The organism is Cupriavidus cauae (assembly GCF_008632125.1).
In the GTDB taxonomy this organism is placed as follows: domain Bacteria; phylum Pseudomonadota; class Gammaproteobacteria; order Burkholderiales; family Burkholderiaceae; genus Cupriavidus; species Cupriavidus cauae.
In genome coordinates this window covers 334,681-391,115 of record NZ_VWRN01000045.1, presented here as the reverse complement: position 1 = coordinate 391,115, position 56,435 = coordinate 334,681, and the positions used below count along the sequence as shown (strand labels likewise).

Sequence of the window (56,435 nt, the reverse complement as noted above, 5' to 3'; positions counted from 1 at the left end):
ACACTGTTGCGCGTCAAGGGCAACTGAGCAATGGGCAGGCACGACCCGCGACCGTAGCGTGCCTGTCCATCACGAGTTTCTTTGCGGTGCTTAGCGTACGATTTTTTCCGTTTTCTGAGACGACCCCCATAGGGACTCCAACCGCGCACGATACCGAGCAGCGCCGACAAAGTTTGTCCGGTAAAACGCTCAAAAGCGCCAATGTTGTCTAGAATACTGAACATGCCATCCTTCACCGATACCACCTCTGTTCTGGAACGTCACTTGCTGTTGCAGCTCGGCGATCGCATCAAACGCTTGCGCAAGGCACAAGGCGTCAGCACGGTCGAGATGGCAAAGCGCGTTGGCATCTCCCGGACCACTCTCACGGCCGTTGAAGCGGGCGACCCGGCGCCTTCCATGGGCACGTATCTTCGCGTCATGTCCGTTTTGGGCGTGGCCGCCGATCTTGCCCTGTTGGTTAGCGATACGTTCCAGCCGCCACCGGAGCACTCCGCGGCCGCGTCATCCAGGCGTCCTGCGCCACAGGTCGAAGTCCGGGTCCGGACGGACTCCAGCCGTCACGAGGCGCAGGACCTCCAAAGCATGGCGCTTCACAAGGAAGCGATCCGGCTGATACAGGATGACCCCGCTCTACTAGCTCGGGCTCAGGAAGTCCTCCAGCGATGGCGCGCACAGGGTGGGTCACGGTCCGATTCACTGTGGTCCGAGTGGGAATCGATCCTTGCGAAGCGATCCTGGCGCAAAGCGCTTGGCCGGACGCGGCGTGCTCAGGAACTCCGCCAGGCCTCTCCTCTGCCCACGGTGTTACCAGACGACGTGCGGCGCAATGTGTTAGCGCAGGTCCAAGCATTGAAGACCGGCGTTATCCTCGGAGAGACGCATGAACCGTGAAGATCTGGAACACATCATCCGAGCGGCTGCCGACATCACGAACGAGTACGAGTTCGTCGTTGTTGGCAGTCAATCGATTCTGGGCCCGATCCCTAATCCCCCGGCGATTTTCACCATGTCGGCGGAGGCTGACATCTACCCGCTCAATGCTATCCACAAGGCGGATGAAATCGATGCCGCCATCGGCGAAGGCTCCCGCTTTCACGAGACTTACGGATACTACGCGCAAGGAGTCGGACCAGAGACAGCGTGTCTGCCGGCCGGATGGCAGAGCCGGTTGCAGCGCATCCAGACGTCCGGCACCAACGGGCGCGTAGCCTATTGCCTGGACGTCCTGGACCTTTTTATGGCCAAGGCTGCCGCGGATCGCGACAAAGATCGCGTCTTTTGCATGGCCTTGATTCAGCACGGCTATGTTTCGCCGGACGCCGCTATCAATCGCGTCAACGACATGCCGATGGAAAGGGCTGCTCAGGGACGGCTACGTGCCCGCATCAAGCGCTGGACAAAGGCCTTGCGCGAACAAGGTCATGAGATTCCCGGCGACGCCGCCTAGATTCCACCATCAGGCAATGCGCTGTGAACAAGTGCGGCTTCGCGCCGGCGCTCCGAGGCCGGCGCAATGGGCAAGCAACATGCTTGTCCCGTGCTGACGTGTGGCGCTACCGCGGACGTTGATGCCGGCGAACGGGCGGGCCAGGACGCAGCGCTGCTGCACGAGCCATCGGAACATCGCACCGGGGATCGACAATGCATTTCATCAGCGCCGCTCATCCCCGCGCCGCTCATCCTCCTCCCGCCATTGCCGGCGCTGCCGCCGCAGTCGCCTCAACGCCGGCATGCCAACCCGCCATGCACGCCGGGCCTGCGCTCCGGGATGGGGATCGACCAGCAGGCTTAGCGCGCGCGCGTAGTCGCGCACCAGACCGGGCGTCCATGCCATGGTCTTGGCCCGCTTGCGGATCTGCGCGGCAAGCCACAATTCGGGCGTCAGCATCGTCTTGAGCAGCAGGCCCCAGCTGTGGCGATGGCCGTGCCGGCGCATCAGCGCGCCCTCCAGGGCCGCTTCCAGCCCCCGTGCCACGCTGACCGCGCAGTTGCGATATGTCAGGTTGTAGGTCGTGTCCGAGCGCCACGCATTCCAGAACCGCTCCAGCCGCGCCGGATCATAATTGCGCAGGTGCACGCGCGCTGTGGAATCGCCGCGGCGAGCCGATTCCGTGGCGTAGTCAGGTTCGAACCGCCCTGGCACATCGTTGTCGCTGGACGCACGCAGCGCTTGCGCGACGCGGTCGGGGGTACGGTTCAATGGCGTGGCCGGATCGAAGCTGATGTAGATGCCTTCCGGCGATTCCAGCGCGGCATGGCCGGTCCAGATCGCGCCATTGGCGTCGACGGCGGCGATATAGCGGTCGACCACCGGACGGCGCCGCAGCGGACGCTCGACCGAGCCCGATGGCGTCCAGACATGGACCGTCAGTACAGGGCCATCCCTGGCGGGAAGCGTCATGGACGGCTCGGGCTGCGAAAACAGCAGCGTCTTCGTGACCTTGTGCACCGGCTCGTGCTGCGCGCCATCACGAACCGGCGGAGAACCGGCTTTCGTCCTACCGCCCTCCTCTGCCCCGGCGCGCCGCCGTCGCGGACCATGCATGAGGCTTTCGATCGTTGCGCTCTCGGGAACGCGCATCGCGCGGTAGGCCAGCATGACCATGCTCCAGCCGCCGAACAACAGCCACAGCGACAGTGCGTAAGGCACGGTGCCCCGATAGTTCGTCGGATAAGGCTGAAAGAAGAACATCGCGATCAGGATCTCGATCGCCCCCATGCCCACGGCGATGCGCCAGCGCGGAAACCGCACCACGCTCGCCGAGACGCATTGCAGCAGGCCATCGAGCAGGAACAGCGTGCCGAAGAGCATCGACAGCCAGAAGTGGTCATGATGATGGCCTGCCAGAACAAGGGAGGCCGCGATTATCAGGGACAGTCCCTTGAACACGCGCATGCTGCGCATGCCGCCCGCGCCGACGAACGCGACCACCAGCGTACCGATGCCGCCGGCCATCAGCAGCAGCGCAAACAGCTCGAGCGGAAAGTAGACGGCGCCGTCCAATCCGTCGATGAACAGCACGATGCCGGCCAGTAGAAAGGCGATGCCGAGCCAGAACATTCCGCGTGCCCGTTGGCGCAGATAGTCGAATCCCAGCATGATCAGCGCGAGCCGGATCATCGTTCCCCCAAGGAGGATATGCTCCACGGGGATTCTAGTCACTATGTTGCGCCTGCGCGACCTTGTACTACTATCCTCATCGACGCATGCCGGCCGCGTCCGCGGCCCGGTCCGGCAGGGATTCGGATCTATGGGGGATACCGATGCAGTCTGCAGGCACCCGCTTCATCGTCGTGGCGATCCTCGTCGCCATTGCCTATCTGGCCGTGGGCATGCTGTCGCGCGCCATGGCCGCGAGCGATACGCAGGCTGTCGCCGTATGGCTGGCTGGCGGCGTCAGCTTCGGCGCCTGGCTGGTGAGCCCGCCAGGCATGCGGGCGGCAATACTGGCCGGTACCGTCGTTGCCGCAGCCATCTGGGGAATCGCGGGACACGCCCTGCCCTTCGGCGCCGCGCTCGCATTCTCCGCGATCGAGACTGCCAGCATTGCGATCGGCGCCTGGATCGCCTCCCTTCGCCAACAGGCCGCCCGGCCGCTGCAGGCCGCGGCGCTGCTCGTGGCAGGCGCCATCGTCACCAGCGTGGCAGGCGCGACGCTCGCCGTGGAACTCTGGCGCTGGCTGCAACCGGGGGGCGCTATCGATCTGGCTCGGGAATGGCGCGCCTGGGCGTTTTCCACGATCGTCGGCATCCTGCTCGTCGCGCCCGTGATCGTCGGCTTCAAGGGATTTGCCGTCAAGCGTTCCGGGGGCATGCCGATGAAGCAGTTCGGCGCCGGTGCGGCCATGTTCGCGCTGTTCCTGCTGACGACCCTGATCGTCTTCGATCGCAGCGTGCATCAGCGCTTCGGCGACGTGGCGGCGACGCTCACTTACCTGCCGATGCCGTTCCTGCTGCTGGCATCGATGTTCTGGGGCCCGCGCGGCGGCGCCGTTGCCACGCTGGTGGGCGCGCTGCTGATCATCTGGCTGACCGCGCACGGCGGCGGACCGTTTGCGATCCGCGAAGGTTTTCCGGGCGAGTCGGTGGTGGAGGTGCAGGCTTATGTCTGGGTGTGGGCAGTGCTGCTTCTCGCCGGTCGCGCGCTCAACGAGGCGCGACGAACCGCGCTGGCCAAGGCACGCGACTGGCAGCTGCGCTACGAGCGGACGCTGCAGGCCAATGGCGTGGCAAGCGTCGAGTTCGATGCCGTCACCGGCGTCGCGTGGTGGGGAGAATCGGCCGAAGCCGTACTCGGCGCCGAGGCGGCGCAGCTGCGCAATATCCGCGACTGGCTCGACCGCGTCGACGATGCCGACCGGCCACTGGCGCAGGCGGGCTGGGAAGCCGTGTCCGCCGGCCATCGCGACATGAGCACCGATGCGTATGACATCCGGCTCGACGGACGCGATCTGCATGTGCAGGCGCGCCTTGCTCCGGTAAGGGGGCCGGATGGCGGCGTCGAGCGCGTGGCATGCCTGCTGCGCCTGGTCACGCCCGTGGGCGCGGAACGCCATGCGTGAGCCCGGCGTCTTCCTGATCCACGGTCTGGGCGGCACCCAGTACGACCTGGGCTCGATGCACAAGCGGCTCAAGAACGCGGGATTCGTCACGCATTCGCTGACCTTGCCGGGTCACGGAACGAAGCCGGAAGACCTCGTCGACGTGCGCGCGGAGGACTGGCTCGAAGCGGTGCGGGCGAAGTACCACGAAATCATCGGCCAGCATGACGTGCTGCATCTGATGGGCATGTGCATGGGATCGCTGCTGGCGGTGGAAACCGCCAAGCGGGAACGCCATGCCAAGGGGAAGCTCGTGGTGCTGGCGCCGCCCGTCTACATCGACGGCTGGGCCACGCCTTGGTATCGCGGTGCGCGCAGCCTGCTCTATCGCGTACCGGGCGTGCCGGCGCGGATGAAGGTCATGGAAGAAGACCCGTACGGCATCAAGAACGAGCAGCTGCGCGCCATCGTCAAGGCCAAGTTCGAACGCGGCGAGAACTTCCACTATGGATGGGTGCCGCTCGCCTGCATCCGCGAAGTCGACCGGCTGCGAGGCTTCGTCATGACGGGCCTGGACCGGATCGCCTGCCCGACGCTGGTTGTCCATGCGCGCGAGGACGAGCTGACCAGCCTGCGCTCGGCCACTTACCTCGTCGAACACATCGGCGGCAGGAAGCGCGCCGGCCTGGCCCGCATGGTGGTGCTCGAGGACAGCTACCACATGGTCTGCGTCGACAACGATCGCGAAATCGTCGCCCGCAACGTGCTGGAATTCTTCGATGTCACGGCCGCGGCCTCGCTCGGCATGGGACCGGTGGACGCGGCCATGACGCCCGCCGAGGTACTGGCGCTGCTCGAAACCGCCCGGCGCCTGCTCGAATCCGGAGATTTCGCGGGCCTCTACGCCGCCGGCATTCCGGACTTTGCGTGGCTGCAACCGGGTGCGAACCGCGCGACGGGCGTCTATCGCGGCGGCAAAGGCCTCGCCCGGCTCAAGGGCTGGGCGATGGGCGAGCCGCCGTTGCGCTTCGGCGCCTTCGGCATGCCGAGCCCGAACGCCGGCGTGGCGGTGTTGCCGGCCACGCTGATGGCCGGCGAGGCGCTTGCATCGCCCGGCGTGCTGGCGCTTGCAATGCGCGCCGGCAAGCTGCTGGAGGCGCGCTGGTTTCCCGACGATGTCACGCTGGAAGACCGCTTCTTCGGCGGCGAGCCGGTTCCCGAGGGCCCGAGCCCGCAGGAAAAGGCGTTCTCGGAAGCGGCGGCACTGTCAAAGACGCTGCGCCAGGCGCCGGACAACGACACGCTGCTGGCCCTCTACGCGCTCTACAAGCAAGGCAGCATCGGTGACGTGGTGGGCGAGCGCCCCGGCGTCATGGATGTCGTGGGCCGCGCCAAATACGATGCCTGGGCCGCGCGCAAGGGCATGACGACGCAGGCGGCCATGCAGGCCTACGTCAGCCTCGTGCAGGAGCTGCGGGCCAGGGAGGAGGCGGCGGTGTCGTAGCGGATATCCGTGCATCGAGTTGAACTCGCCTCTCGACAGATTCAATCCTTCAGCTCCTCTCTCAACTTCGGCTCGCCGGTGCGAGGATCCGTCACGGTGACATTCTCCAGCGCCTTGATTCGCCAATCGCCCTCCTGTCGCGTCAGCACCGCAAGGATCACTGTATCCACAGCATGCGGGCCCGCTGGATGAGCCGTTCCAGCCGTCAGTCGACTCCAAAAATGCATCACCACCGCTTCGGGGCCGATGGTCACCACGTGTATCAGTTCGTTTTCGAGCGTGGAATCACTGTAGATCGTTGCGTGAATCGGAGCGTGCATCTCGACAATCGCCTCGACGCCGCGCACGTAGCGCCCAAACCGGTTCACGAATGTCGCATCCTCATGGAACAATGCTGCGAAGGATTCCATATCGTGCCGATTCCACGCGTTCTGAAACGCTCGCAACGCTTCTTCTGGGTGTTTCATATCGCTGGTATCGCAGAACGTTGTAGCGGTTTTTTCTGGCCATTTCATGATAGCAGTCAGCGAAAATCCACGTCGTGATTACGCAACCTGCCTCCGCGCCCCGCGCAACCGCCGAACAAGAAACGGAGCAATCAACATCGTCCCCGACGCCAGCAGCAGCCCCGCCGAAATCGGGCTCGACCACAACACCGCCACGTCGCCATTCGAGATGGACAAGGCGCGGCGCAGATTCTGTTCCAGCATTTCGCCCAGCACGAAACCGAGGATCAGCGCGGACATCGGGAAATCCATCTTGCGCAGGATATAGCCGAACACGCCGAGCACCGTCATCAGCACCAGGTCGAAGGTGGTCGCATGCACGGCATAGACGCCGATGGCACTGATCGCGGCGATGGCTGGCACCAGCATCCACATCGGTGTGGACAATGCACGCGCGAACAGATTGACCAGCGGGATATTCAGCACCAGCAGCATCACGTTGCCGATGAACAGCGAGGCGATCAGGCCCCAGACGATATCCGGCTGCTGGGTAAACAGCATTGGGCCGGGCGTGATGTTGTACAGCGTCAGCGCGCCCATCATCACTGCGGTCGTACCCGAGCCGGGCACGCCGAGGGTCAGCATCGGCACGAAGGAGCCGGTCGCCGAGGCGTTGTTGGCCGCCTCGGGCGCCGCCACGCCGCGAATATCGCCGTGGCCGAAGGTTCCGTTGCTGCCGTAGATGCGCTTCTCGGTCATATAGGTGATCGCGCTGGCAATGGTGGCCCCCGCTCCCGGCAGCACGCCGACAAAGAAGCCGATCACCGACGAACGAACCGTGCACCACCACGTCTGCGCGGCCTCCCGCGCATTGAACATCATGCGGCCGGTGTTCTTGACCAGTTGCTGCCCCGTCTCGGTATGCTGCTCCAACATCAGCATCAGCTCGCTGACCGAGAAAAACCCGATCACCACCACGATGAACTGGATGCCATCGGACAGGTGCACGTTGTCGAAGGTGAAGCGGTACACGCCGCTATTGGCGTCGACACCGACGGTGGCCAGCGTCAGGCCGATCAATGCCGCCAGCAATGTGCGGACCGGCTTGTCGCCAACCATGCCAGCCAGGCACGCGATGGCAAAGATCATCAGCGCGCAGTATTCGGCGGGACCGAAGGCCACCGCCCAGTCGGCAAGCACCGGCGCGAAGATCACCAGGCCGAGGGTGGCAATCACCGATCCGACAAACGAACTCCACGCGGAGATGGACAGCGCCACGCCGGCCAGTCCCTTGCGCGCCATCGGGTAGCCGTCGATCGCCGTCATGATGGCACCGGCGTCGCCCGGCACATTGAGCAGAATCGACGAGATGCGGCCGCCGTACTCGCATCCCATATAGACGGCGGCCAGCAGAATCAGAGCGGTCTCCGGCGGCAGCTTCATCGCATAAGCCAGCGGCAGCAGAATGGCGACGCCGTTGATCGGACCCAGCCCCGGCAGCATGCCGACCAGCGTTCCGATAAAGGCCCCGATCGCGGCCACCAGCAGGTTCGACCATTGCGACGCAATGCCGAAACCGTGCAGCAGATGTTCGAACGCGCTCATAGCAGGCCCTCGATCAGGGTGCCGATCGGCAGCGTGACTTCCAGCCAGCGATCGAACAGGAAAAACAGGCTAATGCCCATCAGCGCGCCGGTCGCCACGCAGGCCATCCACCCGCCGCCGAACAGCCGGCCCAGCACGATCGTCAGCAAGGCGGTGGCAATGGCAAAGCCGAGCCACTGGAACACCAGTGCATACGCCAGCAGTGCAGCCACCATGATGGCCAGCCGGAAGGCGCCACCGCGCTCGGGCCAGGCGACCTTGGGCCCCGGAAAGACAAGCAACCAGATACTGCACAGTGCCATCAGCACGCACAGCAGCAGCGGGAAGGCCCGCGGCCCCACCGGCTCGTAGCTGAACTCGGCGGTAAATCCCGTGGCCACCCACGCGGCGGCGGCGCTCAGCAGCAGCCACGCGATGGCGAAAACGCGATCACTATTCATCGATGTCTCAGGGTGTTTGGGGTGGCCGCGAGCGCGGCCCAAGGGAGATGCCGGGCGTCCCGGCGGCCCGCTTTACTTCATCAGGCCAAACTCGCGCGCCAGCGTCTGGTAGCGGGCGACTTCGGCCTTCACATAGCTGTCCAGTTCCGGGCCGGTCTTGGCAAACGGAAAGAGGCCCCTGGCGTCGAGCGCTTCGCCAAACTGGCGCGAGGCCAGCAAGTTCCGGAACGCAGTGCTCCACCATTGGAACTCGGCATCGGGCACCTTCGGCCCCATATAGAAGCCGCGCACGATGGGCCATTGGACATCGAAGCCCTGCTCCTTCGCGGTCGGAATCGCCGCCAGCTTGCCGGGCAGGCGCTTGTCGGCCAGCACCGCGAGCACGCGGATCTTGCCGGCCTCGAGCATGCCCGCGACCTCGCCGATGTCCCCGGGCACGACCTGCACATGGTTGCCGAGCAAGGCCGTGATGGCCTCTCCGCCGCCCTCGAAGGCGACGTAGCGCATCGTGCGATGCTCGACGCCGGCCTGCTTGGCAACGAGCGCCGCCTTCATCCAGTCCTGGCTGCCGACCGAACCGCCCGCGCCAAACACCACCTTCTGCGGATCGGCCTTCATCGCGGCCATCAGGTCCTTCAGCGTCTTGTACGGCGAGTTGGCGGCGACCGCGACCATGCCGTAGTCGGTACCGATGGCGGCCAGCCACTTGACGTCGTCCGGCCCGTATTTGCCGAACTTGCCGTGGGCCAGGTTCAGCAACGAGCCGCTGGAGAAAGCGACGATGGCCTGGCCATCGGCCGGCCGCTGTGCCACGACGGCGTTATAGGCGACCGCGCCGATGCCGCCCGGCATATAGGTCACGCGCATCGGGCTCTTCAACTGGCCGCCGTCCTGCAGCGCGGTTTGTGCCAGCTTGCAGGTCAGGTCAAAACCGCCCCCGGGCTTGGCCGGCGCGATGCATTCGGGGCGCGATGGCTGGGCCTGGGCGTTCGTGGACAGCATCGCCCCTGCGGCGAGCATGGCGGCGACGAGCTTGGGAATGGCGGTCATGGGGTCTCCTGGTCCGGTCGTTGTTATGGCGCGCGAACACGAATTGACTTCGGCGCGATTGGCCGTATCGTAGAGCCCGATGCTGTCGCGAGCCTGTCATCGCGACTGTCACGGCCTAGCGTTTACCCTATTCCATGCGCTTATTGCTGATCGAGGATCATCAGGAGCTTGCTGCCTGGATGGTCAAATCCTTGCGGGCGGACGGATTCGACATGGATCATGTCCCCGATGGAGAAACTGCCCTGACGATGCTGCAGGAGCAGCCTTACGGTGTGATCCTGCTCGACCTGTCATTGCCCGGCATCGATGGCCTGGAAGTCCTGCGGATAGCCAGGGCGCGCGGCGTCGGCGCGCCTATCCTGATTCTGACCGCGCGCACCGAAGTTGCCGACCGCATCAAGGGCCTGGACCTGGGCGCCGACGACTATATCGCCAAGCCCTTCGACCTTGGAGAATTGAGCGCGCGCATCAAGGCCCAGTTGCGGCGCACCCATGGTGGCCAGCCGGTGACGCGCTTCGGCGATCTCGCCTTCGACTCGGTCGAGCGCATCTTCCTGCTGCGCGATGCGCCGCTGATGCTGTCGCGGCGCGAACATGCGGTTCTGGAAGCGCTGTTTATCCGCGCCGGCCGCGTGGTAACACGCGAAAGCCTGCTCGGTCGGGTGTTCTCGCTGGATGACGAAGTCAATCCCGAGGCCATCGAGCTCTACGTATCCCGCGTACGCAAGAAGCTGCGCGACAGCAAAACGACCATCACCGCCGTCCGGGGCATTGGCTACCTGCTCGAATCGAATCATGGCAGCGACTGAGCGTCGGCACAGCCTGCGCCGGCGTCTGCTTTGGCGCTTGACCATCCCGCTGGTCGCGGTCGGCATCTTTACCGCTTTCACCTCGTATCGCACCGCGTTGTCCGAAGCCAATCAGGCCCATGACCGCACGCTGCTGGCTTCCGCGCGCGCCATCGCGGAGCGGCTCGACTATCGCAATCACCAGTTGGTGGTGGACGTTCCCTATGTCGCACTGGACACCTTCCAGGTCGATATCCGGGGCCGCATTTTCTATCGGGTCCGCGATCCGGCGGGGCGTTTTGTTTCCGGTGACCGGGATTTGCCGCCGATGCCCAAGGACGTGCCGCGCAGCGACCACTACCCTGCCCTCGTGCATTTCTACAATACCGATTACCTCGGCACGCCGCTGCGCGTCGCGGCATTATGGCAACCGGTCGCGGGCGCCGGCGATGGCGGCATCGCCCTGGTCGAAGTCGGCGAAACGCTGGAAATGCGCGACGACATGGCGATGCGGCTGCTGGCCACCACGCTGTGGCAGCAGGCGCTGTTGATCGCCGCCTCGCTTGCGCTGATCGCGCTGGCCGTGCATGTCGCACTGCGGCCGCTGAAGAACATCGAGGCCACGCTACGGGCCCGCGACACCGCCAGTCTGGATCCGATCGACGTTCCCGAACTGCCGCGGGAAATCCATCCCCTTCTCGCCTCGTTGAACAGCTATCTGGACAGCCTGCGCGGCATGGTCTCGCGGCAATCGCAGTTCCTCGACGATGCCTCGCATCAGTTGCGCACCGCGCTCGCGCTGGTCAGAACGCAGGCAGACCATGCCGTGCGGACCTATCAGGCCAAGCCGGAATGGCGCGAGATCCGGGACGCCATTGACCGCACCATCCGGCTGACCAACCAGCTGCTGGCGTTGGCGCGTACCGATGCCCAACCGCCGCATGCCGCGCAGGGCGCCGCGCTGCAACGGCTGGACCTGACGGCGCTGTGCCGGGCGGTGTCGGCCGAGTGGTATCTCGCGGCGCGCGATCGGCAGCTGGACTTTGGCCTGAGCGCCTCCGACCAGATGCATGCCTACGTCAACGGCGACGAAGGCATGCTGCGCGAAATGCTGGCCAATGTTCTGGACAATGCCGTGCAATACACGCCCGCGGGCGGACGGGTGGAAGTGACGGTGATGGCGGGGGCCACCACGCATCAGGTGCTGGTGGACGACAGTGGCCCCGGCATTGCGCCGGCGATGCGGGCCAAGGCATTCGAACGATTCGCGCGCCTCGGCGGCTCGCGGTCTCCGGGCAGTGGACTCGGTCTGGCAATCGTGCGGCAGATCTGCGAAGCGCACGGCGGACGCGTGCTGCTGGAAGACGGGCCGGATGGACGAGGACTTCGGGTCCGTATCGAATTGCCTGCCGCCAGCGCGCCCGGCCGTGTCAGCGGATCGCTACCGGATTCACGTTGACCTGGGTCGAGCCGACATAGCGTGGCTGGCCCAGCACGAACAGGAATTCCCACGCCTTGTCACGCACCAGCGCGCGGCTGTCGATCAGTTCGAGGTTATAGATGCCACGCTTGGCCAGCATGAACTGATTGACCGGAAACTCTTCGCCGCTCGGATTCGGGTACACCTCCGAGGCCCAGGTGTCGCCACCGAACGCCACGATGCCCTGGTCGGCGAGCCATCGCGCCGCCTCCATGCCGATGCCCGGTTCCACCTCGAGGAACTGCTTGTTGTCCTTGCCGATCAGTTCGAGCCATCCGGTGTGGAACAGCACGACATCGCCCTTGCGCAGCGTGACGCCCTGACGCTTGAGCACGGCCTGGATATCGGCAACCTTGAATTCCGTTCCGCCCGGCACGATGGCCTTGCCATAATGCGCGGTCATGTCCAGCACCACGCCCCGCGTGACGATCGGCGGTACCTTTTCCACGCCGAGCTTCTTCACGCCTTCCACCGTGACGAAGTCCACCGCGCGATTGCCGTTGTAGTAGACGTTGTCGATACCGATATGCCCGATGCCATTGAGCTGGGTGCCGACGCCGGTCCACGCCACGGCGAGCTCATCGTTGAACGTAAAACGGTTCGGCCCCAGGGTCTGGCCGGCCTGCTCCCCGGGCTGGATGTTGTACAGCTTGAAGCTGCGATGCCGGAATGCCGGCAGATCCTTGCTGACCGGAACGCCGAGCGCATAGGTCTTGCCGGTCTTGACCAGCCCGGCGGCCTGCCGGACGACGTCGGGCGTCAACAGGTTGGCCGCGCCGATTTCATCGTCCGGTCCAAACTGCGAGGGATACCAGTCGGCCGCCCATGCGCCGTGAGCCGTTGCCGCCAATATCACCGCCATCGCAATTCCGTGCTTCGCTTTCATCGTGTTCTCCGCTCTCTGACGATCGAATCACGATTCTGCTGTGGCGCTTGACTGCGAAAAACCGGCCCGGCTGCGAAAGACCTTTGAATCGTACGCAAGGGTCGATGGATCGGTCAGCTCGGCAACCGGCTAGTTCGACCGCGGCAGGATCTCCATCGATTCACACTCGCTCCCCCGGCACCAGGCAATGATCTGGACCTGGCCGATGTCCCATTCCAGAGTGAATGCGCCAAAATCAAAGGAGCTATAGCGGCATCGGTCCCCAAGGACTTCCTTGAGGCGGTCCACCGGCTGCCCAGCGTAGCGACTCACGTCGACGAGCGCGGTGAGGATGCGCGCCTCCTCTTCAGCCTTGGCGCGCGCATGCCGGGCTCCCGCTCGCCGGGACCAGGAGACGAGCCAGAGTCCGAGCATTGTCAAGGCAAACAGCAACAGTGCGGAGGCGGTGGAGAGCATGCGCAGCCGGGGAGTTCTGGACGGCAATACGGTCCGAATGGGTCTTGACTCGAAAAGTCGATCTCGAATTGTACCGACCATCCGGCCAGAGCGACGCGCCGGCAACCAGCGTTGGAATCGGAATTGGCACGCGCAAGGCGCCCCGCATGGGCCCAGATCGCATTCAATGCGCCGCGACACCCCTCCCCCGCTGTATTCGCCTCTGCAGACTGTGCGCAATGAACGCCGCCATCGTCCCCAGCGTGGCCGCCGAGGCCAGCATCGTGAACGCGGCCACCGATGGCGGCTGGTGCGACGCAAAGTAGGCGACCAGACCGAGGAAGAAGCCCAGCAGGTTGTTCAACGCGGGTGCCTTTGCCAGCGACAACGCGATGCCGGTGATTGCAAACACGACCGCAGTGAGCGTGTATTGCCCCAGCAGCGGCGTCAGTGCCGCCATGGCAAGCGCCGTGCCGATACCGAGCGCCACGCCGATCAGCACGCAGCCCAGATTGATCGCGCCCTGCTTCAGGTTCATACCGCGTGTGAAGAATGAAATCCAGCCAACGAACATGGCCCATACCGGCACGTCCAGCGCGGTCACGCTCAGCGTGGCGGCCGACGAGGCAACGATCGACTCGGCGATGACCACCTTCAAATGCGTGGGAAAGGAGCGATCAGCCATGGCTGGTCTCCGCTGACTCAGCGGCCAGGCGAGGCGACAACAGGTCCGCCAGCCCGATGCGCCGCAGGAAATCGGCACGGATCCGGTCGGCGACTGCATTGACCACCTCGCAGCCATCGTCCGAGGGATCGACATGGACGCGGAAGGGCCGCTTGCCGTAGGGACGCCCGACGATGTCGACAATGGCCTGGGCCACCGCCGAAACGTCGGCATCGGGCGGTTCGCACGCGGCCAGACCCTGGAGAACCTCCTGCTCGAAGCCGGCATAGGCGCCGGTGGCATATTCCTGCTCGCGGGCGGTATCGGCCGGGCGGCCGCTGTGCGCGAAGTGATTGGTGCCCTTGGTGAACGCCCCGGGTACGATGATCGACGTCTCGATGCCCCAGCGGGCAAGCTCTCCGGCATAGCTGACCGCGACGGCATCCATTGCCGCCTTGGCGGCGAAGTACGGCGCCAGGTAAGGCGGCGTGCCGCCACGGTGGCTGCTGCTCCCGACCCACAGGACCAAGCCCTGCCCCTGCTTGCGCATTTGCGGCAAGACTGCGCGGTTCACGCGCTGGGTCCCCAGTACGTTCACGTCGTACAGATGCGCAAATTGCTCCGGCGTGAAGGCTTCGGCGGGACCGAATGCCATGTGGCCGGCGTTGTGAATCAGTACATCGATCCGCCCCTGTTCCGCGACGACGCGATCCACTGCGGATTGCGCGGAACTCTCGGACTGCACGTCCAGTTCGACGGCATGCAGGTTCACCTTGTTGTCGGCGGCATATGCCAGCAGCGCGTCGACCTGGGGCGCATTGCGTCCCTGCGTGTCGCGCATTCCCGCATAGACGGTGTGGCCCGCCGACGCGAGCGCTCTGGCGCTCAGGGCACCGAAGCCGCTGGAGGCGCCGGTAATCAGGATGGTCAGACTCATGGTTTGCTCCTCGCTCGTAGATGGCACTTCGCTGAGGCATTGCGTTGCGTTGCGTTGGGGAGAGCATCGTCTGCCCCGGTACTGGCGTCGTGCGCCGTGATGAACGCGATCGCTTTGCCGAAGGGACGCTCGGATTGGATTGCGCGTCCCATGGCGACCATCTTGGCGGTTGGCGAGGATGGGATAAAGGTGGCCGGCTTGGCGGGTCAATTCAACGCGGCATAACAATGCGGTGGAATCGAATCCGCCGCAGCAGCGAAAACGGCGACGGGTGCACCCGCCGCCGCGTCCTCCTTGTCCCCGGTCCGCAGTCTTCCAAGCCCAGAGCAACAGGAGGAGTTATCCGGCTTTGTCCGGATCTCCACACGCCGGCAGGCCGCCGGCGCAGCGTGCTCACTTCCTTGCTGCCGACGGACCGGCCTCTCCTCGTTCCGCGCCATAGGTCTTCACCAGGTAATCGACGATAACGGGTATGTCCTCGTCCTTCAGCGGTGCGCCGAAAGGTGTCTTCATCTTCTTGACGGTTGCCTCCCAGTACTTGCGGGGCGAGGAAGCCGGCTGCGTCGAGACGTACTGCGCGGAATGGCAGGTCATGCAATTCTGCAATGCAAGCGCGTATCCCGGCAGGCTGCTCGGCTTGTACATTGCCGTCTCTTGAGGGAGCTTGATTTCAAGCGCCATCGCACTGGATGTCGCCGCGAAAGCAACGACGGCAGCAAGGGCGGATCGCATCTGGTTTTTTCTTTTCATGGCGCCCTCACCTGACGATCACGCGCGTGGATTCCACCACGTTGCGCATGTATCCAGCCGGATTCCAGTTCGCGGTCAGCGGCTGCGTCTCGCCGGAGCGGCTTTTCGCCCGAACGCGCAGGTCGTAATTGCCCTTCCTGGCCGGACGGAACGCAATGCTCCATTCCCGGAACGAGTACCGGCCCAGGTCCTTGCCGAGAGATGCCGCACGCCAGCTGGTGCCGCCATCGTCGGAAAATGCCACCTCCTGGATACCGTGTCCGCCGTCGAAGGCAATGCCCTTGACGACGACCTGCTGCCCCATCGGCACGATACTGTCCTGCATGTGGCTCGTGATAAAGGACCGCACATTGAATCGGCCAATGGGAACGGTGCTGGTGGGGGCGGTACCTGGAGAGACGCAGGCGCAGTCATTCGCCGGAATCCGATAGGCTGAGTTCATCCAGAATCCGTCGAACGGTTTGTCCAGCACCTGAATGTGGGACAGATGCTTGACCCAATACGTCCCGTAGTGCCCGGGCACGACCAAACGCAAGGGATAGCCGTTCAGGAATGGCAAGTCCTTGCCGTTCATCGCCCAGGCCAGCATGACCTCGCCGTCCATGGCGTGATCCAGTGTCAGCGCCTTGACGAAATCGGGTCCTGTTTCGAGCGGCGAACGATCCAGTCCATCGAAACTGACCTGGACCGCCCCGGCCCTGACACCGGCCTTTTCCAGCAATGCGCGCAGCGGAATACCGGTCCAGCGGGCATTGCCCATGGCGCCATTGCCGAGCTGCCCGCCATTGACGCGCGGGTCGAAGAACCCTCGGCTATTGCCCGAGCATTGATTGACGGCAACGAGATCGACGGGCTCGGCAATCTTGCGCAGTTCCCGCAACGACAGCTCCATGGCGTTGGCGACATGGCCATCGATCTTGAGCCGATACCTGGCGGGATCAATGTTGGTGGGAATCCCGCTCCAGTGATAACGCACGAAGAAGGCGTCATTGGGCGTGATCGCGCCCTCGCGAAACACTTCAAAAGGCGTCTCGAGCTGCGGCGGGCGGCTGGTCAGCAGAATCAGCGGCCGCTTCTGCGGAAATGCCACCAGTTCGCGCTGGCCGTTCTCGAATGGCATTTCGATGGTCCGGCTTGCGGCCAGCACCGCCGGTGCCGCCAGTCCGAGTGTTCCCTGAAGGGCGATGGCCGCGCCGCCCTTCAAGATGCTGCGACGGCCGTAATCGGCGCCGTCGGACTTATGCCGTCCCGCCATTCCTGTCTCCTGGTCTTTTGATTAATTGATGGCGAGCAGCGTAAAAGATCGGCGCTTATAAGTAAAACCGGTAAATTTGGTATCCCTTACCGGGAAATTGGATTCAAACGTGCAATCGCGGGACGCGCGACCCATATCGACGCACGCAATTCGCAGGATCCCAATGCCGGAATCGCGGCCCAATGAAACGGACAACCGACGAACGACGATGTGTGGCGACAAGAGCGTGCCGAATCACTTTGGTTGACATGCAAACCATTTCGCGGTCAAAATAGTTTGCATGCCACCCATCCCGCCTTCTCCGGCACCGAATCCGTCCGCTACCGAGCCTTCCCCCCGCCTCGGCCGCCTGATCGGCGCGGTCTATCGCCGATGGCGAAGAGCCGTCGACCAGAGCTTTCGCGAGCTGGGCCTGACCGATGCGTCCCGCGCGCCGTTGGTGGCGCTCTATGAATCCCCGGCGCCGAGCATGCGCCAGGGCGAGCTCGCCGACCTGCTGGCGCTCGACAAGTCGTCGTTGGTCAGGGTGCTGTCGCAGTTGCGCGAGATGGGGTTGGTCGAATGGGAAGCGGACGAGGCCGATCGGCGCGCCAAGAGCATTCGGCTGACGGCGTCAGGCCGCGCCATGGCCAGGCGCATGCTGAGAAAAAGCCTGGAAATCGAGGCGCAGATCCTCGAAGCGCTCTCCCCCGAAGAATTGCAGACCACCCGCTCCGCCCTAGAGAAAATCGCACGCCGCCTGACCGAAGTCTGAGGCGGCCCCCATCATGCAGTCCTCCCAACAAGCGATTTACCCTTCCGTCCGCGCTCCGATGTGGTTGCTGGTGCTGGTGACGCTCAGCGGCACCATGGCGATGCACATCTTCGTGCCGGCGCTGCCGTTGGCCGGCACGGACCTGCAGGCCAGTGCCGCCGGCATGCAGCAGACCATCACCTACTACGTATTGGGACTGGCCTTCGGCCAACTGATCTACGGGCCGGTATCGGACACGATCGGGCGACGCCCCACGCTGCTGATCGGGCTGGGCCTGTACCTGGTCGCCAGCATCCTCGCCCTGTTTGCGACGTCGCTGACCTGGCTGCTGTTTGCGCGGCTGGCGCAGGCGCTCGGTGGCGCGGCGGGCATCACGCTGGGCCGGTCGATCGTGCGCGACACCGCCGCACCCGGGCGCGTCACCAGCGATCTGGCGCTGCTGAACCTGCTGACGCTGGTGGGCCCCGGCCTGTCGCCGGTCGTGGGATCGTTTCTGGCCGATCAGTTCGGCTGGCGCGCGATCTATGTCTTTCTGGTCGGCATCGCCGCCTTGATGGTGTATTGCGCCTGGCGCCTGCTGCCGGAAACGAATCCGGAGCGCCGAACGCTGGAGGTGTTCACGATCGCGCGGGATTATGGCCGCCTGCTGCGCCACCGGCGCTATCTCGGCTTCATGCTGGGCGGATCCTGTTCGACCACCGCGCTCTACCCGTATCTGGCGACCTCGCCGTACATCGTCCATGAGCAATTGGGCCTGCCGGTCTGGCAGATCGGCTGGTTCGCCACGGTGACGATCGTTGGCGCCAGCCTTGGAACGATGATCACGAAGCGATTGGCGGGCCAGGTTCGGCCGGAGGTCTTCCTGAATGCCGGCGCGGGCCTGAGCCTGTCGATGGCGTCGGCACTGTTGCTGGTGCAGATCGGCGGCTGGCTGACCGCGCCGCTGCTGATCGCGGTCACCTTCATGCTCACGGTCGGCGCGGGCCTGGCCAGCCCGGCGGCATTGTCGCGTTCGATCTCGGCCGTTCCCGGCCTGACCGGCGCGGCGGCCGGCCTGTACGGCTGCGGACAAATGGCAATCGGCGCGCTGGGCACCAAGCTGGTGGGATACGGCACGACGCCCGCGACGGCCTGCGCGGTGGTTCAGATCCTGATCACCGGCACGGCGTTGGGCGCGTATCGGGTCGCGGCGCGAGCAAAGAGCGTCTGATCGCGCATCGCACTGGCTGCGGCCGGCAGTCCGGCGCCATTCGGCCGAACTCCAAAGCCGGTCAGACGTTGCCCGATACCACAAGTCTCGCATTCCGCGTACAAGGAATGGCGCGCGCCAAATCGCGCAACCAACCTTGTGGAGGGCCTCTTGCAATGGATTGCAGACCACAGCCAGTTGATCTCCGCGCTCACGGGTGTCGGCACCCTGCTGGTATGGGTCATCTACCTGCAGGTATTCGTCAGTAGTTACCGGCGGCAGCTTCGTGCCACGCTGCTGATCACGCGCGGCCCCGGAGACGGGCTCGCCGCGCGCTGTTTCGTGACGAACATGAGCTCCGGCCCGGTTTATGTGCAGAGCGTGATCGTCGCACTGGAAACGCCCGGCGGAATGGTGGTGATGCCTGCGACCGAGACGCAGGACGCCGAACAGCAGGCCTACTCGCGGCCATTGGAGAGAACGCGGCAAGGACCGCTGCAGCCGGCGGCGATTCGGGACATCGGCTCGTTCGAGCATCTGATGTCGCCCGCATTGCAGGAGGCCCGGCCCGAGACGGTCCAGGCCGTGACAATCGTCGTCCTTGGGGTCTATGGCACCGAGGACTTGCCGATCGGCGCGCGGCGCCGCTTCGTCGTGACGCCATCGGGCGCCCGGCTTCGCCTGCACGGCGCGACGCTCGACACGGAACAGATCAGGAAGAAGAGCGAGCGCCGAAAGTTGCTGGCCGATCTGCAGCGCGATCAGTAGATGACTACTCCGCCGCGATCTTCATCGTCTTGATATCCCGTTCCCAGCGCATCAGCTCGTCGTTGATGCGCGCGCGGAATGCCGCGGGCGTGCTGCTCTCCGGTTCGACGCCCTGCTGCGCCAGCGCCGCCACCACGTCGGGCCTGGCCAGCGCCTTGGCCGTTTCGCGCGCCAATTGCTCGATGATGGCCGGGTCGGTGCCGCCGGTGGTGAACAGCCCGTACCAGCTGGAGAAGTCGTAGCCCGGCACACCGGCTTCGGCCATGGTCGGCACATTCGGCAGCGAGGGAATGCGCTTCTTCGTGGTGACCGCCAGGATCTTCGCCTTGCCGGTCTTCAGTGCGGCCATGGCGACCGGGACCGAGCCGAACACCATGTCGACGTTGCCCGCGTACAGGTCGTTCATCGCCGGGCCGTTGCCCTTGTACGGGATGTGCAGCAGGTCGATGCCGCCGAGCTTTTCCATCAGCGCGCCGGATACATGCAGCGTGGTGCCATTGCCCGACGAGCCGTAGGTATAGGCGCCCGGTTTCTGCTTCGCGCCGGCGAGCAGCTCCTTGACGTTGTTGAACGGCAGGCCGGTCCTGACCATCAGCACGTTGGCCGCCTCGGCGACCAGCGACACCGGCGCCAGGCCGGTGCGCGGGTCGTAGGGCATCTTGCGGGTCAGGGCCGGCATGATGGTCTGCGCGCCGGCGCTGCCGAGCAGCAGCGTGTAGCCGTCCGGTGTCGCCTTGGCGACCATGTCGGAGCCGATCAGGCCGCCGGCGCCGCCGCGGTTCTCGACCACGACGGACTGGCCCATGCTCTGCTGCAGTTCCTTGGCCAGGATGCGGGCGATGGTGTCGTTCGCCCCGCCCGCCGCAAAGGCCACCACCATGCGAATCGGCTTGGACGGGTATTTGTCCGCGGCGACAGTCAGCGAAGGCATGGCGCACAACGCGGCGAGGGCGAACAAGGTACGACGGCGAACGGTATGGCGGACGGCGGGCATGACGGGTTTCTCCTCCTGATGGTCGCCCGATCTTAATGGCCGCCTCAAATAAAGAAAATTAAGACTTTATTTGCCGTCTCAAAAGAAAAACTTAAGACCGCTATCCACCGCTATTCGCCGCGATGGCTTGTCCCGCCGATGCACTCGGCTGGGGAACATTGCCCCGCGCCGGTGCCTCCGCCGCGCTCGTCCTGTCGCTCGACCACCCACCGCCGAGTGCCCGGAACAGCGACGCCAGCGCGCTCTGCCGCTGTGCGGCCACCTCGATCAACGCGGTCTGCGCGGCATAGTGGCTGCGCTGCGCCTCCAGGTAGCGCAGATGGTCGTCCACGCCGGCGCGGTAACGCGCCTCCGACAGCCGCAGCGTCTGTTCGCTGGTCTGCGCGACGGCACGGCGGGCGATCTCTTCGCGGCGAAGCGTATCGGTGGCCGCGAGCGCGTCCGAGACTTCGCGGAACGCGGTCTGGATCGTCTTCTCGTAGTTCGCCACGGCGATGTCCTTGCGCACATGGGCGAGATCCAGGTTGGCGAGATTGCGCCCGCCGGAGAAGATCGGCAGTGTCAGCTGCGGGGCGAACGACCATACCGTCTGGCCCGCGCCGAACAGGTTGGACAGCTCGCCGCTGGCGCTGCCGAACATGCCGGTCAACGTGATGCGCGGGAAGAACGCCGCGCGCGCCGCGCCGATGTCGGCATGGCGCCCGCGCAGCCGCTGCTCCGCGGCCAGGATGTCGGGCCGATGGATCAGCAGTTCGGACGGCGTGCCGGGCGCCAGCGTCTGCACCAGCAGCACATCGTCGCGCGGCGCCTGCGGCAACTGCGCGGCAATGTCCGGCACGCCGACCAGCAGCGCGAGCGCATTGGTGGCCTGGCGGAACTCCCGGTCGGTGCGTTCGAGGTCGGCACGCGCCTGGTCGGTCAGGCCGCTCGCCTCGTAGAAGTCCAGCGCGGTAGCGGTGCCGGCCTGGCGGCGCTGCGCGATCAGCCGCAGCGACGATTCGCGCGTCTGCAGCGTCTGCGTGGTCAGCAGATGGCGCCGCTGCGCGCTGTCCCGCGCCAGATACGCCTGGATGACCTCCGCCACCAGGCTGATGCGCGCGCTGCGCGCGGCCGCCTCGGTCGCGAAGTACTCCTGCAGCGCCGCTTCGGAAAGATTGCGCACGCGCCCGAACAGGTCCAGCTCGAATGCCGGCACGGCAATACCGGCCTGCACGGTCTGCTGGACCGAGCCCATGCCCGGCTGGCGCAGGTCTTCCGCAATCCGCTGCCGGCTGCCGCCCGCCTCCGCCTGCAGGCCCGGCACACGGTCGGCGCGTTGCACGCGATACATCGCCCGCGCCGCGTCGATATTGAGCACCGCCTGCCGCAGGTCGCGGTTGTTCGCGAGCGCGAGCGCCACCAGCTCGCGCAGCTTGTCGTCGACGATGAAGCTGTCCCACTGCAGCACGGCCGCCGATGACGGCGCGGTCCGCGTATCGTCGGCCGCCATCCCGCTCGCCTGTCCGGACGTCCATTGCGTGGGAACCGGCGCCGCCGGCCGCTCGTAGACCGGCGCAAGCGAGCAGCCCGCGAGGACGGCACCCGCGCCCAGCAGCAGGCACGGCAGCGTCATCCGGGATCGAATCGATTTCATTGCGCGCCCTCCGTCGGCGTCGTTGCAGTCGTCGTGGTCGCAGTCGGCGTGTTGGTACGTGCGCTGTCCCGGTAGCGCTTGAAGCGCGACAGCACCCAGACGAAGAAGACCGGGGCGAACACCACGCCCAGCGTGGTCGCCGTCAGCATGCCGCCGATCACGCCGGTGCCGATGGCACGCTGGCTGGCCGCGCCCGCGCCGGTGGCGATGGCCAGCGGCACGACGCCGAGGATGAAGGCCATCGAAGTCATCACGATCGGGCGGAAACGCAGCCGCGACGCCTCGAGGGCCGCGTCGATCAGCGGCATCCCCTGCTCGCGCAGCGACTTGGCGAATTCGACGATCAGGATCGCGTTCTTGGCCGCCAGACCGATGATCGTGATCAGCCCCACCTTGAAATAGACGTCGTTCGGCATGCCGACGGCATTGACGGCCAGTACCGAGCCCAGCGCACCGATCGGCACGATCAGCATCACGGCCCCGGCGATCGCCCAGCTCTCGTACAGCGCCACCAGCAGCAGGAAGACCACCAGGAAGGACAGCCCCAGCAACAGCGGTGCCTGCGCGCCGGCCTGCCGCTCCTGATACGACAGCCCGGTCCATTCGTAGCCGATGCCCGCCGGCAGCGTGGCGGCGATCCGTTCGATCTCGGCCATGGCCTCGCCGGTACTGAAACCGGGCGCGGCGTCGCCGATGATCTTGATCGTCGGATAGCCGTTGTAGCGCGACACCTGCACCGGGCCGATCTCCCACTCCGGCGTGGCGAACGCGCTCAGCGGCACCTGCTCGCCGCGCACGTTGGGCACGTTCAGCGACAGCAGCGCTTCGGGCGTCATGCGGTCGCGCACGTCGGCCTGCACCACCACCCGCTGCAGGCGGCCGACGTTGGCGAAGTCGGCCACGGTCGCGGAACCATAGGCGCTGGAGAGCGCGGTGTTGATCGCCTCGAAGCCGACGCCCAGCGCCTCGGCCTTGTCGCGGTCGATATCGAGCCGCAGCTGCGGCGCGTCCTCCAGGCCTTCCATCATCGCGTACGCCAGCACCGGCGACGTGTTGGCCTGCTTCAGCAGCGCATCGCGCGCCGCCACCAGCGCGGCGCGCCCGAGGCCGCCGCGATCCTGCAGACGCAGCGCAAAGCCGCTGGCATTGCCCAGCCCTTCGATCGGCGGCGGATCGACCGCCATCACGCGCGCCTCCTTCAGTCCCGCGAACTGCGCGTTGAAGGCCGCGACCTCGTCGCTGGCATGCTGGCCGCTGCCGCGCTCGGACCAGTCGGTCAGCGTCGGAAAGCCCAGCGCCGCGTTCTGGCCGCTGCCCGAGAAGCTGAAGCCCAGCACCATCGTGGTCGATTCCATCGCCTTGCGGCCGAGCAGCCAGCTCTCCAGCTCCTTGACGACGGCCTCGGTGCGCTGGTTGGTCGCGCCCGGCGGCAGCTGCACGTCGACGACGAAGTAGCCCTGGTCCTCGATCGGCACGAACGATTCCGGCAGCCTCGTGTACAGCAGCGCCAGCAGCGCGACCACCATGCCGTAGACGATCATGCAGCGGCCGGCCCGGCGCAGCAGTTTCGCGTTCAGCGCGGTGAACCGCTCGGTCAGCCGGCCAAACCTGCGGTTGAACCAGCCGAAGAAGCCGCGCTTCTCTTCATGGTGACCTTGCGGGATCGGCTTGAGCAGCGTCGCGCAGAGCGCGGGCGTCAGCGTCAGCGCAAGGAAGCCGGAGAACAGGATCGACACGGCGAGCGACAGCGAGAACTGCCGGTAGATCACGCCGACCGATCCGGACATGAAGGCCAGCGGGAAGAACACCGCGGCCAGCACCAGCGTGATGCCGATGATGGCGCCCGACACTTGGCTCATCGCCTTGGCGGTCGCCTCCACGGGCCCCAACCCTTCCTCGGCCATGATCCGCTCGACGTTCTCCACCACCACGATGGCGTCGTCGACCAGGATGCCGATCGCCAGCACCATGCCGAACATCGTCATCATGTTGACCGAGAAGCCGATCGCGTACATCACGGCAAGCGTGCCGGCCAGGCACACCGGCACGACGATGGTTGGAATCAGCGTGTAGCGCAGGTTCTGCAGGAACAGCAGCATCACCAGGAACACCAGCACCACCGCTTCCACCAGCGTATGGATGACCTTCTCGATCGCGACTTCGACGAAGCGCGATGTGTCGTACGGCACCGAATATTCGATGTCGTCGGGGAAGGACTTCGACAGCTCTTCCAGCTTGGCGCGCACCGCACGGGCAGTTTCCAGCGCGTTCGCGCCCGGGCGCAGCTGCACCGCGGCACCGACCGCGCGCTTGCCGCTGGTCAGCATGTCGAAGTTGTAGTCCTGCAGGCCGACCTCGAGCCGCGCGACGTCGGCGAGCGTCACCTTGGAACCGTCGGGATTGGCGCGCAGCACGATGGCGCCGAACTCGTCGGTGGTCGTCAGCATGCCCTTGACCGCGATGGTCGCGCTCAGCTCCTGGTCCGCGCTGCCGGGCGGGCTGCCGAAGCTGCCGGCCGGCACCTGCACGTTCTGCGCGGCGATCGCCTCGTTGACGTCGGCAACGGACAGCCCGTAGCCGAGCAGCTTCTGCGGATCGATCCACACGCGCATCGCCGCTTCGGCGCCGAAGAACTGGACCTTGCCGACGCCCGGCACACGCCGGATCTCGTTGTTGATCCGGCGCGCCGCATAGTCGGCCAGCGTGACCATGTCCTTGCCCGCGTCGTCTCCCTTGAAGTTGATCGAATAGACCATCAGGAAGCCCGCGCTGACCTGCTCGGTACGCAGGCCCTGGCGCGTGACGGCGGCCGGCAGGCGCGCTTCGGCCTGCTTGATGCGGTTCTGCACGTCGACCTGCGCCAGGTCGGGATCGACGCCGGGCGCGAACGTTACGGTGATTTCCGCGATGCCGGCGGAGCTGCTGGACGAGTCGTAGTACAGCATCCCCTTGGCGCCGTTGAGCTCCTCCTCGATGACGCTGGTCACCGAATCGACCAGCGTGGTCGCGGACGCGCCCGGGTACATCGCCGAAATTGCGATCTGCGGCGGCGCGACGGTCGGATATTGCGAGACCGGCAGGGACGGCATGGCGAGCAGTCCCGCCAGCACGATGAAGATCGCCAGTACCCAGGCGAAGTTGGGCCGATGAATGAAGAATCTTGGCAGCATGATTTGTTATTCAGTGGCGCGGCGCCTGCGCGCCTAGCCTCGTTCCGCCGGAGGACTGTTCGAGGGCGCGGCCTCGCGCTCATGACCGGCCTGGCCGCCCTGGCCGCCCTGGCCGGCTTGCCCGGCCGCCTGCCTGGCCGGCGCCGCCGGGGCGATGGTGACCTTCTGCCCGGGGCTTGCGTCGCCGCCGACCACAATGCGCTCGCCCGGCTTCACGCCCTCGAGGATTTGCCACTCGGCGCCCTGCATGGGGCCGGTACGAACCTGCCGGGTCTCGGCCACGTCGCCCTTGCCCACCACCAGCAGCTGCGCCTTGCCATCGGGATTGCGCCGCACCGCCCGCTGCGGCACCAGCATCGCCGCGGGATCGATCGCGTGCGTGACATGCACGCGCACATACATCCCGGGCAGCAGCAGGCTGTCGGCGTTGGGCAATTGGCCGCGCAGCGACACCTGTCCGGTCCCGCGGTCGACGGAAATGTCCGAGAACAGCAGCCGCCCTTCGCGCTTCTTGTCGGTGCCTTCGATGGTCGCCACGATCGGAACGCCGCCTTCCGGCGCCTGCTGCAAGCGGCCCTGCTCCAGCGCCTCGCGCATGCGAAGGACGTCGGCGACCGGCTGCTTGAAGTCGACATAGACCGGGTCGAGCTGCTGGATGGTCGCCATCGGCGTCGCCTCGCCCTGCCCGACCAGCGCCCCTTCCGTGACCAGCGCGCGGCCGATCCGGCCGGAAATCGGCGCTCGCACCGTCGCGTATTCCAGGTTCAGGCGCGCGGTCTTGACTTCCGCGGCTGCGCTGCGGCGCGCGGCCTGCGCGCTCTTCAGCGTGGCCTGCGCCGCATCGAAATCCTGCCGGCTGACCGCCTCGATCTCGACCAGCGGGGCATAGCGGCGCACCACCGCATCGGCGTCGGCCAGCGCGGCTTCCGCGCGCGCAAGCTCGCCCTCGGCGCGCGACAGCGCCGCCTGCAACGGCGCGGGATCGATCTGGAACAGCGCATCGCCCGCCTTGACGTCGCTGCCTTCCTTGAAGTTGCGCTTGAGCACGATGCCGGCGACCCGCGCCCGCACCTCGGCGACACGAACCGGTTCGATGCGGCCGGGCAGCTCGCTGCTGACCGCCATCGGCCTGGGCTGCAACGTCAGCACCTCGACTGAGGGAGCCGCCGGCGCGGCCGGCTGTTCCGCATTGCCGCATGCCGCCGTGACGATGACCGCCGCCGCCATGGTCAGCGCGCGCCACCCCCGCTTTGGAAAGTGCTTCATGTCTACCTTCTCGAATGTTCGGCAAAGGAGCGCATGGTACGCGCATTCATCATATGAATCAATAAAGATTCATATGGTGTGGTGGAAGTCGTTTTTGCCGGATAATCCGGGTCGCAGGCGCAACGCGTTACCCCGCAAAAGCCACATAAAGTGCTTCTTGAGATACAAAACATGGATTTCACCCTGTCATGACGGCTGTCACTGCATCGAATGAAGACCACAGCCGCCTTCTCGCCGCCCTGGCACTGGCGCTCGTCGACCAGCCTCGCGGCACCCTGCAGGACCTGGCCAAGGCCGTCGGCATCAGCAAGGCGACGCTGTACCGGTTCTGCCGGACACGGGACGAACTGATTTCCCGCCTGATCGACCACTGTGTCCGCGTGCTGGCCAACGTCATCCAGTCCGCCGGATTGGACGATCCCTCTCCCCTTGACGCACTGCGGCGCCTGAATGCGAACATGGTCGAACAACGGGAGGTGGCGGCGTTCCTGATCTATTACTGGCGCGAGGTCGTTTCCGGCGTCTCGTCGGATTGGCAGACCGACTGGGAGGGCAAGCTGGACGCCTTCTTTCTGCGCGGCCAGCAGCAGGGCGTCTTTCGTATCGACATCACTGCGCAGGCGCTGACGGAAATCTGGGCGTCGGTGCTGATCGGCCTGCTCGACGGAGAACGGCGCGGACGCATCGCGCGAGCCGGCCTGGCGGGGCTGGCGGAGCGCGCCTTCCTGCAGGGAGCGGGGGCGAGGCCCGCCTGATGGCGCAAGGCCGTTGGGGCAAGCGGGTTGCTCCAACGGCCGGTTTCAGCGCCCGGCATGACATCGATCGAGCTACGTAGCTCCAGCGGCTACGCGCCGCAGAATCCCGGCAGTCCGATCTGCGATCCTGCCAGCGCGCCGTTCAGCACCAGCATCAGCCTGGCCGACGCGTAGAGGCCAAGGCCAAATACGCCGTGCGTGACGACGCTGCGCAAGCGCGCGACGCCGGGCTTTGGCGTACGGCGGGCCGCAATGCCGGCGCCCATGCCGGGCTGCATCAGCAGGAAGGGAAACACCACACTGGCGAGCCCCACGATCAGCGCGGGGCCGATGGTCGGACGGCAGGCCCACTGCGGCCCCCATACCGCCAGCAGCACCGCCGCGAACGCGATGCCGGTCACGTAGTGCGCGGTCCAGCCGATCAGGCGTTCGGCCGGAATCGCCGGCGCCTGTCCGATGGCCTCGTGGCGGAAGCGGCCGCGTGGCATGTGGCCGAGCCAGCGGCCGACCATGCCGTAATCCAGCGGCTTCATGCCGAGCCAGTGCTTTTGCGCGAGGCCCCAGAGATCCATCGCCAGCGTTGCGCCGGCGCCGATGGCCACGGCCAGTAGCAGCAAACGGGCAGCGTCATGCATGGGCACCCTCCTCATTCATCGTCGGCTCCTCGCAGTTGCATTCCAGGTCCATGGAAGCCATCATGGCACTTCAAGTCAACTTGAAGTCAAGGGCCGCGGAGATGGACATTGCCGAAGTGGCGCAACGATCTGGCGTTCCCGCCTCCACGCTGCGCTTCTATGAGGAAAAGGGACTGATCGTGTCGGTCGGCAGGCGCGGATTGCGGCGCGTGTTCGAGCCGGCCGTGCTGGACCGGCTGGCGCTGATCGCGCTCGGGCAGGCGGCGGGCTTTTCGCTGGACGAGATCGGGTTGATGTTTGCCAGCGACGGCCGGCCGCGCATCGACCGCGCGCGGCTTTCCGCCAAGGCCGACGAACTGGACCGGACGATCCGCCGGCTGACGGCGATGCGGGACGGGCTGCGGCATGCCGCGGTCTGCCCGGCGCCGAGCCATCTGGAGTGTCCGACGTTCCGGCGCATGCTGCGCGCCGCGGCGGCGGGCGCGCTGGGAAGCGGCACGGCGACAGGCGCGGCGCGCGCGAGGCCCGTCGCTATCCGTTCCGGGTCCGGCAAATCGCGGACAGATAACGCGCGTCCCGATAATGCGCGTACTGCTGGGGCGCGTACTGCTGGCGCGCGTACTGATCAGCCGCGCACAGCCAAGGCACGTCCAGATAAGGCTCGCACAGACACGGGCCGCACAAGCGGGCGCCGGAACGATCGCTGAGCCGATTCAATGCGCCCGCCTGGCGAGCACCTCGTCGCGCGGCCCGGCATCGACGACCTTGCCGCCCTCCATCACCACGATCGAATCGAACCGCGCAAGCAGGCTGGGCCGATGGACCGACGCGACGATGCAGGCGGACGGAAAGGCGGCATCCATGCGATCGAATACCCTGGCCTCGGCCTGCGGGTCGAGCGCGCTGGTCGGCTCGTCGAGCAGCAGCAGCGAGCTTCCCTGCGCCGCGAGCGCGCCGCGGGCCAGTGCCAGCCGCTGCCGTTGACCGCCCGACAGGTTCCCGCCGCGCTCGTTGATGGCGCTGGCGAGGCCGTCGGGAAGGCGGTGCAGCACCTCGTCGAACCCGCCCGTATGCACGGCGCCGGTCAGCGCCGCCGGGTCCACCGGCAAGCCGAAGGTCAGGTTCTCCTCCACGCTGGCCTCGAAGACCTCGGCCTCCTGCGGAATCAGCGTGGCCAGCGTACGCAGCTCGGTCCAGCCCACCGCCGCGCCATCGCGCCGCAGTTCGCCGTGCTGCGGGTGATAGAGCCCGGCGAGCGTCCGCAGCAGCGTGCTCTTGCCACCGCCGCTCGGGCCGATCAAGGCCACGCGCGCGCCTCGGCGCAGCATTAGGTCGATGCCATGCAGGCCGCCGCGCGAACCGTCCGCGTAGTGCACGGTGGCGCCGCGCAGCTCCAGCGTCTGCCACGGGGCATCGGGCACCACGGCCGGCACGGCGGCGTCCGGATCGCCGGGCGCCTCCCAGATCGGCTCGGCGCTGCCGTAGTCGGTATGCATCCGCGCGAAGCTCTGGAAGTTCGCCGCCATCGAGCCCACCACGGACGCGGCCTGCTGTGCGTACTGGTAGATCATGAAGACGGTACCCAGCGGCACCGCCTGCCCCGGCGAGCGCTCCTGCAGCACGTACATCACCACCAGGATCCAGGTCAGCCCCATGCCGAGCAGGTCCACCGCGAACCATTTGCCCTCGTTGACCATCACCGCGCGGCGCAACGGCGCCATCACCGCCGCCATCCGGCGGCCGAGCAGCGTGCGCGACGCGGCCTGCAGGCGCAGCCCGATCACGGTGCCGGCGTTGCCGACAAAGTCGAGCAGCGCGGCGGCATAACGGCGCTCGGCGTCGTTTTCCGCGCGGGCCAGCTGCATCAGCGTGCGGTCGAAGCGCAGGATGATCAGGGCGATCACCACGTAGCCGGTGACCGCGATCAGGCCGCTGGTGCGCGAAAGCATCGTCAGCGCGACCAGCGGGCCGACGAAATTGAAGGCGTTCTGCAGGTAGACGAACTGGTTCTGCGCGAAGTCCGACAGCGCGCGGCTGGACTGCACCACGCGGTGCTGCAGCTCGCCCGAATGCCGGCCATCGCGCCAGGCCAGCGGTGCCGCGGCGATGCGCGCATAGAGCTGGTCGCCCAGCCGCTCGCGCACGCGCACACCCACGTTGCGCTCGAGCACGCGGCCCGGACCGTGCAGCAGCCACGACAGCAGGTAGATGCCGACCAGATAGACGATCCAGCGGCCCGCCTCGGCGATGTTGTCACGCTGCAGCGCGTTGATCGCCTGCGCGGCGAGCCACGGCATGGTCAGCCGCAGCAGCTGCGCGGCAGCCAGCAGGCCCGAAGCCCCGACCAGCTGAACCCGCACGCCGCGGGCGTGATGCCATAGCGCCCGATAGAGATCGCGCGCCGCGCCGGCAAGGCCGATCGCTGGTTTACGGGGGGTGGAATTCGACTCCGTCATCAAGCCCTCATCGTTTTTTGTTCGGTGCCCTCAGGCGTGAACCGTCCTGGATCGACGGCCCGGACGAAGGATACCGCCCCTGTATCGCCAGGCCAGGCATGACCCTTGACCCTCGCGCAAGAATCATTTGCCCGTGACCGGGTGTTTCCACACGCATGCGTTCCCCACAATGGCTGCATCGCACATCGGCATGGCCCGCCGCCACGCCGGTCCGCAACCGAAACCGAGAGGAACCCATGCTGTTTACGCCCTATCGCCTTGGCAACCTGACCACCGAGAACCGCATCGTGATGCCGCCGATGACCCGCTCGCGCGCGGGCGATGGCGGCGTGGCGACCGACCTGATGGCCGAGTACTACCGGCAGCGCGCTTCGGCCGGCCTGATCATTTCCGAAGGCACGCAGATCAGCCAGCAGGGCCAGGGCTACGCATGGACGCCGGGGATCTACACGCGGGAGCAGGTTGCCGGCTGGCGCAAGGTCACCGACGCGGTGCACGGCGCCGGCGGCATCATGTTTGCCCAGCTCTGGCACGTCGGCCGTGTATCCCACACCTCGCTGCAGCCGGGCAATGCGGCCCCGGTGTCGTCGTCCGCGCTGGTGGCCGAAGGGGTCAAGGTCTTTATCGATGTGGAAGGCAAGGGTCCGGCCGGCGGCGCCGGCGAGATGGTCCAGCACTCGGCGCCGCGCGCGCTGACGATTCCGGAGATCCACGGCATCGTCGCCGACTACGCGCAGGCCGCACGCAACGCGCTCGACGCGGGCTTCGACGGCGTCGAGCTGCATGGGGCCAACGGCTACCTGATCAACCAGTTCATCGATTCGCAGGCCAACGCGCGCACCGACGAATACGGCGGATCGCTGCACAATCGCCTGCGCTTTCTGAAGGAGGTGGCGCAGGCCGTGACCGACGTGGTCGGCAAGGATCGCATCGGCGTGCGCCTGGCCCCGCTGACCACGCTGCAGGGCGCGGTCGACGACACGCCTGAAGCCACCTATCTCGCCGCCGCGCACGCGCTCGGCAAGATCGGCGTCGCCTATATCCACATCGCCGAGGCCGACTGGGAAGACGCGCCGGTGATGCCGCCCGCCTTCAAGGAGGCGCTGCGCGAGGTCTATCCCGGCACGCTGATCTATTCGGGCAACTACAACAAGGCGCGCGCCGAGGAAGCGCTGGCGAAGGGCTGGGCCGACCTGATCGGGTTTGGCCGCAGCTTTATCGGCAATCCTGACCTGCCCTACCGGCTGCGTCACGACCTGCCGCTGAATCCGGGCAATCGTGCCAACTATTTCGGCGGCGGCGCCGCGGGCTATACCGACTACCCCGAGTACGCGGCAACCGCGGCTAGTGCTGCCGCCTGACGCGGCCCGTCATCGGCTCAGCAGCAGAGGCAGGCCCGCGCGCCTGCCTGGAGAATCTGTCATGTCATCGGCATTGGAAACATTGACTTCGGGCGGCTTCAGCATCGGCGTGGAGCTGCCGCTCGACAACGACTGGTCGCCCGCGGGCCAGGCCGCGCGCCAGCGCGACGGGCGCCTGCCGGGCGAGCCCGATCTGTCGGCGCATCGCGCGCTGGCGCAACTGGCGGACCGCGCGGGCTTTCGCGCGCTGTGGGTACGCGACGTGCCTTTGTACGATCCGCAATTCGGCGACGCCGCACAGGTCTTCGAGGCCTTTTCCTACCTCGGCTATCTGGCCGGCATCACCGAGCGCATCCTGCTCGGCACGGCGGCCATCGTGCTGCCGCTGCGCGATCCCTATCTGACGCTGAAGTCCGCCACGACCATCGACCAGCTCAGCAACGGCCGGCTGCTGCTCGGCGTGGCCAGCGGCGACCGGCCGGTGGAATACCCGATCTTCGGCCGTGACTTCGACAACCGCGGACAGAATTTCCGCGAGCAGGTGGCGCTGCTGCGCAACGGCGGCGCCGACCTGCCGAGCGGGATCGCGCTGTTGCCGCGCCCCACGGGTCCGCTGCCCCTGCTGGTGGCCGGGCTGGCGCAGCAGACGCCGAGCTGGGTCGGGCAGCATATGGACGGCTGGCTGGCCTATCCCGGAACCCCGCAGGACCATGTCCGCCGCAGCGCGCTATGGCGCGAGGTCGCCGGCGACAAGCCCTACATCAGCTTCATCCATCTGGACCTGCTGGCGGACCCGGATGCGCCCATGCAACGGCACCGCTTCGGCGGCGCGGTCGGGCGCCACGGCCTGATCGAGGAACTGCACGCGATGCGCGAGGCCGGCGTGCGCCATGTCGGCCTGCATTTCCGCCGCAGCCAACGGCCGGTCAGCGACGCGATGGAGGAAATCGCGGCCTACGTGCTGCCGCATTTCCATGCGGAGGCCGATCGGCAGGGGCCCGGCGCCATGGCGGCATGACGGCATGACGGCATGGCGCCATGACCAGCATCGGGCTATGGATGCACCGGCCCCAATCGAACCAGTTCCGGCGCGGGCAGCGGATTGCTGACCCGCGTATTGGTGACCGATCGGAACAGATTGAACAGCTGCCCGCGCAGGCGGATGTCCTGCGACGATGCACCGACCAGGATGTCGAACGCACCGGGCTCCGTCACCCACGCATTGCGCGCGGCATCGTAGTACGCCAGCGAGCGCTGGTCCAGGTAGACCGTCACGCGCTGCGTCTCGCCCGGCTGCAGGAAGACCTTGGCAAAGCCCTTCAGCTCCTTGACGGGGCGCGGTACGGCAGAGCCGGATTGCGCGACGTAGACCTGCGCCGCCTCCGCGCCAGCGACCTCGCCGGAATTGGTGATATCGAACGACACCGCGACGCGCCCGCTGCCGGCGGCAATGCCGGGCGACACGCTCAACGCGCCGTAGTTGAAGCGGGTATAGGACAGCCCGAAGCCGAACGGGAACAACGGCCTTCTACCGCTGCGCTCGAAGCCGCGATAGCCGACGAAGATGTCCTCGGTGTAGGTCATCGCGCTGAAGTTCAGGTCGTTCGATGCCTGCGGATAATTCGCGTAGGTTGGGTTGTCCGTGATCGACCGCTCGATCGTGATCGGCAGCTTGCCGGAGGGATTGACATCGCCGAACAGGATCTCGGCCAGGGCTTGGCCGCCGTTCTGTCCCGGATACCAGGCGTGCAGCGCCGCGCCGACCCCATCGATCCAGCCTTGCATGTCGAAGCCGGTGCCACCGTGCAGCACCGCGATCGTGCGGGGATTGGCGCGTGACAGATTGGCGATCAGCTCGTCCTGGAACTCCGGCAATGTGAACGGATGATCGAAGCCCTCGCCCTCGTATTCGGCGCTGTGGCCGGCCGCGACCACGACGGCATCGAAGCCGGACAGGTTCGGCGGCGCCTGCAGCGACGCCCAGCTGAGCTGCGCGCCCAGGAAACCACCGAACACGGCGATATATCCGGGCCTTGCCGAGTAGTCGAATTGCACGTTGTAGGTCTGGCCCGCCTGCAGCATCACCCGCGCATTGACGGGAATGGTCGGCGGGATGACATTGCCGGGCAGCGGATTGCCGTCGCCGTTGTCCATCACCAATTGCCCATTGATGTAGAGGCGGACGGCCCCGTTCGCACGCGCCTTGAATACGTGCGCACCGCTGACAGTGGGCCGGATGGTGGCGGTCCAGCGCACCGACGCCGGCTGCGCCGTGCCGCCACCGCCATAGACCGGACCGCGGTAATCGCCGCTCTGCGGCGCCCCGCCGGAGGTGTCCAGATTGATCATCGGTTCGACGCGGGTAAGGACCGGCGCGCCGCTCCAAGTCGGGTTGGCGTAGTACTGTGCCTGCACGCCGGATGCGCCGCTGGGCGTGGTCCATGCCGAGCGCGCGGGATCGAGCGTGACGGCATCGAGCAGCACGATATTGGCGCCCGTGCCGGCGATCTGCCGCAGGCCGTCGATTTCGCTGATATACCGCGCCGCCGCAATATGGGCACTCCCGAAACCGGTCGGCGGCGCGCCGGTGGCGAGCTTGCCCACCACCGCGATATTGCGTGACGTCTCGCGGCGCAGCGGCAGCAGCTGCCCCTCGTTCTTCAGCAACACGATGCCTTCGCGCGCCACGTCCAGCGCCGCCCGTTCGGCAAACGGCGGATGCGATTCGCCGGTTGCCGCCGGCACGCCGCCAATGAAGCCATAGGCGACCAGACGGCCGAGAATGCGGCGCACCTTGTCGTCCAGCGTCGCCTGGCTCAGCTGTTCGTTCGCCAGCAGCGCGCCGAGCGCGCCCGGCGAGAAGATGTTGGCGGACGGCCGCTCGATATCGACGCCGGCCACTGCCGCGGGCAGCGTGTGCTTGAGCGCGGCATAGTCCGATTCCACGAAGCCCTTGAAGCCCCACTCGTTCTTCAGCGTCTGTTGAATCGCCGCATGGCTTTCGCAAACCGGATTTGCACCATTGAGGCCCTGGAATCCACACATCACGACGGCAACGTTGGCGTTCTTTACCGCCGACTCGAACGGCACCATGTAAATCTCGCGCAGTGCCCGCTCGCTGACCGTTTCCATCAGGTTGAAGCGATTGACCTCCTGCTCGTTCGCGATGTAATGCTTGGCGTCGGCCCAGACGTTCTGCGACTGGATGCCATTGATCTGCGCGGCACCGAGCACGGCGCCAAGGAAGGGATCCTCACCCGCCAGATACTCGAAGGCGCGCCCCGAGAACGGCGTGCGATACATGTTCAGCCCGGGGCCGGCGATTTGCTGGAAGCCGCTCAGACGCGTTTCGAGGCCTAGGCCCACGCCCATCTGCTTGGCGCGATCGGCATTGAAGGTCGATGCCAATGCCGGGCCCGCGGGATAGGCAACGCCTACAGGATTGCTGAGCCGCACGCCCAATCCTGCATCGCTTGCCTTGATTTGCGGCAGCCCGAGACGCGGCAACGGTTTGATGTCCCATGCGCCCGTGCCGCTGACGTATTCGAGCTTCTCGGCCAGCGTCATCTGCGCAAGGATCGATTGCACGATCGCATTGATCTGCGCGTCGGTGGAAGGCGCTTGCGCGGGGACCGAATGCGCAGCGAGGACGCCCGCGCCGATCAGCGCGGTCATGAGGAAACGAGCACGCATGATGCCTCCCTTGCGCAGCGATGCCGCGGCATTGAAGGGCGCCGAGAAACGGCGCTTAGGGAGACGGTAGTGCGCGCTGCGCGAAAGAGAAGATGCGTAACGTTCCGTTACAGAATTGAACTTTTACCGCGCGGGCTTTGTTGCAAGACTGGATTGGCGCGCGTCGATGCCGTCCTTCTTCGCGTTGATCTATCAGGCAACGAAGCGTGCAGTCCGCAAACACGTACGCCAATTCGTACGCCAACGCGTACGCAGGGACGTACGCAAGTTTGATTCGCCTTATCGAGCCGCAAGCCGACACCGCGGCGCACGCAGTGCGAACATGATGCGAGCAGCGTGCGAACGCTGCTCGGAAGCATCCTCGATGCCATATCGCAGGAGGTAGAGATGGCTCTGCATCGCAGGCGCAGAATCCGCACGGTATGTCGTGCCCTGGTGCCGAAAGGCAGTATCGCGGCGCTCGCCATCGGTCTGTCGTTCGGTCTTGCCGCATGCGGCGGCAGCGATTCCGGCGATTCGTCGGTGGGCCTGAATCAGGCCCCGGCCGCGACCGGCAGCACCGACGGCGGGACCGCAGGCATTGGCGCCAACCCCGCCGTCGATCCCTCGCAACTGGTATCGCCAGTCAGCCAGGCTCCGGTGGGCCAGCAGACGGTGCGGCCGACGGAAACGCCGCCGGGACAGGATCGCAATCCGCCAAGGCATTGAGGCATTGAGGCATTGAGGCATTGAGGCATCGATGCATCGACGGCATTGAGGCACCGCCTTCAGTCTTCGGCTCTCGCCATCGCGGTGCCGATGCGTTTCACTCGATGCTGGCCAGTGGTGCGCCGGCGGCCAGGAACGTACCGGCCGGGGCTTGCCGTGTCAGCCGGCCCGTACGATGCGCGTGGACCTGCATCTCCATTTTCATCGCTTCCATCACGGCGATCAGATCGCCTTCCTTGACCTCGTCGCCGATCGCGACTTTCCATGCCTGCACGGTGCCGGCGATGGGCGACGCCAGCTCGGCCGCGTCGGTGGCATTGGTGGCATTGGTGGCATTGATGGCGCCCCCCCGCGCGGCATCCATAGCGCCGTCGCCGGCCGGCGCATTGGCCAATCCGCGAAGCAGCTGAGCCGGCAAGCCCAGCTCCATGCGGCGCCCGTCGATCTCGATGGCCGTGCGCAGCAGGCTGCCGTCGGGCTGCGGCTCGGCACGCGCGGCCGCGGCCAGCGGCTCGGCGAAATCCGATTCGATCCAGCGCGTATGGACCTTGAAACCGTCCGTGCCGACGAAATCCGCGTGATCGATCACGGCACGATGGAACGGCAGCACCGACGCCACGCCCTCGATCCGGAATTCGCGCAGCGCACGACGCGCGCGCGCCAAGGCCTGTTCTCGCGTCGCGCCGGTGACGATCAGCTTGGCCATCAGCGAGTCGAAGGTACCGGGCACGACCGAACCGGACTGCACGCCGGAATCGACCCGCACGCCCGGGCCTGAGGGCGCATCGAAGCGCTGCACCGGTCCGGGCGTGGGCAGGAAACCGCGGCCAACGTCCTCGGCATTGATGCGAAACTCGATCGCATGTCCCAGCGGCGCCGGGGTGTCGGTGATCGACAGCGGCAGGCCATCGGCCACGCGCAATTGCTCGACGACCAGATCGACGCCGGTGGTCTGCTCGGTCACGGGGTGCTCGACCTGCAGCCGCGTGTTGACCTCGAGGAACGAGATCGCGCCGCTGGCGCTGAGCAGGAATTCGACCGTGCCGGCGCTGGTGTATTCGGCCGCCGCGCAGATGTCGCGGGCCGCGGCGTGAATGCGCGCACGCTGTTCCTCGCTGAGGAACGGCGCGGGGGCCTCTTCGACCAGCTTCTGGTTCCGGCGTTGCAGCGAGCAGTCGCGCGTGCCGAGCACGACCACGTTGCCGTGCCGGTCGGCAAGGACCTGCGCCTCGATATGGCGCGGCCTGTCGAGGAACTGCTCGACGAAACATTCGCCGCGGCCAAACGCGGTGACCGCCTCGCGCACCGCCGAGGCATAGAGCTCCTCGACCTCGTCCATGCGCCAAGCGATCTTCATGCCGCGGCCACCGCCGCCGAATGCGGCCTTGATGATGATCGGCAGGCCGTGCCGTTCGGCGAAGGCCAGCACCTCGCTGGCGTCGGCGACCGGCTCGGGCGTGCCGGCCACGAGCGGAGCCCCGACCCGCAGCGCGATCTTGCGCGCTTCCACCTTGTCGCCGAGCCGCGCGATCGTCGCCGGCGACGGGCCGATCCACGTCAGCCCCGCGTCGATCACCGCCTGCGCAAAGGCCTCGCTTTCCGACAGGAAGCCGTAGCCCGGATGCACGGCATCGGCGCCGCTGCGGCGAGCGATGTCGAGCAGCTTGGGGATGTTCAGATAGGTGTCGGCGGGACGGTCGCCGTCCAGGCCGTAGGCCTCGTCGGCCAGGCGCGCATGCATCGCGTCGATATCGGCGTTGGCATAGACGGCCACGGAGCCGACGCCATAGTCCGCGCAGGCGCGAACGATGCGAACGGCGATCTCGCCACGGTTGGCAATCAGGACTTTCTTCATCGCGAATCTCGGTGCGGGTCTGGGTGCGAATCTCGGTACGGGTCTCGGTACGAATCTCGGTGCGGGTCTCGGTAAAAGAGCGCCCGCTCAGCCGGCGGACGGTTGCAGTTCTTCGAAGGGGCCGATCGGATTGAATCGCAGCCACGCCCCGACCGGAATCTGGCCGGCGCGATCCAGATGGTGAGGCGCCACGGCGCCGATCACCGGATAGCCGCCGGTCAGCGGATGGTCGGCGAGGAACAGGATCGGCTGGCCGCTGGGCGGCACCTGCAGCGCCCCCAGCGCGGTGCCTTCGCTGGGCAGCTCGCCGGTGATGGCGCGTTCCAGCGGCGCCTCGCCCGCCAGCCGCAGGCCCACGCGGTTGGACTGCGGCGTGACCTGCCAGCGTTGCGCGGCCAGCCGCGCGACCGACTCGGGAGTGAACCAGTCGGTGCGCGGGCCCAGCACCACGTCGAGCACGACGTCTTGCTCGATCGTGGGCAGATCGGTGGCGGGCTGCTCGGGCATGCCAACCACTGCACCGGCCGGCGCAGGCAAGACGCCAAGCACGTCGCCCACCGACAACGGCGCGGGCCCGATGCCGGCCAGCGTGTCGGTCGCGCAGCTGCCCAGTACCGGCGCCACGGCAAAGCCGCCACGTGCCGCCACATAGCAGCGGGCGCCGGCGAACGGCTGGCCGATGCTCAGCGTGTCGCCATCGGCCAGGGCCACCGCCTGATGCGTCGGCACGCGCCATTGGCGGCCATCGGTGGTGCGCACGGTCAGCGGTGCGTCGGCGCCGGTGACGGCCAGCACGGTATCGCCGTCGCTCTGCAGTTGCAGGCCGCCGCCGACGGTTTCGAGCGCGGCGCTGTCGCTGCGATTGCCGACGAGGCGGTTCGCCATCCGCAGCGCCGCCTGGTCAAGCGCGCCAGAGGCCGATACGCCCTGCCCGGCCTGGCCGTGGCGGCCCAGGTCCTGGAATACGGTCTGCAATCCGGTGCCCGTGACCTTCAGGGCCGCGGCGCACGCCGCACTGCCCTGCTCCTTGCGCAGCGCAGCCGCAGTCCCGGCGTCGGGCACAGGCGCGTCCACGCGCGCCGTCGCCATGTACGCCGCCATGTACGCCGCTGTGTCCGCCGCTGTGTCCGCCGCTGTGTCCGCCGCTCTGTCCGCCGCATCTTCCAGCGTCGCCATATCGACGAAGCGCACGCGAAATCCGGGCTGCAGCAGCGCCGGAGGCTCGCGGCCGAGATCCCACATCGCCACTGGCGTCGTGCCGATGATCTGCCAGCCGCCGGGGCTTGCCTTCGGATACACGCCGCTGAAGGTGCCGGCCAGACCCACCGCGCCGGCGGGAATGCGCGTGCGCGGCGTACGGCGGCGCGGCACGTCCAGCGACGGATGGCCGCCGCTGAGGTAGGCAAAGCCGGGCGCGAAGCCGGTGAAGGCCACCGTGTATTCGCTGCCGGTGTGGCGGCGCACGACTTCGTCGGGCGTGATGCCGAGCAGCTCGGCGACCTCGGCCAGGTCCTCGCCGTCATAGCGAACCGGAATCTCGATCAGCGTATGGCTGCGTTCGACCCGCTGCGACAGGTCGCGCGCGGCGATGGCGCGGACAAGCGCGCCTGCGCTGGTCGCCCACGGGCGGTAGTGCACGAGAATCGTGCGCGCGGCGGGCACCAGCTCCGCCACGCCGTGAAGCGGGTCGCGCTGCAGCGAGGCCAGCAGGGCCAGCGTCTGGTCCAGGTCGGCCAGCTCGACCAGCAGCGCATTCGAGGAAACGGGCAGGAAACGCAAAACAAGCTCCAGATCGGGCCTTCTGACTCAGGCGAACGCAGACACCTTGACGCCGTCGCGCTCGAGCGCGCCGCGCACGGCGCGCGCCATCTCCAGCGCGCCCGCGCTGTCGCCATGCACGCAGATCGATTGCGCTTCGACGCGCGCCACGCTGCCATCGATGGCGACCACCGTGCCTTCCCGCACGAGCCGCAACATCCGTTGTGCGACCTCGTCGGCGTCGTGCAGCACCGCGCCCGGTTCGCGGCGCGATACCAGCGTGCCCTGCGGCGTGTAGGCGCGATCGGCGAAGGCCTCGGCAATGACACGCAGGCCCGCATCCCGCGCCCAGCCCACCAGCGGCGAGCCGGCCAGCGCAACCAGCGCCAGTTCGGGATTGAACTTGCAGATCGCGGTGATCACGTCGCGTGCCTGGCGCTCGTCGCTCGCGATGGTGTTGTACAGCGCGCCATGCGGCTTGACGTAGCGCACCGCGGTGCCGACCGTCGCCGCCATCCCCGCCAGCGCGCTGATCTGGTAAAGGACGTCGGCGATCAGGTCCTCGCTGGCGACATCCATGTTGCGGCGGCCGAAGCCCTGCAGGTCCGGATACGAAACGTGGGCCCCCACCGCGACGCCGCGCGCCTTCGCGGCCTTCAGCGTCCGCAGGATGCCGGCCGGATCGCCCGCGTGGAAGCCGCAGGCCACGTTGGCGCTGCTGACGATGTCCAGCATGGCGGCATCGTTGCCCATGCGCCAGGCGCCAAAGCTCTCGCCCAGATCGCTGTTCAGATCGATTTGCATGGCGCCGGACCTCAATGCGCGGGCTCGGCTTCGCCCAGCAGTTCGCGTCCGCGCGTTTCCGGCAGCAGCAGGCAGGCGACGACGACCAGCCCATAGGCGCCGGCGGCGAGATAGCCGATGGCGACGCCCAGCGACATCGTCGCGCCCATATGCCCGATCATCGCCGGGAATACCGAACCGACCGCGCGCCCGAAGTTGTAGCAGAAGCCTTGTCCCGAGCCGCGGATATGGCTCGGATACAGCTCGGTCAGGTAAGCGCCCATGCCGGAGAAGATGCCCGACAGGAAGAAGCCCAGCGGGAAACCGAGCACCAGCATCGCGGCGTCGGTGATGGGCAGCTGCGTGTAGCAGATCACCAGGATCGCCGCGCTTACGGCGAACAGCATGAAGCAGCGCCGGCGACCCAGGTGGTCGGACAGCCAGGCGCTGGTCAGGTAACCGGCGAACGAGCCGGCGATCAGCACCATCAGGTACCCGCTGGTGTTCAGCACCGACAGGTTGCGCTCCATCTTCAGGTAGGTCGGCAGCCAGGTCGTCACCGAGTAGTAGGCGCCTTGCATGCCGGTTGCCAGCAGGCTCGCCAGCACGGTCACGCGCAGCACCCCCGGCTTGAAGATCAGCATGAAGTTGTTGCTCTGCCCGGTGACGGCGAGCTTGGCCTGGGTCTCCCGATACACCTTGGGCTCGCTGATGTTGCGGCGGATATAGAGGATGAAGACCGCCGGCAGCACGCCGATCCAGAACAGCACGCGCCACGCGTATTGCTGCTCGAACACCGCGTAGACCGCCCAGAAGGCAATGGCCGACAGGCCCCAGCCCACCGCCCAGCTGCTCTGTACCAGTCCGACGGCCTTGCCGCGATGGCGGGCGCGGATCATTTCGGCGATCAGCACGGAGCCGACCGACCATTCGCCGCCAAAGCCGAGCCCCTGCAGCATGCGCGTCACGAACAGCTGCTCGGGCGACTGCGTGAAGCCGCTGAGGAACGTGAAGAAGCTGAACCACAGCACGGTCAGCTGCAGCACGCGCACGCGGCCGTACTTGTCGGCCAGGATGCCGGCCAGCCAGCCGCCGATCGCGGAGCTGATCAGCGCGCCCGTCGCGATATAGCCGGCCTCGGCCTTGGTCATGCCCCATACCAGGATGAACGTGGGGATCATGAAGGTGTAGATCATGTAGTCGAAGGCATCGACCCCATAGCCGACGAAGGCGGCAAAGAGCGTCTTGCGCTCTTCCTGCGATGTTTCTTTAAGCCACATGGTTGCGCTCACTCGGGATAACGGCAAAACGTGGGGATGCTCGTCGCGCGGTTTGATGACGCCGCGGCGACGACGTCGAGGCAGTGAGCGGGACCGCCAGACAGCCGCCCCTCCACCGCAGCGCTGTTTGGCAAGGCACGTGCCATGTTGATGTATCTGCACGCATTGACTCAACCACCGTGGATGGATTGTTCAACAATCATTCGTTCGGATCGATTCTGGTATACACCTAGGCCTGCATGGCCGAGCCAAGTCGCACCAATCTGGCGCAGGTTGTTGAACAAAGCTGGGGTAACATCCCGCGATACGGGACACGGCTGATACCGGGCCGACCGATGCCGGGCCGAAGTCCCGTTCCCCTTGCAGCCGACATGACAACCAGTTCCGACGTAAGAAACCTGGCCGAACGGGTCACCGAGCAGATCCGCCAGCGCATCCTGCATGGCGACTTCGCGCCCGGGCAGCGCCTGTCCGAAGCCGCGCTCAGCGAAAGCCTGCAGATCTCGCGCAATACGCTGCGCGAGACCTTCCGCGTGCTGACCAAGGAGGGTCTGCTCAAGCATGAGCCCAACCGCGGCGTGGCGGTGGCCATTCCGAGCATCGCGGCGATCATCGACATCTACCGGGTCCGCCGCCTGATCGAATGCCAGGCGATCGCGCAGGCCTACCCCAGCCATCCGGCGAGAAAGCACATGCGGCAGGCGGTGGAAGCGGGATTGCGTTGCCGCGACAGCGGCGATTGGCAGGGCGCGGGCACCGCCAACATGGAGTTCCACATGGCGATCGTGGAACTGGCCGACAGCGAGCGGCTGAACGTGATGTTCTCCCACCTGCTGGCCGAACTGCGGCTGGCGTTCGGCATGCTGCAGGACCCCGAATTCCTGCACGGGCCCTATGTCGAGATGAACCAGCAGATCCTGCAGTTGTTCGAGTCGGGCAAGCTGGCCGAGTGTGCCGCGGCGCTGAACGACTATCTGGTGCAGTCCGAGCGCATCGTGCTGTCGGCCTGCGCCAGGCACCCGGTCTTCAAGGGGCGCTGAGCGCGGGCCCGCGAAGGTGCCACCGCGGCGGCAGCCTCAGAAATCGATCGTCGTCGAGACCAGGAAGGTGCGCGGAGTGGCGAGCGTCAGGCCATTGGCCGAGGCGGAGGCCCAATAGGACTTGTCGAACAGGTTTTCCACCGCGGCGCGCACGGTCACGCGCTTGCCGGCTGCCTTCAGCGTATAGCGGGCGCCGATGTCGGTCCGCGTCCAGGCCGGTATCCGCTGCCGGTTCGCGGCGTCGAGATACTGCGACGTCGAGCGCAGTACGCGCGCCGACAGCGTCAGCCCCGCCAGGAAGGGCGTGTCCCACTCCACGCCCGCGTTCAGGTTGTAGCGCGGCGTGCCCGGGGCGACGTTGCCGTTGTTGGCCGGTTCCGCCGTTTCCCTGAGCCGGCCGTTCAGATACATCGCGCCGGCCAGCACCCGCACGCCCTGCACCGGTTCGCCGAACACATTCCACTCCAGGCCGGTATTGCGTTGCTTCCCGGCGACCGAAAAGACATTGGTGGCCGGGTCCGTCAAGCCGGTGGGCTGCTCGATGCGGAACGCACTGAGCGTGGTCGCGATGCTGCCGAAATCCACCTTGACGCCCGCCTCCAGTTGCCTGGACTTGATCGGCGCAAACATCTGTTCGGCGTTGGCCGCGGTACTGGGCGCCGTGGGCCCCTGGCTCAGGCCCTCGATGTAGTTGCCGTAGAACGAGACCTGCTTCCAGGGCCGGACCACCAGCGCCACCGCCGGCGTGACGGCACGTTCGTCATAGTGGCTGGTGACCTGCCCGGTGGCGTCGAACGAATCGGACTGGACGCGCTGCAGGCGCGCGCCCAGCGTCAGCTGGATCCGTTCGTCCAGCGCGGAAATCGTGTCGGCCAGCGCCAGGCTGGAAAGCTCGGTCTCTTCCGCCTTGGGTACATCCGAACTCAGGCCCGCGAAGGACGGCCGCGGCGCCACGACCGGGTTGTACAGGTTCGAGCGGATCGTGCCGAAGTTCTGCCGCAGATTGCCGGCCTCGAGATGAAACACCGAGGCGCTCACGTTCAGCTGGTGGCGCAGCGGTCCGGTGGCGAAGCGCGCGCGGGCACCGATCTCGCCGGTGTACGCGTCTTCCTCGCGCAGGAAACGGAACGGCGCGCTGGCAAAGTTGCCGGCGGCGTCGCGCGCGGCGACCGCCATGCGCAGGAACTCGTAGCGCCCGCGGCGGGCACCGAAGGCGCCATACACCTCGAGGTCGTCGCTCACGTCGTACTCGCCGCGCAGCGCCACGTAGCTGTCGCGCGTGTCGGCGAAGGTCCAGGGCTGGGCATAGTTGCGGTGAATGCGCGAGGCATCGGGCAGCGGCACGCCCGCCGCCGCGGTCACCCGCTCCTGCGGCGCGTCGCCATTCTGCTGCTGATAGCCGAAATCGGCCGACAGGCGCAGCCGCGTGCCACGGTAGTCCAGCCCGAGCGTTGCCAGGCTGCGCTCCAGCGACTGCGGATCGACCGAGGTGTCGCCGTTCTTGTACGCGGCGTTGAAGCGCACGCCGAACTCCTGCCGCTCGCCAAAGCGGCGCGCCACGTCGGCATGTCCGCCGAAGGTCGAGTCCGATGCGTAGCCCAGCGTGAACTGATTCACCGCCTCTGCCGGCGCGCGCTTGGACACCACGTTGATGGCGCCGCCCACCGCGCCGCTGGGGGCCATGCCGTTGAGCAAGGCGCTCGGTCCCTTCAGGATCTCGATGCGCTCGGCCGCTTCCACCGCCACCGCATAGGTGGGCAGCACGCCATAGAGGCCGTTGAGCGCGATGTCGCTGTTCAGCACCGGGAAGCCGCGGATCGAGAACTGGTCGAAGCGCCCGGCGCGCGGGTTCACGTTGCGCACCGAGGCATCGTTGTTGACGACATCGGCGATGCTGCTGGCCTGCTGCGCCTGGATCAGCTCCTGCGTGTACGCCGTCAGGCTGAACGGCGTGTCCATGATGTCGCGATTACCCAGCAGGCCCAGGCCGCCGCCGGTCGCGACCTGGCCGCCCGGGTAAGCGGGCGCAACGCGCTCCGCCGTGGCGGAGGCGGTGACCGTGACGGGCTGGAGCTCGACCTCCGCCGCCGGCGCTGCCTGGCGCCGGCGCAGCGTGTACGCCCCGCTGCCGGTCGCGGCCAGCTCGAGGCCCGTTCCCTGCAGCAGCCGCGCGAAACCCGCCTGGACGTCATAGGCGCCGTTCAGGCCTTCGCTGCGCAGCCCCGCCACCAGCCCCGACGGGAACGACAGCGGGACGCCGGCCTCGATGGAGAAGCGCGCCAGCGTATCGCCAAGCGGTCCGGGCGGAATCGCGTAGCTGCGCGCGGAAGACGCGCCGCCCGGGGCAGCGGCCTGGGCCAGCGCGGCGTCCGGCACGGCCAGCGTGGCGCACAGGCTCAATGCGGTGCCGGACAGGGCACGGGACAGCGCCCGCGTCAGCACGCCGTGCTTGGGATAAAACCGGGAATTGCAGGAGATTGCCACGAACATGTTCCTTTCCGACACCAGTGACCAGTCGACGATCGGACCGGTGCCCGCTGGGGCGGGACCGGCCTACAACAGGTACACCGGGCGAGAGGAAAAAAGGGGCCACGTGCAGCGAGCGCAAGGGGGGGCCGGGAACGCATGAAGCGGGCTGGCGGCGCATGAGCCGTGCCCGCGGCGCATGCGCCGTGCCTGCGGCGCATGAGCCGGGCTGGCGGCGCATGAAGGCGGGCCGGCTGGCTCGCCCCGGGCCTATGTACTATCGCGAGGAGCCGGCGTCGCCGGGCTCGAGCATGACCCAGTAGCGGGTCCACCGGCGCACCCGGATGCCCAGCGTCTCGGCCAGCAGGTCCAGGCTGCGGTCCGTGTCCCGCAAGGGGAAGGCCCCGGTCACGCGCAGGTCGGCGATGGCCGGATCGCAGCGCACGATGCCGGGGCGATAGCGCGCCAGTTCCTCGGCCAGCGCCTCCAGCCGCAGATTGCGCGCGGCCAGCATGCCGTGCGCCCACGCCGCACCCAGGCCGTCGAGCGCGGCGCCGGATGCCGTCTCCCCGGCGCCGAAGCGCAGCCATTGCCCGCTGCCCACCCGCAGCGGCGCGCCGTCGCGGCGCAGCCGAACCTCCACCGCTCCCTGGTAGACCTCCACGTGGCTGGCGTCGGACTGCCGGCGAACGACGAAGCGCGTCCCGAGCGCGCGCAGCACGCCGTCCGGCGTCTCGACGACGAAGGGCCGGGGCACGGCGGCCGGGTCCGGCTCGGTGTCGATCAGGATGCGGCCCGCCCGCAGCTTGATCAGGCGCGTGCTGTCGGAATAGGACACGTCGATCGCGCTGTCCGTGTCCAGCGTGACCCGCGTGCCATCGGCCAGCCGTACCTCGCGGGTTTCGCCGACTGCCGTACGGATGCCGGCGGTCATCGCCTCCCACGGGGCGAAGCGCCAGGCCAGGCAGGCGGCCGGGGCGCCCACCAGCATCAGGGCGAGCTTGCGGGTGGCCCGGCGCCGCTGTTCGCGCGCGAGTCCCGCCAACGCCGTGCGCCGCAACGCGGCCGGCACGCTGTCGAACGTGCCGAGCACCTGCTGCGCCTGGTGCCAGGCCCGGGCATGCGCGGGACTGCGCGCGCACCAGGCGTGCAGTTCGGCCAGTTGCGCGGCGTCGTGCGGATCCGACTGAATGCGTACCATCCAGTTGGCCGCCTCGGCCAGGATGCTGGCGGGCACCGTCCCCGCCCCACGGTCGCGGCTCATATCGCCGACAGGCAGGCGAGAAAGGCGTCGCGCATCTGCCGCTTCACGGTTCGCAGCGAGATGCCTTGCCGCGCCGCGATCTCCGCGTAGGTCAGGCCGTCCAGCTGCGACAACAGGAAGATCTCGCGCGCTCGCACGGGCATGGCGCACAGCATCGCGTCGATCCGGTGCAGGGCCTCGAGCACCAGTGCCCGCGTCTCGGGCGAAGGCGCCAGCGCTTCAGGCAGCTGGGCGAGGCTGTCCAGGTAGGCCTTCTCCACCGCGCGTCGACGGTAGAGATCGACCACCAGCCCCTTGGCCACGTGGGTCAGAAAGGCACGCGGCTCGGACAGATGGTCGAGTGCGCGTGGGCCGGCATAGACCCGGAGGAAGGTGTCGTGCGCCACATCGGCCGCCTCGCAGTCGTTGCCGAGGCGCTTGCGCAGCCAGCCATGGAGCCAGCCGTGATGATCGCAATAGAGTGCGTGCAGTGTCGTGCTTCGGCTCGGAGCGGGCATGGGCGGAACAGGATGGGAACGGCCAGAAAACCGCGCAGATGATAATACATCTCATTTCCCGGCAGACGATTTCTTGCGCCCTGCCCTACATCACCCGTCCGAACCACCACAGCGACAGCAGCGCCGCACCCGCCGCCAGCACCGCGCCAAGCGCGGCGAACAGTGCGGTGATTTCCGCCTGCTCGGTCTTGCCTAGCGTCAGCTTGGCGTTGATCGCGCGATACACCTGCTTGAGCCTGGCGGCGTCCTCCAGCCGGAAGTATTCGGCGCCGGTGGTATTGGCCACTTCCTTCAGCACGGCCTCGTCGAGCTTGACGCGCGCCGACCAGCCGTCCGCCGACAGCACGACGCCCTGGGTCGTGCCCACGCCGACGGTATAGACGCGCACCCCATAGGAGGCCGCCAGTTCGGCCGCCTGCACCGCGGTCGGACCGGCGTTGCTTTCGCCGTCGGAGAACACGACGATCGCGCCGGCGGCATAGGAGCCCGGGGCGGCGGCGCCCTCTTGGTCGGCAGAGTTTTGTCCTCCTCCCTGGCCCGCGCCCGGGCTCGCTCCCTGCCCCAATCCCGCTGCGCCGAACGGGTTGCCGAGCGCGCCGCGTTTCTTCAGCGGCGAGGCATCGCCATCCATCAGGCGTCCGGCGTCCTCGGTCGCTTCCGGCCGCAACGCCGTCAGCGCGATCAGCAGGCCGTTGCCCAGCGCGGTGCCACCCTGTGGCTGCAGGCGGTCGATGGCCGTGGCCACGTCCTGCTTCGTGCGGCTCGGCGCCTGCGCGACGGCCGATGTTCCCGCCATCGCAACCAGGCCGACGCTGACGCCCGCGGGCTTCGCCTCGAGCAGCCCCTTGGCGGCCTGTTGCGCGGCGCGCAGCCGGTTCGGTTGCACGTCCTTCGCGCGCATGCTGCCGGACAGGTCGATGACCAGCATCACGGTCTCGATGCGCGAGGGCAGCACCAGCAGCGCATGCGGCCGCGAGATCGCGACGATCAATGCGGTCAAGGCGAGCAGGATCAGCACCGGGGACACATGCCGGCGCCAGCCTGCGACGCCGCGGTTGGCGAAGCCGACGGTCTTCAGGGCGGGATAGTGAACCGCCGCGCGCCGGCGCCGTGCGTCCAGCCACAGGTAGGCGAGAGCCAGCACGGGGACCAGCGCCAGCAGCCACAGCATCCTGGGCCACAGGAAGCTGATGGCGGGCAGCCGGGTGATCGCCTCGCTCACGCCGTCCATGCGGCCCCCTTCTTCGCTTCCTTGCTTGCCCCCGCATTCGCGCCCGCAATTGCGCCCGCATTGCCCCCCGCGCTGGGGCCCGCGTTGCCGGCTTTCGGCGCCGTGCCCTTTGCCGTGCCCTTCGCCGTGCCTTGCCGATGACGACGCTGCCGCGAGAACTCCAGCAGGGCCAGGTCCAGCCGGGCATCGGTCGACAGCGTCAGGCAATCCACGCCGGCCCGGGCAAAGCCCAGCCGCAGTTCTTCCTCGCGCGCCTGCGCGGCCGCCACGAAGCGCTTGCGAAAGGCCGGATCGTGCGTGTCGACGAACATCTGCTCGCCGGTCTCGGCGTCCTGCAGCACCAGCAAACCCAGATCGGGCAGCGCCTGCTCCAGGGGATCGACCAGCCGCACGGCGACCACCTCATGACGCCTGGCCAGCATGGCGAGCGAGGCCTGCCAGCCTGGGTCGCTGATGAAGTCCGACACCACGAACACCACCGATCGCCGCCTGGCGACCGCCCGTGCATGGTCGAGCAGGCCGCGCAACCGAGTGTGGCCCGGCGAGGCGGCCGGCGTGGCGTGCATGCGGTCGAGCAGGTGCAGCAATTGCCGGCGCCCGGCACGCGCGGGCACCACCGACGCGGTCATGTCGGCCGCCCCGTTGTAGAGCACGGCGCCGACGCGGTTGCCATAGCGCGTCAGCAGCAGCGCCATCACGGTGGTGAAATCGCTCAGCAGGTCGCGCTTGCGGACCTCGCCCGAGCCGAACTCGACGGAGCCGCTCAGGTCGAGCAGGAACCACGCCGCGATCTCCCGATCCTCCTGGAACATCCGCACATGCGGCGTCTGCAGCCGGGCGGTCACGTTCCAGTCGATGTGCCGGACGTCGTCGCCGGCCTGGTATTCGCGCAGGTCGGCCAGGTCCAGCCCGAAGCCGCGAAACAGCGTGCGGTAGTCGCCCTGCAGCATGCCGTCGAGGCGGCGCACCACGGTCCATTCCATGCGGCGCAGCAAGGCATCGGTGCGGCCGGCGCCGACACCGCGCGGCGCGCCGGGCGCGGCCTTGTCCGAAGCGGCGTCCGGGCCGGACCGGCGCCTACCGCGCAGCCGCCCGAACATGGGATTCCAGCGGACGTTCGGGAACCGGCATGGCCTGCACGATGCGGCCGATCAAGGCATCTGGGGTGATGCCGTCGGACATCGCCTCGTAGGACAGCGACAGCCGATGGCGCAACACGTCGGGCACCAGATCGATCACGTCTTCCGGCACCGCATAGTGGCGGCCGCGCAGCAGCGCCAGCGCGCGCGCGCCTTCGATCAGGCCGATGGTGGCGCGCGGACTGGCGCCGAAGGTCACGTAACGGTCCAGATCGTCGAGCCCGTAGCTGGCCGGCCGGCGCGTGGCCGAGACCACGCGCACCGCGTACTGGATCAGGCCGGGATCGACGTACACCGCGCGGCATTCCTCCTGCAGCGCGGTCAGCTGCTCGGGCGTGGCGATCGGGCTCACGTCGATCCGCGGACCGGTGACGCGGTTGACGATCACGACCTCTTCGTCCTCGCTCGGATAACCCACCAGCACCTTCATCATGAAGCGGTCGACCTGCGCCTCCGGCAGCGGATAGGTGCCTTCGGTCTCGATCGGGTTCTGCGTGGCCATGACCAGGAAGGGCATCGGCACCCGATGGGTTTCGCCAGCGATGGTGACCTGCTTTTCCTGCATCACCTCGAGCAATGCGCTCTGCACCTTGGCCGGCGCGCGGTTGATCTCGTCGGCCAGCAGCAGATTGGCGAAGACCGGCCCGCGCACCGTGGAAAACTCGCCGGTCCCCTGGTGGTACATGCGCGTGCCGACCAGGTCGGCCGGCAGCAGGTCCGGCGTGAACTGGATCCGCTTGAAGGTCCCGCGCATCGTTCTCGCCAGCGTATTGACGGTCAGCGTCTTGGCCAGCCCCGGCACGCCTTCCACCAGCAGATGCCCGCCGGCAAGGATCGCCACCAGCACCCGCTCGAGAAAATGGTCCTGGCCTACGACCACGCGTTTGACCTCGTACAGCAGGCGCTCCATCAGGTTGGCGGTTTCGATGGCGTCCCGGGCTTGGTCGTTCATGGGCCTCTCGCTGTGGTGTGGAATTCTGTAGGGAAGGCTAGAAGGGCGAAGCGCCGACGGAGCCGCCCGCGCTTTCGATGGTGATGGCAAACCCGATGCCAAGGAAATTGCCGCTCTGGTTGGGATTGAGGATGGCGGTGACGATTCCCACCACCTCGCCCTTCATGTTGACCAGCGGCCCGCCCGAGTTGCCCGGATTGGCGGCGGCATCGAACTGGATCAGCTTGTCCAGCTGCTGCTTCTCGTCGGGGGACACGAACTGCCGGTCGAGCCCGGACACCACGCCGGCCGTCACCGACGGGCCGATGCCGAACGGAAAGCCGACCGCGACCACCTCGCTGCCCGGCGCCAGTTCGCGGCTGGAACCGAGCGTCGCGGGCGGCAGGTCGTCGGGAATCGATCTGGGCTGCAGGATGGCGAGGTCCTTCTCCGGCACGGCCTGCAGCACGGTGGCCTCGGCGGTATGCCCGTCGTGGAAGCGGACCTCGACGCGGCGGGCGCCGGCGACGACGTGGTAGTTGGTCAGGATCACGCCGCTTTCGGTGACGACCACGCCGGTGCCAATGTGCCGGCCGTCGGGCAAGGCGTCGGGCGCGACCTTGTCGCTGGGGGCCTTGTCGCTGGGGGCCTTGTCGCCGGGGGCCTTGCCCTTTGCGGTCTCGTCGCGCGGCGTGCGTTTGGAAGGGGCGGAGGATTCGGGCGGCCTGGCGGGGCGATCGCGTCCTGCCTTGTCGGCGCGCGGCTTTTCCGCGGCGGTATCGGCGGCCGGATAGCTGCGGACCTCGACCACCGACTGGCGGATCGCCTCGGCGGCGCGGGCGGCGCGCGAAGGCAGGTCCTTGTTGTTCAGCGTGTGGAGCACGGCCGAATCGATGTCCGACTGCGTCAAGACGCGCTGTTTCGGCTGCAACAGCCAGGCGGAGCCGATGCCGGCGGCGAAGACGAGTGCGATCGCCGCCAAGGCTGTTCCGTAGATCGTCACCCGTTTCATCGCCGCCCCGAGTTCACGCGTCGGAAACTACAGTACCATCGATCTTAACCACGCGCCAAGGAGCAGGGCATGCAGTTTCTCTGGCCTCAAATGCTCTGGCTGCTGCTCGTGCTTCCCGTGCTGGCAGCGGCTTACTTCTACGTGCTCGCCCGGCGCAGGAAGGCCGCTCTGCTCTACGCCAGCCTCACCCTGCCGCGCGCGGCGCTCGGTCCCCGGCAATGGCTCCGGCGCCACCTCCCTCCCCTGCTCTTCTGGCTGTCGCTCGGCACCGCGCTGCTCGCCTGCGCGCGGCCCAGTGCGACGATCACGCTGCCGGCCGACACCATCACGCTGGTGCTTGCGATGGACGTCTCGCGCAGCATGGAAGCGACCGATGTCGCCCCGACCCGGCTCGCCGCCGCACAGCAGGCCGCCATGAATCTCGTCATCGGGCTGCCCGCCAAGGTGCGGCTGGGCATCGTGTCGTTCGCCGGGACCGCGTCGGTGGTGCTCAGTCCAACCGACAACCGGCAGGACATGCTCGAGGCGATCGAGCGCTTCCAGCTTCAGCGAGGCACCGCGACGGGCAGTGGCCTGATCGAAGCGCTGGCGGTCCTGTTCCCGAACGATGGCATCGACCTGGAGGCGGTGCTGTTCGGCGACGCGTCGGAACCGCCGGAGAATCAGGGCAGGCCGCTGGACGAATCGGCCGCGGCCGACGCTCTGCGCCAGAAGCGCGCCAGACGCGAGGAACGGCCTGCGGCCGAACCCGGCTCCTATCGGCACGGCGCCGTGATCCTGCTCAGCGACGGCCGCCGCACCACCGGCCCCGACCCCGTCATCGCCGCCCGCATGGCCGCCGAACGAGGCGTGCGCGTCTATACCGTCGGCTTTGGCTCCCGCGACAGCACGACGGCCGGCGGTTCGGGTTCCGTCATGTCTTACTACATGCAGCTCGATGAACCCGCGTTGCGCGCGGTCGCCAAGATCACCGGCGGCGAATATTTCCACGCGGGCTCGGAAGCCGATCTCAGCCAGGTCTATCGCCAGTTGAACACGCGCTTCGCGCTGGAGCGCCGGGAAACCGAGGTCGGGGCGTTGTTCGCGGCGGTGGCGGTGCTGCTGCTGATGGCGGCGAGCGGGCTGTCGATCCTCTGGTTCCGGCGCTGAGGTTTGGCGATGTAGAGGAAACGGTAAGTCGCGGCGCTCCCAGTAGATGAATTGGCAAGAACCGGCGCGCTCAGTAGATGAATTGGTAAAGCGCGACCTCCCGAGTGGATGAATTGGCAAGTTCAGTAGAAGGATTGGTAAGCCGTCATTGGTAAGCCATCGCCGCCTCCCGCTGCGCCCCCGCTAAGCCGCCAACCGATATTCGAAGAACGGCCGCTCCCGGTCGTCCAGGATCGCGTGCAGGGCGGCCAGATTGCCGGGGTCTGGATTGAGCCAGGCGTCCACGTGCTCTGGCTTGATCGGAATGACGCAACGGTCATGGCCGGCCGCGGCGATTTCCGGGGGCGGCTCGTCGGTGATCGCGGCAAACGAATACAGATCCGGCTCGCCGGCCTCGCCTTTGTGATGCGACCAGAGGCAGGCGATCAATAGATCCTGCGGCGGCTCCGGACGGAACTCGAGGACGACACTCTGCTCCTTTTCGTCCGGGCCGAGCTCGCGGCGCTCCAGCCGGTGCCGGGCCACGTGTTCATGAAAGGCGCGGATCGGCAGGATGCCGTGGCGATAGCCAAACAGCTGGCGCCACGCCGTCTCGAGATTGTCGCGGCGCGCGTTGTAGGTGCCGGGCTTCTTTCTTTCCATGGCGACGTCCCAGCCGGGCAGCCGGCAGCGGTAGCGCATCGGCACGATCACGCGCTGGCCGTCCATCATGATCATCACGGGCGCGTAATAACCCGGGAAGATCATCGCGTCCTCCGGCACCGGCACCGCACGCTGCAGGTCGGCGAGGTTCTGCTGCAGGCGGGCGATCTTGTCGGCGGCGATGCGCTGCTCGTTCTCGGCCTTGCGGGTGGGCCGGCCGGCAAGCGCGCGCTCCGCCTGCGCAAGGCGGGTCTTCTGGCGAAACAGTTTGGCCTCCAGCGCATTGGCCTGTTCGCGGTCGCCCGCGGCGATCAGCGCCGCGAGCTCGCACTCCTGGTCGGAGCTGGAACCGGCCTGCGCGAAGGCCATGCGCATCGCCTTGGGCACCTTTTGCCATTCCTGGTCCTTGCGCTTCTGCCAGAACAATTCGAAGAACTGGCGAAGGCTCATCACCGCGCCGTATTCGCGCGTGAATTTCCTGAAGTCGGCCTTGATCTGCGCGGCGTAGCACATCGGCCTCTCCCCTTGACGGCCACGATGACGCCATCCTCGCAGGCTTCGGTGGCGGCGGACATCGGTATTGAGCCGGGGCTCCCGCCGCACGAGGTCAAGGCTTGAGGCCGGGCGGCATGGCGCCGGCCCACCTTGCCGCCTTGTCCCGCGGGAAATCGGCCGCGCAAACGCGATAGCGCCTATAATACTGTATATCCATACAGTATCACCACCCGATGGAACTGCTCACCAAGCTGGAAATCCTGGCCGACGCCGCCAAGTACGACGCCTCGTGCGCCAGCAGCGGCGCGCCGAAACGGGATTCGGTCGGCAAAAGCGGACTGGGCGCCAGTACCGGCGCGGGCATCTGCCACAGCTTCACGCCCGACGGGCGCTGCGTCTCGCTGCTGAAGATCCTGCTGACCAACTTCTGCCAGTACGACTGCCAGTACTGCGTCAACCGCCGCTCCAGCAACGTGCCGCGGGCGCGCTTCTCGCCGCGCGAGGTGGTCGACCTGACGCTGGACTTCTACCGGCGCAACTATATCGACGGGCTCTTTCTCAGTTCCGGCATCATCCGCAGCGCCGACTACACCATGGAGCAGCTGGTCCAGGTCGCGCGTTCGCTACGCGACGAACACCAGTTCCGCGGCTATATCCATCTGAAGACGATTCCGGACGCCGATCCCCGGCTGATCTCGCAGGCCGGGCAGTATGCCGACCGGCTCAGCGTCAACATCGAGCTGCCCACCGACGGCGGGCTGCAACGGCTGGCGCCGGAGAAGAACGCGCATACGATCAAGCGTGCCATGGGCTCGATCCGCCTCGCGCAGGAGGAGGCGGAGAGCGACAGGCAGGCGCCCGGCCGCGCGCCGGCCGGGCAAAGCACGCAGATGATCGTGGGCGCGGACGACGCCGACGACCGCACCATCCTGCAGACCGCGCAGACGCTGTACGGCGCGTACAAGCTCAAGCGGGTCTATTACTCGGCGTTCAGCCCGATTCCCAACAGCCCCTCAGGCCTGCCCGCGCAGGCGCCGCCGTTGCTGCGCGAGCATCGGCTGTATCAGGCCGACTTCCTGATGCGCGGCTACGGCTTCCAGGCCGAGGAGCTGTTCCAGGCCGGCGGCGACCTGCCGCTGGACATCGATCCGAAGCTGGCCTGGGCGTTGGCGCATCGCGAGTCGTTTCCGGTCGACCTGAACCGCGCGCCGCAGGCCCTGATCGCCCGGGTGCCCGGCATCGGCATGCGCAACGCGAAGCGGCTGGTGGAGCTGCGCCGTTCGCGCGCGATCCGCTATCAGGACCTGGCGCGGCTGCGCTGCCCGATGGACAAGGTCAAACCCTTCGTCGTGGTGCAGGACTACCGGCCGGCGCTGGCGGATTCACCGTCCGAACAGTTGCGGCGGGCGCTGTCACCGGCGCCCGTGCAGCTGGCCTTGCTATGAGCGGCGCAGGACCGCGCACGCTGGTGGTCGAGTGCGGCGTTGAGTGCAGCGTCGATGGCGGCGTCGATGGCGGCTACGCAAGCTGGCGCGCGCAGGCCTTGCGGGCGCTGGCGGCGGGCTGGCCGCCGGAGACGGTCACATGGACGGAGCGCGGCTCGGCGGCAAGCGGGGGAACCGAACAGCTGATGCTGCTCGGTCCCGGCGCCGCACCGGTCTCGGGAGACGACGCACCGGTCCCAGGCGACAACGCGCCGGTCTCGGGCGACAACGCACGGGCCGCGGGAGACAACGCGCCGGTCTCGGGAGACGACGCGGTGCCGGCAGCCCGCCCGGACACCACGGGCGCCGCCCCGGACGTGCGCGTGTCCAAGGCATTGGCCGCCCTGCTGCAGGACGCCGCGCGTTACCGTTCGCCGCAACGCTGGGCGTTTCTTTACCGGGTGCTGTGGCGATGGTGCCAAGGCGATCGCGCCGTAGCTTCCGCCGCCGATGAAGACGGCGCGCGGCTGCATGCGATGGCCAAGGCCGTGCGGCGTGCCCACCACGACATGATTGCCTACGTGCGCTTTCATCGGCGCGGCGGCGACGGCATGCCGGAGTACCTGGCCTGGTATGAGCCCGAGCACGACGTGCTGGCCGACGCCGCCGACCACTTCGCACGCCGCATGGGCGGCGCGTCGTGGTGGATCGGCACGCCGCAAGGCGCGGCGCTGTGGGACGGGCATGCGTTGCAGTTCTCCGGGACACCGGCCGATGCGTTGGCCACCGCCGATATCGCCGCGCTCCGAGCGGGCGCGGCCGCCGACGACATCGAGCCGTTGTGGCTCGCCTATTACCGCAGCATCTTCAATCCGGCCCGCCTGAACGAAGCCGCACTGGAGCAGCACATGCCGGTGCGCTTCTGGAAGGGGCTGCCCGAGGGACGGCTGATTCCGGCGATGATCGCCGACGCCCGCAACGGCGCCCGCCGCGTCGCGCAGGCGGGCGCCGTCGGCACCATGAAGGGCAAGCCGGTTGCGGTCGATGCGCAGGACGCGCAGCCGCTGCGTCCGGCGCCCTCGTCGCTGGATCAATGCCGCCGCTGCGAACTCTGGCGCCATGCTACCCAGGCCGTGCCGGGCCACGGTCCCGAAACGGCCCGCATCATGCTGGTCGGCGAACAGCCCGGCGATCAGGAAGACCTTGCCGGCCGCGCCTTCGTGGGGCCGGCGGGCAAGGTGCTGGACGAGGCGATGCGCCGCGCCGGTGTGCCACCCGACTCGGTATACGTCACCAACGCGG

The 56,435-nt window shown here is 67.3% G+C and carries 48 protein-coding genes and 1 pseudogene (1 of these 49 running past the window's edge); 18 read left to right on the top strand and 31 right to left on the bottom strand.

Features of this window, described 5'->3' with window-relative positions; genetic code table 11:
• A partial coding sequence (locus F1599_RS26290) for a hypothetical protein (protein ID WP_223819720.1) occupies positions 1 to 224 on the bottom strand: 224 nt, incomplete at its 3' end.
• Between F1599_RS26290 and F1599_RS17860 the strand changes: the two genes are divergently transcribed.
• The gene (locus F1599_RS17860) at positions 223 to 894 is read left to right on the top strand and encodes a helix-turn-helix transcriptional regulator (protein WP_150083967.1); all 672 of its coding nucleotides are present in this window, start codon (positions 223 to 225) and stop codon (positions 892 to 894) included. The genes F1599_RS26290 and F1599_RS17860 overlap by 2 nt on opposite strands.
• Positions 884 to 1,450, top strand: a complete 567-nt coding sequence (locus tag F1599_RS17855; protein ID WP_149320254.1) for a DUF6036 family nucleotidyltransferase — start codon at positions 884 to 886, stop codon at positions 1,448 to 1,450. The genes F1599_RS17860 and F1599_RS17855 overlap by 11 nt, the downstream gene beginning before the upstream one ends.
• 204 nt (positions 1,451 to 1,654) lie before the next feature.
• Here F1599_RS17855 and F1599_RS17850 read toward each other — a convergent pair whose 3' ends face one another.
• A complete protein-coding gene (locus F1599_RS17850; RefSeq protein ID WP_150083966.1) occupies positions 1,655 to 3,124 on the bottom strand; it encodes an HdeD family acid-resistance protein in 1,470 nt (489 codons plus the stop codon).
• Positions 3,125 to 3,297: 173 nt separating this feature from the next.
• Here F1599_RS17850 and F1599_RS17845 point away from each other — a divergent pair, with 173 nt between their 5' ends.
• Complete coding sequence (locus F1599_RS17845; RefSeq protein WP_190286393.1) at positions 3,298 to 4,566, top strand: MASE1 domain-containing protein; 1,269 nt, start codon at positions 3,298 to 3,300, stop codon at positions 4,564 to 4,566.
• The gene (locus F1599_RS17840; protein ID WP_190286392.1) at positions 4,559 to 6,049 is read left to right on the top strand and encodes an acyl-CoA-binding protein; all 1,491 of its coding nucleotides are present in this window, start codon (positions 4,559 to 4,561) and stop codon (positions 6,047 to 6,049) included. Before F1599_RS17845 ends, F1599_RS17840 begins: the two co-directional genes overlap by 8 nt.
• Before the next feature lie 41 nt (positions 6,050 to 6,090).
• Here the strand turns inward: F1599_RS17840 and F1599_RS17835 are convergent, their stop codons facing one another.
• The 4 genes from F1599_RS17835 to F1599_RS17820 form a co-directional block, all read right to left on the bottom strand.
• Positions 6,091 to 6,564, bottom strand: coding sequence for an SgcJ/EcaC family oxidoreductase (locus tag F1599_RS17835; RefSeq protein WP_223819719.1), 474 nt, complete (start codon positions 6,562 to 6,564; stop codon positions 6,091 to 6,093).
• A gap of 30 nt (positions 6,565 to 6,594) precedes the next feature.
• Positions 6,595 to 8,100, bottom strand: a complete 1,506-nt coding sequence (locus F1599_RS17830; protein WP_150083963.1) for a tripartite tricarboxylate transporter permease — start codon at positions 8,098 to 8,100, stop codon at positions 6,595 to 6,597.
• The gene (locus F1599_RS17825; protein WP_150083962.1) at positions 8,097 to 8,540 is read right to left on the bottom strand and encodes a tripartite tricarboxylate transporter TctB family protein; all 444 of its coding nucleotides are present in this window, start codon (positions 8,538 to 8,540) and stop codon (positions 8,097 to 8,099) included. Before F1599_RS17825 ends, F1599_RS17830 begins: the two co-directional genes overlap by 4 nt.
• Before the next feature lie 72 nt (positions 8,541 to 8,612).
• Positions 8,613 to 9,590: a Bug family tripartite tricarboxylate transporter substrate binding protein gene (locus F1599_RS17820; RefSeq protein ID WP_150083961.1), complete on the bottom strand. Its 978-nt coding sequence runs from the start codon at positions 9,588 to 9,590 to the stop codon at positions 8,613 to 8,615.
• Positions 9,591 to 9,724: 134 nt separating this feature from the next.
• On the opposite strand from F1599_RS17820, the gene F1599_RS17815 reads away from it, so the two are divergent.
• Together F1599_RS17815 and F1599_RS17810 are read left to right on the top strand one after the other, a co-directional pair.
• The gene (locus F1599_RS17815) at positions 9,725 to 10,399 is read left to right on the top strand and encodes a response regulator (protein ID WP_149320259.1); all 675 of its coding nucleotides are present in this window, start codon (positions 9,725 to 9,727) and stop codon (positions 10,397 to 10,399) included.
• On the top strand, positions 10,386 to 11,837 hold the full coding sequence (locus tag F1599_RS17810; protein ID WP_150083960.1) for a sensor histidine kinase: 1,452 nt from the start codon (positions 10,386 to 10,388) through the stop codon (positions 11,835 to 11,837). The genes F1599_RS17815 and F1599_RS17810 overlap by 14 nt, the downstream gene beginning before the upstream one ends.
• On the opposite strand, the gene F1599_RS17805 is transcribed toward F1599_RS17810, so the two are convergent.
• The 6 genes from F1599_RS17805 to sorA form a co-directional block, all read right to left on the bottom strand.
• Positions 11,809 to 12,744 (bottom strand): cyclase family protein, encoded by a 936-nt coding sequence (locus tag F1599_RS17805; protein WP_150083959.1) that lies wholly within the window; start codon positions 12,742 to 12,744, stop codon positions 11,809 to 11,811. The genes F1599_RS17810 and F1599_RS17805 overlap by 29 nt on opposite strands.
• A gap of 129 nt (positions 12,745 to 12,873) precedes the next feature.
• Positions 12,874 to 13,200, bottom strand: coding sequence for a hypothetical protein (locus tag F1599_RS17800; protein WP_150083958.1), 327 nt, complete (start codon positions 13,198 to 13,200; stop codon positions 12,874 to 12,876).
• A gap of 163 nt (positions 13,201 to 13,363) precedes the next feature.
• A complete protein-coding gene (locus F1599_RS17795; protein ID WP_150083957.1) occupies positions 13,364 to 13,864 on the bottom strand; it encodes a DUF1097 domain-containing protein in 501 nt (166 codons plus the stop codon).
• On the bottom strand, positions 13,857 to 14,780 hold the full coding sequence (locus tag F1599_RS17790; RefSeq protein WP_150083956.1) for an SDR family oxidoreductase: 924 nt from the start codon (positions 14,778 to 14,780) through the stop codon (positions 13,857 to 13,859). Before F1599_RS17790 ends, F1599_RS17795 begins: the two co-directional genes overlap by 8 nt.
• Before the next feature lie 393 nt (positions 14,781 to 15,173).
• On the bottom strand, positions 15,174 to 15,530 hold the full coding sequence (sorB, locus tag F1599_RS17785) for a SorB family sulfite dehydrogenase c-type cytochrome subunit (protein WP_149315898.1): 357 nt from the start codon (positions 15,528 to 15,530) through the stop codon (positions 15,174 to 15,176).
• 7 nt (positions 15,531 to 15,537) lie between these two features.
• The gene (sorA, locus tag F1599_RS17780; protein WP_150083955.1) at positions 15,538 to 16,785 is read right to left on the bottom strand and encodes a SorA family sulfite dehydrogenase catalytic subunit; all 1,248 of its coding nucleotides are present in this window, start codon (positions 16,783 to 16,785) and stop codon (positions 15,538 to 15,540) included.
• 280 nt (positions 16,786 to 17,065) lie between these two features.
• Between sorA and F1599_RS17775 the strand changes: the two genes are divergently transcribed.
• The 3 genes from F1599_RS17775 to F1599_RS17765 all read left to right on the top strand — a co-directional run bounded on the left by F1599_RS17775 (position 17,066) and on the right by F1599_RS17765 (position 19,496).
• The gene (locus tag F1599_RS17775; protein WP_149315900.1) at positions 17,066 to 17,539 is read left to right on the top strand and encodes a MarR family winged helix-turn-helix transcriptional regulator; all 474 of its coding nucleotides are present in this window, start codon (positions 17,066 to 17,068) and stop codon (positions 17,537 to 17,539) included.
• A gap of 58 nt (positions 17,540 to 17,597) precedes the next feature.
• The gene (locus F1599_RS17770; protein WP_150083954.1) at positions 17,598 to 18,749 is read left to right on the top strand and encodes a multidrug effflux MFS transporter; all 1,152 of its coding nucleotides are present in this window, start codon (positions 17,598 to 17,600) and stop codon (positions 18,747 to 18,749) included.
• 150 nt (positions 18,750 to 18,899) lie between these two features.
• Positions 18,900 to 19,496: a hypothetical protein gene (locus F1599_RS17765; RefSeq protein ID WP_150083953.1), complete on the top strand. Its 597-nt coding sequence runs from the start codon at positions 18,900 to 18,902 to the stop codon at positions 19,494 to 19,496.
• A 4-nt stretch (positions 19,497 to 19,500) separates the two neighbouring features.
• Here F1599_RS17765 and F1599_RS17760 read toward each other — a convergent pair whose 3' ends face one another.
• The 4 genes from F1599_RS17760 to F1599_RS17745 all read right to left on the bottom strand — a co-directional run bounded on the left by F1599_RS17760 (position 19,501) and on the right by F1599_RS17745 (position 26,559).
• Positions 19,501 to 20,427, bottom strand: a complete 927-nt coding sequence (locus F1599_RS17760; protein WP_223819717.1) for a tripartite tricarboxylate transporter substrate binding protein — start codon at positions 20,425 to 20,427, stop codon at positions 19,501 to 19,503.
• A 163-nt stretch (positions 20,428 to 20,590) separates the two neighbouring features.
• The gene (locus tag F1599_RS17755) at positions 20,591 to 22,123 is read right to left on the bottom strand and encodes an efflux transporter outer membrane subunit (RefSeq protein ID WP_317845753.1); all 1,533 of its coding nucleotides are present in this window, start codon (positions 22,121 to 22,123) and stop codon (positions 20,591 to 20,593) included.
• The gene (locus tag F1599_RS17750; protein WP_150083999.1) at positions 22,120 to 25,290 is read right to left on the bottom strand and encodes an efflux RND transporter permease subunit; all 3,171 of its coding nucleotides are present in this window, start codon (positions 25,288 to 25,290) and stop codon (positions 22,120 to 22,122) included. The genes F1599_RS17755 and F1599_RS17750 overlap by 4 nt, the downstream gene beginning before the upstream one ends.
• 36 nt (positions 25,291 to 25,326) lie before the next feature.
• On the bottom strand, positions 25,327 to 26,559 hold the full coding sequence (locus F1599_RS17745; protein ID WP_223819716.1) for an efflux RND transporter periplasmic adaptor subunit: 1,233 nt from the start codon (positions 26,557 to 26,559) through the stop codon (positions 25,327 to 25,329).
• A 188-nt stretch (positions 26,560 to 26,747) separates the two neighbouring features.
• Between F1599_RS17745 and F1599_RS17740 the strand changes: the two genes are divergently transcribed.
• A complete protein-coding gene (locus F1599_RS17740) occupies positions 26,748 to 27,314 on the top strand; it encodes a TetR/AcrR family transcriptional regulator (RefSeq protein ID WP_149315907.1) in 567 nt (188 codons plus the stop codon).
• A gap of 89 nt (positions 27,315 to 27,403) precedes the next feature.
• Here the strand turns inward: F1599_RS17740 and F1599_RS17735 are convergent, their stop codons facing one another.
• A complete protein-coding gene (locus tag F1599_RS17735; protein ID WP_150083952.1) occupies positions 27,404 to 27,949 on the bottom strand; it encodes a DUF2938 domain-containing protein in 546 nt (181 codons plus the stop codon).
• 101 nt (positions 27,950 to 28,050) lie between these two features.
• Between F1599_RS17735 and F1599_RS17730 the strand changes: the two are divergent.
• Positions 28,051 to 28,440, top strand: a pseudogene (locus F1599_RS17730) (helix-turn-helix domain-containing protein); the annotation flags it as partial.
• Positions 28,441 to 28,662: 222 nt separating this feature from the next.
• On the opposite strand, the gene F1599_RS17725 reads toward F1599_RS17730, so the two are convergent.
• A complete protein-coding gene (locus tag F1599_RS17725) occupies positions 28,663 to 30,405 on the bottom strand; it encodes an ATP-binding cassette domain-containing protein (RefSeq protein WP_150083951.1) in 1,743 nt (580 codons plus the stop codon).
• Positions 30,406 to 30,641: 236 nt separating this feature from the next.
• On the opposite strand from F1599_RS17725, the gene F1599_RS17720 reads away from it, so the two are divergent.
• Together F1599_RS17720 and F1599_RS17715 are read left to right on the top strand one after the other, a co-directional pair.
• Positions 30,642 to 31,766, top strand: coding sequence for an alkene reductase (locus tag F1599_RS17720; RefSeq protein ID WP_150083950.1), 1,125 nt, complete (start codon positions 30,642 to 30,644; stop codon positions 31,764 to 31,766).
• Between the two features lie 61 nt (positions 31,767 to 31,827).
• The gene (locus F1599_RS17715; protein WP_150083949.1) at positions 31,828 to 32,784 is read left to right on the top strand and encodes a TIGR03571 family LLM class oxidoreductase; all 957 of its coding nucleotides are present in this window, start codon (positions 31,828 to 31,830) and stop codon (positions 32,782 to 32,784) included.
• A 35-nt stretch (positions 32,785 to 32,819) separates the two neighbouring features.
• Here F1599_RS17715 and F1599_RS17710 read toward each other — a convergent pair whose 3' ends face one another.
• Entirely contained in the window at positions 32,820 to 35,459 is a 2,640-nt protein-coding gene (locus F1599_RS17710) for a beta-glucosidase (RefSeq protein WP_149315912.1), read from the bottom strand.
• Positions 35,460 to 35,846: 387 nt separating this feature from the next.
• On the opposite strand from F1599_RS17710, the gene F1599_RS17705 reads away from it, so the two are divergent.
• Positions 35,847 to 36,167: a hypothetical protein gene (locus tag F1599_RS17705; RefSeq protein WP_149315913.1), complete on the top strand. Its 321-nt coding sequence runs from the start codon at positions 35,847 to 35,849 to the stop codon at positions 36,165 to 36,167.
• Positions 36,168 to 36,264: 97 nt separating this feature from the next.
• Here F1599_RS17705 and F1599_RS17700 read toward each other — a convergent pair whose 3' ends face one another.
• The 4 genes from F1599_RS17700 to F1599_RS17680 form a co-directional block, all read right to left on the bottom strand.
• A complete protein-coding gene (locus F1599_RS17700) occupies positions 36,265 to 38,022 on the bottom strand; it encodes an acetyl/propionyl/methylcrotonyl-CoA carboxylase subunit alpha (protein WP_150083948.1) in 1,758 nt (585 codons plus the stop codon).
• Positions 38,023 to 38,109: 87 nt separating this feature from the next.
• Positions 38,110 to 39,801: a 5-oxoprolinase subunit PxpB gene (gene pxpB, locus F1599_RS17690; protein ID WP_150083946.1), complete on the bottom strand. Its 1,692-nt coding sequence runs from the start codon at positions 39,799 to 39,801 to the stop codon at positions 38,110 to 38,112.
• A gap of 27 nt (positions 39,802 to 39,828) precedes the next feature.
• Positions 39,829 to 40,584: a LamB/YcsF family protein gene (locus tag F1599_RS17685; RefSeq protein WP_150083945.1), complete on the bottom strand. Its 756-nt coding sequence runs from the start codon at positions 40,582 to 40,584 to the stop codon at positions 39,829 to 39,831.
• Between the two features lie 11 nt (positions 40,585 to 40,595).
• Positions 40,596 to 41,843 (bottom strand): MFS transporter, encoded by a 1,248-nt coding sequence (locus tag F1599_RS17680; protein ID WP_150083944.1) that lies wholly within the window; start codon positions 41,841 to 41,843, stop codon positions 40,596 to 40,598.
• A 371-nt stretch (positions 41,844 to 42,214) separates the two neighbouring features.
• Between F1599_RS17680 and F1599_RS17675 the strand changes: the two genes are divergently transcribed.
• Positions 42,215 to 42,883: a GntR family transcriptional regulator gene (locus F1599_RS17675; protein WP_149315919.1), complete on the top strand. Its 669-nt coding sequence runs from the start codon at positions 42,215 to 42,217 to the stop codon at positions 42,881 to 42,883.
• 36 nt (positions 42,884 to 42,919) lie between these two features.
• Here F1599_RS17675 and F1599_RS17670 read toward each other — a convergent pair whose 3' ends face one another.
• The 7 genes from F1599_RS17670 to F1599_RS17640 all read right to left on the bottom strand — a co-directional run bounded on the left by F1599_RS17670 (position 42,920) and on the right by F1599_RS17640 (position 51,423).
• A complete protein-coding gene (locus F1599_RS17670) occupies positions 42,920 to 45,373 on the bottom strand; it encodes a TonB-dependent receptor (protein ID WP_150083943.1) in 2,454 nt (817 codons plus the stop codon).
• Between the two features lie 253 nt (positions 45,374 to 45,626).
• Positions 45,627 to 46,613, bottom strand: coding sequence for a FecR domain-containing protein (locus F1599_RS17665; RefSeq protein WP_150083942.1), 987 nt, complete (start codon positions 46,611 to 46,613; stop codon positions 45,627 to 45,629).
• The gene (locus tag F1599_RS17660; RefSeq protein ID WP_149315922.1) at positions 46,610 to 47,110 is read right to left on the bottom strand and encodes a sigma-70 family RNA polymerase sigma factor; all 501 of its coding nucleotides are present in this window, start codon (positions 47,108 to 47,110) and stop codon (positions 46,610 to 46,612) included. The genes F1599_RS17665 and F1599_RS17660 overlap by 4 nt, the downstream gene beginning before the upstream one ends.
• A gap of 85 nt (positions 47,111 to 47,195) precedes the next feature.
• The gene (locus tag F1599_RS17655) at positions 47,196 to 48,332 is read right to left on the bottom strand and encodes a vWA domain-containing protein (protein WP_150083997.1); all 1,137 of its coding nucleotides are present in this window, start codon (positions 48,330 to 48,332) and stop codon (positions 47,196 to 47,198) included.
• Positions 48,329 to 49,441: a DUF58 domain-containing protein gene (locus F1599_RS17650; protein WP_150083941.1), complete on the bottom strand. Its 1,113-nt coding sequence runs from the start codon at positions 49,439 to 49,441 to the stop codon at positions 48,329 to 48,331. The genes F1599_RS17655 and F1599_RS17650 overlap by 4 nt, the downstream gene beginning before the upstream one ends.
• Positions 49,419 to 50,432, bottom strand: coding sequence for an AAA family ATPase (locus F1599_RS17645; RefSeq protein WP_149315924.1), 1,014 nt, complete (start codon positions 50,430 to 50,432; stop codon positions 49,419 to 49,421). The genes F1599_RS17650 and F1599_RS17645 overlap by 23 nt, the downstream gene beginning before the upstream one ends.
• Positions 50,433 to 50,469: 37 nt before the next feature.
• Entirely contained in the window at positions 50,470 to 51,423 is a 954-nt protein-coding gene (locus F1599_RS17640; protein ID WP_150083940.1) for a S1C family serine protease, read from the bottom strand.
• 69 nt (positions 51,424 to 51,492) lie between these two features.
• On the opposite strand from F1599_RS17640, the gene F1599_RS17635 reads away from it, so the two are divergent.
• A complete protein-coding gene (locus tag F1599_RS17635) occupies positions 51,493 to 52,572 on the top strand; it encodes a VWA domain-containing protein (RefSeq protein ID WP_149315926.1) in 1,080 nt (359 codons plus the stop codon).
• A gap of 183 nt (positions 52,573 to 52,755) precedes the next feature.
• Here F1599_RS17635 and F1599_RS17630 read toward each other — a convergent pair whose 3' ends face one another.
• Complete coding sequence (locus F1599_RS17630) at positions 52,756 to 53,727, bottom strand: SOS response-associated peptidase family protein (RefSeq protein ID WP_150083939.1); 972 nt, start codon at positions 53,725 to 53,727, stop codon at positions 52,756 to 52,758.
• A 215-nt stretch (positions 53,728 to 53,942) separates the two neighbouring features.
• On the opposite strand from F1599_RS17630, the gene F1599_RS17625 reads away from it, so the two are divergent.
• Both F1599_RS17625 and F1599_RS17620 read left to right on the top strand, forming a co-directional pair.
• Positions 53,943 to 55,154, top strand: a complete 1,212-nt coding sequence (locus F1599_RS17625; protein WP_150083938.1) for a putative DNA modification/repair radical SAM protein — start codon at positions 53,943 to 53,945, stop codon at positions 55,152 to 55,154.
• On the top strand, positions 55,151 to 56,435 hold the 5' portion of the coding sequence (locus tag F1599_RS17620; protein WP_150083937.1) for a UdgX family uracil-DNA binding protein. The gene runs 419 nt beyond the window's last position; 1,285 of the gene's 1,704 nt are visible here — the first part of the coding sequence; its start codon is at positions 55,151 to 55,153; its stop codon lies off the right edge, out of view. Before F1599_RS17625 ends, F1599_RS17620 begins: the two co-directional genes overlap by 4 nt.

Excerpts from the sequence above, each read along its gene's own strand:
- F1599_RS17800 (WP_150083958.1), bottom strand. The coding sequence starts at position 13,200 with ATGCTCTCCACCGCCTCCGCACTGTTGCTGTTTGCCTTGACAATGCTC.
- F1599_RS17745 (WP_223819716.1), bottom strand. The coding sequence starts at position 26,559 with ATGAAGCACTTTCCAAAGCGGGGGTGGCGCGCGCTGACCATGGCGGCG.
- sorB (WP_149315898.1), bottom strand. The coding sequence starts at position 15,530 with ATGAAAAGAAAAAACCAGATGCGATCCGCCCTTGCTGCCGTCGTTGCT.
- F1599_RS17810 (WP_150083960.1), top strand. The coding sequence starts at position 10,386 with ATGGCAGCGACTGAGCGTCGGCACAGCCTGCGCCGGCGTCTGCTTTGG.
- F1599_RS17835 (WP_223819719.1), bottom strand. The coding sequence starts at position 6,564 with ATGAAATGGCCAGAAAAAACCGCTACAACGTTCTGCGATACCAGCGAT.
- F1599_RS17825 (WP_150083962.1), bottom strand. The coding sequence starts at position 8,540 with ATGAATAGTGATCGCGTTTTCGCCATCGCGTGGCTGCTGCTGAGCGCC.
- F1599_RS17820 (WP_150083961.1), bottom strand. The coding sequence starts at position 9,590 with ATGACCGCCATTCCCAAGCTCGTCGCCGCCATGCTCGCCGCAGGGGCG.
- F1599_RS17840 (WP_190286392.1), top strand. The coding sequence starts at position 4,559 with ATGCGTGAGCCCGGCGTCTTCCTGATCCACGGTCTGGGCGGCACCCAG.
- F1599_RS17630 (WP_150083939.1), bottom strand. The coding sequence starts at position 53,727 with ATGTGCTACGCCGCGCAGATCAAGGCCGACTTCAGGAAATTCACGCGC.
- F1599_RS17650 (WP_150083941.1), bottom strand. The coding sequence starts at position 49,441 with ATGTTCGGGCGGCTGCGCGGTAGGCGCCGGTCCGGCCCGGACGCCGCT.
- F1599_RS17720 (WP_150083950.1), top strand. The coding sequence starts at position 30,642 with ATGCTGTTTACGCCCTATCGCCTTGGCAACCTGACCACCGAGAACCGC.
- F1599_RS17700 (WP_150083948.1), bottom strand. The coding sequence starts at position 38,022 with ATGAAGAAAGTCCTGATTGCCAACCGTGGCGAGATCGCCGTTCGCATC.
- F1599_RS17860 (WP_150083967.1), top strand. The coding sequence starts at position 223 with ATGCCATCCTTCACCGATACCACCTCTGTTCTGGAACGTCACTTGCTG.
- F1599_RS17815 (WP_149320259.1), top strand. The coding sequence starts at position 9,725 with ATGCGCTTATTGCTGATCGAGGATCATCAGGAGCTTGCTGCCTGGATG.
- F1599_RS17680 (WP_150083944.1), bottom strand. The coding sequence starts at position 41,843 with ATGTGGCTTAAAGAAACATCGCAGGAAGAGCGCAAGACGCTCTTTGCC.
- F1599_RS17665 (WP_150083942.1), bottom strand. The coding sequence starts at position 46,613 with ATGAGCCGCGACCGTGGGGCGGGGACGGTGCCCGCCAGCATCCTGGCC.
- F1599_RS17710 (WP_149315912.1), bottom strand. The coding sequence starts at position 35,459 with ATGCGTGCTCGTTTCCTCATGACCGCGCTGATCGGCGCGGGCGTCCTC.
- F1599_RS17705 (WP_149315913.1), top strand. The coding sequence starts at position 35,847 with ATGGCTCTGCATCGCAGGCGCAGAATCCGCACGGTATGTCGTGCCCTG.
- F1599_RS17635 (WP_149315926.1), top strand. The coding sequence starts at position 51,493 with ATGCAGTTTCTCTGGCCTCAAATGCTCTGGCTGCTGCTCGTGCTTCCC.
- F1599_RS17760 (WP_223819717.1), bottom strand. The coding sequence starts at position 20,427 with ATGCCTTCGCTGACTGTCGCCGCGGACAAATACCCGTCCAAGCCGATT.
- F1599_RS17805 (WP_150083959.1), bottom strand. The coding sequence starts at position 12,744 with ATGAAAGCGAAGCACGGAATTGCGATGGCGGTGATATTGGCGGCAACG.
- F1599_RS17645 (WP_149315924.1), bottom strand. The coding sequence starts at position 50,432 with ATGAACGACCAAGCCCGGGACGCCATCGAAACCGCCAACCTGATGGAG.
- F1599_RS17725 (WP_150083951.1), bottom strand. The coding sequence starts at position 30,405 with ATGACGGAGTCGAATTCCACCCCCCGTAAACCAGCGATCGGCCTTGCC.
- F1599_RS17850 (WP_150083966.1), bottom strand. The coding sequence starts at position 3,124 with ATGATCCGGCTCGCGCTGATCATGCTGGGATTCGACTATCTGCGCCAA.
- F1599_RS17775 (WP_149315900.1), top strand. The coding sequence starts at position 17,066 with ATGCCACCCATCCCGCCTTCTCCGGCACCGAATCCGTCCGCTACCGAG.
- F1599_RS17790 (WP_150083956.1), bottom strand. The coding sequence starts at position 14,780 with ATGAGTCTGACCATCCTGATTACCGGCGCCTCCAGCGGCTTCGGTGCC.
- F1599_RS17715 (WP_150083949.1), top strand. The coding sequence starts at position 31,828 with ATGTCATCGGCATTGGAAACATTGACTTCGGGCGGCTTCAGCATCGGC.
- F1599_RS17795 (WP_150083957.1), bottom strand. The coding sequence starts at position 13,864 with ATGGCTGATCGCTCCTTTCCCACGCATTTGAAGGTGGTCATCGCCGAG.
- F1599_RS17660 (WP_149315922.1), bottom strand. The coding sequence starts at position 47,110 with ATGCCCGCTCCGAGCCGAAGCACGACACTGCACGCACTCTATTGCGAT.
- F1599_RS17685 (WP_150083945.1), bottom strand. The coding sequence starts at position 40,584 with ATGCAAATCGATCTGAACAGCGATCTGGGCGAGAGCTTTGGCGCCTGG.
- F1599_RS17675 (WP_149315919.1), top strand. The coding sequence starts at position 42,215 with ATGACAACCAGTTCCGACGTAAGAAACCTGGCCGAACGGGTCACCGAG.
- F1599_RS17770 (WP_150083954.1), top strand. The coding sequence starts at position 17,598 with ATGTGGTTGCTGGTGCTGGTGACGCTCAGCGGCACCATGGCGATGCAC.
- F1599_RS17670 (WP_150083943.1), bottom strand. The coding sequence starts at position 45,373 with ATGTTCGTGGCAATCTCCTGCAATTCCCGGTTTTATCCCAAGCACGGC.
- F1599_RS17735 (WP_150083952.1), bottom strand. The coding sequence starts at position 27,949 with ATGCATGACGCTGCCCGTTTGCTGCTACTGGCCGTGGCCATCGGCGCC.
- F1599_RS17625 (WP_150083938.1), top strand. The coding sequence starts at position 53,943 with ATGGAACTGCTCACCAAGCTGGAAATCCTGGCCGACGCCGCCAAGTAC.
- F1599_RS17830 (WP_150083963.1), bottom strand. The coding sequence starts at position 8,100 with ATGAGCGCGTTCGAACATCTGCTGCACGGTTTCGGCATTGCGTCGCAA.
- F1599_RS17740 (WP_149315907.1), top strand. The coding sequence starts at position 26,748 with ATGACGGCTGTCACTGCATCGAATGAAGACCACAGCCGCCTTCTCGCC.
- sorA (WP_150083955.1), bottom strand. The coding sequence starts at position 16,785 with ATGGCGGGACGGCATAAGTCCGACGGCGCCGATTACGGCCGTCGCAGC.
- F1599_RS17640 (WP_150083940.1), bottom strand. The coding sequence starts at position 51,423 with ATGAAACGGGTGACGATCTACGGAACAGCCTTGGCGGCGATCGCACTC.
- F1599_RS17855 (WP_149320254.1), top strand. The coding sequence starts at position 884 with ATGAACCGTGAAGATCTGGAACACATCATCCGAGCGGCTGCCGACATC.
- F1599_RS17755 (WP_317845753.1), bottom strand. The coding sequence starts at position 22,123 with ATGAAATCGATTCGATCCCGGATGACGCTGCCGTGCCTGCTGCTGGGC.